Below are 57,671 nucleotides of genomic sequence, written 5' to 3'. Positions count from 1 at the left end.
CGTATTGAGCCATTCTCATAGTCTCATTCATGAGCAGTCCTGTGCGCAAGCATTGCTTTGCTAAATTCCCACCACAAGCGCGCCGCCGCTGAGACCCGCACCCGCTGCCGCCAAGAGGACTTTCTCGCCAGGCCGAAACGGCTGCGCCCGATGGGCCAGCGACAATGAGAGCGGGATCGTCGCGGCGGAAGAGTTGCCATATTCGGCGATCGTCTTGACGATCGAGTGATCAGCGATGCCGAGGTTCCTGCCGACCGCGTCGAAAATGCGCGCATTGGCCTGATGCGGCACGAAACGATCGAGGTCTTGCGGCCTCAGTCGGGCAGCAGTGAGCGCATCTCTCGAGCAGGCGGTCATCATCTCCACGGCCTTGCTGAATACTTCACGGCCGTCAGTGATCGTCATCCGTGTCTGCGCGAGGTCGAGGTCGGCATGGAACGGAGTGTTGCTTCCCCCGGCGGGAATCTGGATTAGCCCGTAGCGCGAGCCGTCGGAATCCACCGAAGCGCCGAGAATGCCTCGATCCGGGTCATCGCAAGGACTGATCACCATGGCGCCGGCGGCATCGGCAAACAGCACGGCGCTGGCGCGCTCGGCCAAATTGATGCGGTGGCTGAGGATGTTGGCGGCGATGACAAGGCTCGCTTTGCCGTGCAGGCGGGTGAACCCGTCGGCGAACATCAGCGCATAGATGAAGCCGGCGCAGGCGCCGGTCAGGTCGATCGCTCCGGCGCGGCCTAGCCCCAGCCGATGTGCGACCAGCGGCGCGCTTGGCGGCAGAAGGTGATCGGGCGTCGACGTGGCGAGCAAGAGTAGACCGACGTCGCCGCGGTCGATACCGGCATTGGTCAGCGCCATGTCGCCGGCAGAGGCGGCAAGGCCCGACAGCGTGTCTTCGTCTGTTGCCCAGAAGCGCGAGCGAATTCCGGTGCGCCGCTCGATCCAGCCGGGCTCAAGCCCGAGCCGGTCTTCGATTTCCGGGTTCTCGACCTTGCGCGTCGGCGCATGATGGCCGAAGCCGAGAACGCGCGACGATAGGTTCATGGCCGCGAGCCGAAGCGTTCGCCGGCCTCCTCTATCGCGTCATAGAGCCCGTCCAATTCGTCGCTGGTGATGCAATAGGGCGGCAGAAGATAGAGGACATTGCCGAGCGGGCGCACCAACAGGCCGCGCTCAAGGAAAAAAGCGCGCAGTTTTGGCCCGATCTCGGCCAGATAACCGGCTGAGCCGGTGCGTAGGTCGAGTGCCGCGATGGTGCCGGTTGTCCGGCAGTCGGTGAAATATGGATTGTCCCGGAAGCGTTGCAGCCCCGCGGCCTGCCTCGCGCTCAAGACCGCGATCCGCTCGGCCACCGGCTCGTCACGCCAGATCTCGACATTGGCAAGTGCTGCCGCGCAGGCGATCGGATTGGCGGTGTAGGAGCTCGAATGGAAAAACGTCTTCTTGCGATCCTCCGAAAAGTGAGCGTGGAAGATGGCATCGGTGGCGATCGTGGCGGCCAGCGGGATGGTACCACCGGTCAGACCTTTCGAGGTGCACAAGATGTCGGGCGAGACGGACGCCTGTTCGCAGGCAAACATGGTTCCGGTGCGCCCCCAGCCGGTCATCACTTCATCGGCGATCACGAGCGTGCCGGAGGCTTCGGCGATCCTCTTCAATTCGGCAAGAACCCAGGCCGGATACATCAGCATGCCGCCGGCGCCAAGCACCAGCGGCTCGACGATCAGCGCGGCTGCGCGCCGGTCGCGGCTAACGGCCTCGAACCGATCCAGCGTTTCCTGCTCGCGCCCGGCGGCCGGGAAGGGGATGGTGTCGACCTCGAACAGCAAAGGCTCATAGGCGGCGTTGAAGACGCCACGGGCGCCGACGCTCATCGTGCCGATGGTGTCGCCATGATAGCTGTGCTCCATGACGGCGATGCGCGAACGCGACGCGCCGATGTTACGGAAATAGCCGAGCGCCATCTTCAGCGCGACTTCGACTGAGGTCGAGCCACTGTCGGAATAGAACACCCGGTGGAGGCCGGCGGGTGCGATGCCTACAAGCGCCTCGGCCAGCCGTTCGGCCGGCTCGTGGGTGAAGCCCGCGAAGATGATCTGGTCGAGGCTCGAGGCGGTCGTCTCGATGGCCTTCATGATGCGGGGGTGGCGATGGCCATGGGTGACGACCCACCAGGAAGAAATCGCATCGAGGATGCGGAAGCCGTCGGCCTTGTGGAGATAGGCGCCTTCAGTCAGCACGATTTCAGGGAGCGAGGGCTCTAGCGCGTGCTGCGTGAACGGATGCCAGACTCGAGACTCCGCCATCAGTCGCCTCCGGCAATCATGGCCAGGTCGAAGCCGGAAATCATTGCATCTCTCAACGTTTCACCCGTCAGCGGACCGAGGTGCGGCAGCCTGCCCAGCTGCGGCACGCCGCCGAATTCCACGATTGTCCTTTGTGTATCGGCCACCTCTTCGCCAATGAAGGCAATGCCGATGAGCGGGATGGAGCGGGCTCTCAGGGCCTCGATCGACAACAGCGTATGATTGATGGTGCCAAGCGCGGTGCGGGCGCACAGTATGACCGGCAGCCGCCATTGTTCGAATATGTCAATGAACCTTGTCTGTCGATTGAGCGGCACCATCAGCCCGCCGGCGCCTTCGATGACGAGCGGTGTCGGCAGGACCGGAAATGAAAGATCGTCGGCCTCGATCGCGACGCCGTCGATTTCGGCTGATCGATGCGGCGACAGCGGCATCGTCAGTCGATAGACTTCGGGCAGCACGCGTCCGTCGGGCAAGCCGGAAAGCCGGGCGACGACCTCGCTGTCGGTCTCCTCGTTGAGGCCCGATTGCACCGGCTTCCAGTAGAAGCCGTCGAGCAGCCCGGCAAGTCCGGCCGAAAACACTGTCTTGCCAATTCCAGTGTCTGTTCCGGTGACGACGATGCGTTTGGTCATGCTGTGGCCAACACTCCGACGAGAGCCTCGACCATGGCGGAAATGTCGGCTTCGTCGACGTTGAGAGTCAGCGAAATGCGCAGGCGCGACGTACCCTCAGGCACTGTCGGCGGGCGAATGCCGCGTATGTCGAAGCCGCGTGCCTGCAGTCCTGCCGCCACCGCCATGGTGCGGCTGTTATCGCCGATCACAAGCGGCTGGATCTGCGAGCCGCTGGGCATCACGCCGCAGCGTTCGGCCAATTGCCGGCTCGCGAAAGCGACACGCTCGTGCAACTGAGCACGACGCATAGGCTCGTCAGACAGAATAGTCAGCGCCTCACGTGCCGCGACTGCCATCAGCGGCGATGGTGCGGTCGCATAGATGAATGGCCGGCACCGGTTGATAAGATAGTCGCACAGTGTTCGCGGTCCGGTAACGAGCGCGCCGGATGCGCCAAGCGCCTTGCCGCATGTGTGGAGCGTGACGATGTTGTCGCGGCCTTCATACGCGGCGGCCAGTCCCCGGCCGTCCGGTCCCCAGACGCCGGTGGCATGCGCTTCATCGACGACGATGAATGCCTGGTACCGATCAGCCAGCGCGACCAGGCTCTCCATCGGCGCACGGTCGCCATCCATGCTGTAAAGGCTTTCGAAGGCGATCCACACCCGCCCCATGCCGCCTTCGGCGCGCCAGCGGGTGATTGCGTCCTCGACAGCGTCGACGTCGTTGTGCGCGGCCAGCTTGAACTCAGCGCGCCCGGCCTGGGCACCCTCATGCATGCTGGCATGAGCGAGCTCGTCGAGGACCAGCAGGTCGCCTTTCTGCGGCAGGGCCGTCAGCAGAGCGAAGTTGGCGATATAGCCGCTGCCGAAGAACAGTGCACGCTCGGCTCCGAAAAATGCCGCTGCGTCCGCCTCCAGTTGCTCATGTTCCGGTGCATTGCCGCGCAACAGCCGCGATCCGGTGGCGCCCACTGGCGTGCCCCGCGCAATCGCCGTCGAAACCGCATCGCCCAGTCTTTTGGAGGCGGCAAGTCCGATATAGTCGTTCGACGAGAAGTCGAGCCCGGCGCGCGGTGCGAGCGTCCGCAACCGGTCCTTGCGCCCCAGTCCCCGCAAGGTTGCGTCATAGCGGGCAAGAATTGCCTCCTTCATTGCGTGGCGAGTTCCATAGGCTCAATGCCGAGGCGCCGGAACAGAAGGGTATCCTTGTCCTCGCCGGGATTTCCCGCCGTCAGCAGCGTGTCGCCGACAAAGATCGAATTGGCGCCGGCAAAGAAGCACAGCGCCTGCGTTTCGTCGCTCATCGCCGTCCTGCCGGCGGACAGCCTTACATAGGATTTCGGCATCATCACCCGCGCGAGCGCAACGATGCGGACGAAATCGATCGGATCGATGGCGTCGGCCGCGGCAAGCGGCGTGCCTTCGATGGGAATAAGCATGTTGATCGGCACGCTTTCCGGCGGCTCGGGCAGGTTCGCGAGCGTGACCAGCATGTCGATGCGATCGGTCTTTTCTTCTCCCATCCCGACAATGCCGCCGCAGCAGACTTTCATCCCAACCGCGCGCACGTGCCCAAGCGTTTTCAGCCGGTCGGCAAAAGTCCTGGTTGAAATAACCTCGCCATAGTAGCGCTCAGAGGTATCGATGTTGTGGTTATAGTAGTCGAGACCGGCCTGCTTCAGGCGAGCAGCTTGCTCAAGATCGAGCATGCCGAGCGTCATGCAGGTCTCCATGCCGAGGGCCTTGACGCCCTCAATCATGGCGACCACAACGTCCATGTCGCGCTCCTTGGGACTTCGCCACGCCGCGCCCATGCAATAGCGCGTTGCGCCGCCATCACGCGCCTTGGCCGCTTCGTCGATGACATGCTTGACGTCCACCAGCTTCGACGCCTTCACACCGGTTTCGTAATGCGCAGACTGGCTGCAATAGCCGCAATCTTCGGGGCACCCGCCGGTCTTGATGCTAAGGAGCCGCGACAGCTGCACTCGGTTTCGATCGAAGTTCTGGCGGTGGATCGTCTGAGCCAGGAACAGCAGATCGTTGAATGGCATGCCGTAGATGGCCTCGGCCTCTTTGCGGTTCCATCGCGGAGGCGTTCCGTCGACCGATTGCATGGTCTGGTTCACGTCGAACTCCGAGTTCATTCCAATCGTCATCGTCAAACCTTTGTTTGCTAGTCCGGTACGCCTTCTTGGCTTTGGGGCGCACTCGCTAAAGGCGAGCTGCGGCACGTCTTTCCAGCACCTCCTACGCCTGCCGAGCTGATGTTGCTCCTCACGCCGTAATCCTCAGTTCAAGTGCTTGCAGATGTTCTGGTGGTCCGGCATGTCCAGGCCGATGTCGAGGATCGGGGCGCTGTGCGTCAGCCAACCCATGGAGATGAGATCGACACCGGTCGCCGCAATCGCCGCCGCCGTTTTCGGCATCACCCGACCGGACGCCTCGGTGATCGTACGGCCATCCACTATAGAAACCGCGCGGGCAAGATCCTCGACCGACATATTGTCGAGCAGCACCGCGTCAACACCAATCGCGAGCGCTGCATCGAGCTGCTTCAGCGTGTCGACCTCGACCTCGACCTTCACCATATGCCCTGCTGCGGCGCGCGCCCGCTCTATTGCTGTGCGCATATCGCCGGCGATCGCGATGTGGTTGTCCTTTATGAGCACGCCGTCATCGAGGCCGAACCGGTGATTGGCACCGCCGCCGACGCGCACGGCGTATTTCTCCAATGCCCGCAGCCCGGGCGTCGTCTTTCGCGTCGATACAATCCTCGCCTTGTGACCGCGCACGGCCTCAACCATGGCCGCTGTGGCAGTGGCAATGCCGCTCAGCCGGCATAAGAAATTGAGGGCCGTGCGTTCGGCCGTGAGCAGGCCTCGTGCGGGTCCGGACAATCTTGCAATGGTTTCCCCGGCCCCAACCTCGCTGCCATCAGGGCGCCAGATCTGGATGTTGATCGCCGGTTCCACGAGAAGGAAGGCATACGAGACCAGATCGAGCCCGGCAACGACGCCCGCCTGCCTCGCTTTGAGCACCAACGTGGCAGTGCAATCATACGGGATAACCGCATCGGTGGTCAGGTCGCCGGATCTGCCCAGGTCTTCGAGGAGCGCAACGCGCACAATCGGTTCGATCAGGGTCGCGGGGAGGGGGGAGAATGAAGTCATATCAAGTGCTCCGTATGGTAGCCCGGCAATCGAGTGCGGCCGCGGCCCGCATTGCGCTGTGCAGTGTCAGCCGTGATGGGCGCACGTTGGCATCGTGGAGCGGGAAATCGGACCGACAGTGCGCGCCTCGACTCTCTTCCCGCCTCAGGGCCGCCGCGGCGATCATCAGTGAGACCAAAGCCGGACCAGAGGCAGCGACACTATTGGCTGCGATCGGCAGCAGGGTCGCCACCGCTTCGCGCATTGCCTCGCCGTCGCGGATGATACCCAGGGCGGCGGAGACAATCGGGCGGACCACGGAAGCGTCTGGTCGTGGAGGGACGAATGTGGAGCATCTGCGCGGTCGCCGGGTATACGACGTGCCGGCAACGCTTTCGGCAACCCAGCTCGCGGTGACCGCCGCTTCGGTGAGCGAGTTGCTGGCCAGGCGGTTGGCGCCGTGCAGGCCGGTACAGGCCACCTCACCGCAGGCCCACAATCCCTCGATGGAGCTGCGGCCGGCGCTGTCTACGGCGACGCCGCCCATGTGATAATGTGCCGCCGGGCGCACCGGGATCAGGTCGGTCGCTGGGTCGATTCCTGCGCTCCGGCACAATTCGGCGATGCCTGGAAAACGCTTGCCAAATCTCGGGCCGAGACTTTGCCGTGCGTCCAGGAATACGCGGCGTCCAACGGCAAGCTGGTGCCAAATGGCGCGCGCTACGACGTCGCGAGGCGCAAGTTCACCGCCAGGTGTGTCGGCGAGGAAGCGCTCTCCTCGCTCATCGATGAGCACCGCGCCTTCGCCACGCACGGCTTCGCTCACCAGCGGCATCGGCCGGCGCGGACCGTCGAGCGCAGTTGGATGGAACTGTATGAATTCCAAGTCGGCGAGTTCCGCCCCCGCCCATGCGGCGAGCGCCAGCCCGTGACCCCATGAGCCAGCGGGGTTTGTCGTGTCGCAAAACAGCCCGCCGACGCCGCCGGTCGCCAGCACCGCGCGACGCGTGGGCAGAGCGAGCGCGCCGGCTCGTCCTGCTGCGACCACGGCGATGACCGACCCGTCCTGCACGACCAGCCGGCGGACCTCCACATTTTCGATAATGGTGATCGAGGCTGTACGCCGAACCGCGGCGACGAGCGCGCGCACCAACTCGCGACCGGTGGCGTCGCCGGCTGCATGCACAATCCGCCGTCGCGAGTGTGCCGCCTCGAGCCCAAGTCGCAACGCGCGGTCAGGGTGCTGGTCGAAGTCGACGCCGAACCTTTGGATCGTCCTAATCGCTTCGGGTGCAGCTCGTACCACTCGCCGCACCGTGGCCTCATCGCAGAGTCCGTCGCCGGCAGCTATCGTGTCGCAAAGGTGAAAATCTGGGCCGTCGTCGCCCCCGAGACTTGCCGCAAGACCGCCCTGGGCAAGTTCACTGCAGGCTCCGGTTCCAAGCGGCGCGTTGGTCAAAAGCACGACCGGTTCCGGCGCCAGATGAAGCGCCGTCATCAGGCCGGCAATGCCGCCGCCGATGACGACCGGCGCCCCCGCGATTTCGCGAACCTCCAGACTCATAGGGAAAGCATGCGCTCGACCGCGCGGCGGGCGGGGCCGGCAATTTCGGGATCAATCCGGACCTCATGCCGGTTCTGCTCGAGTGCGGCGCGAATGTTGGCCAGGTTGATGCGCTTCATGTGCGGGCACAGATTGCATGGGCGAACGAACTCGACGTCGGGATGCGCGACCGCGACGTTGTCGCTCATCGAACATTCGGTCAGAAGGACGACACGCTTCGGTTTCTCACGCTCGACATAATCCGACATCGCCGCGGTCGAGCCGGAGAACTCCGCCTCCGCGACAACGTCTGGTGGGCATTCTGGATGGGCCAGCACGATGACGCCTGGATGGGCATCGCGCAGTTCCCGGATGTCTGCTGCGGTGAAGCGCTCATGCACCTCGCAATGGCCTTTCCAGGCGATGATCTCGACGTCTGTATCGGCTGCCACGTTCCTCGCCAGATATTCGTCCGGGAGCATCAGCACACGCGCCACGCCAAGCGATTCCACCACCGCCTTGGCGTTGCCGGACGTGCAGCAGATGTCGGACTCCGCTTTTACGGCGGCGGAAGTGTTGACGTAAGTAACAACGGGGACCCCCGGATACCGCAGCCGCATTAGCCGCACGTCGTTTGCCGTGATCGATTCGGCCAGCGAGCAGCCGGCGCGGAGATCCGGGATGAGCACGGTCTTGTTCGGATTGAGCAGTTTTGCCGTCTCGGCCATGAAATGAACGCCGGCAACCACGATGATGTCGGCGTCGACCGTCACCGCCTTGTGGGCCAACGCCAGGCTGTCGCCGACGATGTCTGCCACGCAATGAAAAATTTCGGGCGTCTGGTAATTGTGCGCCAGCACCACCGCATTGCGCTCACGCTTCAGCGCTAAGATGGCTTCAATATCGCCGGCGAACGCGGGCCATTCAACGGGTGGGATCACCCGCCGGACACGCTCATACAAGGACGCAGCCATAGGTAACGCCCCAGTCATTGGCGCCTCGATTATATTCGGTTTGACAATAAGGGAATATATCTACCTTGACTATAAGTATGTCAAGCCCGCGCCAGCGGTAATTTTGTCCCGGCGATAGCCCTGTCGTCGAGGACGGCATGCCGGAAGCGATAAAGCTTCGCCGGTCGGCCGCCCGTGTCGAGGGAGGTCTCCCCGGTCTCCTCAACAAGTTCCTGCTGCTCGACCAATCTCCGGAAGTTCGGCTTGTTGATCAGCCTGCCAGCCAAAGCTTCCACGGTTCGCTGCAGTTGCAGCAGCGTGAAGGAAGGCCGCATAAGCTCGAACACGACCGGCCGGTATTTGATCTTCGAACGCAGCCGCGCGATCCCGGTTGCCAGAATACGACGGTGGTCAGCGACCATTGGTTTGCCAGCCGCGGCCGCAATCGCGTCCCTGCCGCCACCGGCCTCCTCAATCAGAGCAGCTTCATAGAGCAACTCGTAGCGTTGGAGCGTGAGTTCCTCGTTCCAATGGCGGTCGTCGAAGCCGAAGGCTATCGCAGCGCGCTGCCGGCGCTCGCGTTGAGTGGTCGGCTCGCTGGCGCCGCCGGCCCACTCAATCAGGCGGGGCCGCAATCTATCGAGCAGCACAGGCGGCGTGCCGAAGCGGTGGTCCTCCCAGGGAAAATATTCGTACCAACTTTGCCAGCCGCACGCGGCCGAGTTCGTTGCCTGTTCCTTCCTGGTCAATGCGAGATAGCTGATTGAGATGACGCGCTGGTGGCGCTCAGTGCCGATGCGATCGCGATCGGCGAAGGTGTAGAGTTGCTCGATGTATCCAAGTGCATGGCCGGTCTGCTGCTCCACCCACCCCCTCAAACCCGACTGCAGTGATCGATGCTCAAGGGCAAAAGGTCCAGAAGGGAGGGTGTCCGCATGACCGACTGTGAGGACACAGGGCTCACTGTCGTTTACGGCGACCACGACGGCAGTCAGGTCCACTTTGGCTTCGTCAGCTTTGACGGCGGCTTTGCCTTTCTTGGTTCTTCTTGTCTGAGGATCCATGTTTGCGAAAGCGGGTTGGCCCAACGGAGCGCCTTAATCGATTGAATGTAACCTTGGAAGCCAGCACGTCAACACCGGAGTACTCAAGCGCTGTTTTTAGCTCTTCGCAGTCGCACAAAAATATGCCAAACGCGACACCCGCTGTTGGTAACGTAAGGGAAGGGGCCTCGGTTGAGCGCGGCTGGTGAGATAAAAGGGATGACTCCTCCAGATATTCGATCGCGAAAAGGCCAGACGCCACTTGTATGCTTGACGGCCTACACCACGCCGGTCGCGAGGCTGCTCGATCGCCACTGCGACATCGTTCTTGTCGGCGACAGCGTCGGCATGGTGCTGCACGGCCTGTCGTCGACGCTGGGGGTCACGCTCGACATGATGATCATGCACGGACAGGCCGTTCGCCGCGGCCTTGAACACGCGCTGATGGTCGTCGACCTGCCCTTCGGTTCCTACGAGGAAAGCCCAGAGCACGCTTTCGGCAACGCTGCGCGCGTGATGGGTGAGACCGGTTGTTCAGCGGTAAAGATCGAGGGCGGCGAGACCATCGCGGAAACCATCCGCTTCCTTACCGCGCGCGGCGTACCTGTCATGGCCCATGTGGGCCTGACGCCGCAGGCGGTAAACACGTTTGGAGGCTATCGTGTGCAGGGCCGGGGAGCCGATGCAGAGCGGATCAGGCGCGACGCCAGGGCGGTAACTGAAGCTGGCGCCTTCTCCTTGGTGCTGGAAAAGATACCGGAGCAGCTTGCACGGCAGATAACCGCCGATATCGACATACCCACCATCGGCATCGGTGCCTCGCCAGCTTGCGACGGCCAGATTCTGGTGAGCCACGATATGCTCGGGCTCTTCACCTCATTTCGGCCGAAGTTCGTCAAACGCTATGCCGAGCTCGGTGAGCAGGCTGAGGCGGCAATCGCCGCTTACGCCACCGATATGCGGAACCGGCACTTTCCGGCGGTCGAACATCTCTATGTCAACGCCTTGAAGGCCGGTGACTTCACATGAGCGTGCCGATCGCTCGAACCGTGAGCGAGCTGCGCGGCGTCGTTGCGCAATGGCGTCGCTCGGGTGCCACGATCGGTATTGTGCCGACCATGGGAGCCTTGCACGACGGGCATCTGAGCCTCGTGCGGAAGGCGCTCGAAAGGGCCGAGCGGGTGATCGTGACGCTGTTCGTAAACCCCAAGCAGTTCAACAGCCCCGCCGACCTGATTGCCTACCCTCGGACGGAAAGCGACGATGCTGCCAAGCTCGCTCTGCTGGGCACGCATCTGCTCTATGTGCCGGACACAGAGGAAATGTACCAGGTGGGCTTCGCCACGGCCGTTTCAGTGTCCGGCATCAGCGAATGCCTTTGCGGCGCATTCCGGCTCGGCCATTTCAATGGCGTGGCGACGGTCGTGGCCAAGCTCTTCCTGCAGGCCGGCGCTGACTTCGCCTTTTTTGGCGAAAAGGATTTTCAGCAACTTCAGCTTGTCAGGCGCTTGGTCCGGGATCTCGACATTCCGATCACTATTGTGCCCTGTCCGACAGTCCGCGAAGCCGATGGTCTTGCGCTATCGTCGCGTAACGTGCGGCTCTCCCCAGCCCAACGCGCCATTGCCCCAAAACTAGCATCGGTCCTGCTCGATACGGCCGAGCGGCTTGCACGCGGCTCCCCCATCCTGCCTACGCTTGATGAAGCGCGTGCAGCAATTCTGGCTGCCGGCTATCGCGAGCTCGAATACCTGGAGCTTCGCGGAGAAACAGACCTGCAATCGTTAGCAAGCCTTGACCGACCGGCACGCTTGCTTGCTGCGGCTTGGCTTGGCGACACGCGGCTCATCGATAACGTCGCAATATCACCCATCGGTAGTTGGTCAGGTGGGCGGAGCTCTCTCCAATCGGAAGCAGCACAGCAATTGCGGTGATGACGGCGGCGCGTCGTATGCCCTGCAGGGACAGGCCATCATTTAGAACCACGTCTCCGTCGGCTTCCAGCAACCTCCGCGAGGTACGCTAAGCGCAGATGCATCGCGTATTTGAAACCTTGGTCGAGCAACTCTCTGCAAGCGTCGATGCCGTCGATCTCCATGAGGCAATGGCGTCCGCCGCAGCCGGGTTCGACTTTCCGCTCTTCGCTTATTTCACCTACCCATCCGCTTCCGGCGACAGGCCGCGATTGATCTCGAATTATCCATCATCATGGACATCACATTACCTGCAACAGCGCTACCACAGCGTGGATCCCGTGATCCTGCGGGGACTGCGGGGCTGGGATACCTTCGACTGGGGTGTGGACCGCGATCACCGTTATTTGCCGACCTCTCAGCAGGAAGTCCTGGAAAAAGCAGCTGAGTTCGGCATTCGCGGCGGACTGACCATGTCGATGCATGATCATCGCGGCCGGTTCGCCGCACTGACCTTCGCCTCCAACGAGGCGCATCCGCCATTTCTGAGGTCGCTGACGCGCTACGAAAAAGCAATGCAACTGGTTGCGATCAACGTTCATATCCATGCCCGGCGCAGGCTCGCCGAAGATTGCGTGGTAGATGGCATAATGCTCACCCGGCGGGAGTTCGAGTGCCTGAAATGGGCGGCGTGCGGCAAGTCGGCCTGGGATATCAGCCAGATTCTCGGTGTCTCGAAACGCACCGTGACCTTCCATCAGGAAAACGCCAAGGCGAAGCTTGGCGTGCGAACCATCAACCAGGCCGTAGTGCGGATGGCTGCTCGGGCGAGATCCTGATCCTCTCCAAGTCTAGCTGTAAAGGTCTACAGGCTGCATTCATGACGGCTTTGCCCTTCGATTGCGTGGACACATCCCGCACGGAGACGACAATGATGCAGCTGATAACACCCGACTGCTACGCCGAGTTTGCGAGCGAACTCAAGGAAATGCACGGACTTAGGTATCGGGTTTTCAAGAAGCGGCTCGATTGGGAAGTGCAGACCGAAGGCGAAATGGAAACGGACTCGTTTGACAGCCTGAACCCCGTCTACCTGCTTCTCAAGGGGTCCGATTGGCGAACTTGCGGCTGCGTCCGCCTTTTGCCGACCACCGGACCGACAATGTTGCGCGATACGTTTCCGACGCTGCTGGATGAGATGGTGGTCCCTGCGAGTGCCGATATCTGGGAGAGTAGTCGTTTCGCGCTCGATCTCCCTGCGACAGCGCCGAAGGCAGCTGGCGGCCTGGCCCAAGCAACCTACGAGCTCTTCGCGGGGATCATCGAATTCGGCTTGGCCAACAATCTCTCCGGGATCGTAACGGTGACAGATACGCGCATCGAAAGGATCCTTCGTCTCGCGACCTGGCCGTTGTCACGTATCGGACAGCCCAAGCAGGTCGGCAACACCGAGGCAGTCGCCGGCTTCCTCGATATTTCCTACGCCAGTCTCTTGCGCATCCGCTGGAGGGGACGCCTCAACGGGCCGGTGTTGTGGCAACCAGTTCTCATCCAATCGGCATAGCGCCTGCGGATGCTCAGCCGTGACTTGAGTTAAGTCTGCTCACGGCCGCCACCGCCGCCGTGAGGGTGAGCGGACCCGCCCCACGAGCTTTCGACTGTTCCGGTCGATTGGCTCGCGCGGCCGGACTTTGGATTTCCGTAGGCGCAACCCGCAGTCCAGCGTGAGCACGCCAAAATGGCGCCCCTCCGCTTCGTCCAAAGAAGCCAACGTGGCTTCTGAGGTCGTCTTAGAATATTGGACCGGCCGCCGTGAGCGATCGCAACCTCAAAGCTTTGCCGGTATGCCGGTTTGGCCGGACCGTCGGCCAGTCGGAGCAGTCCCCCGATAAGGACCCGAGCTGACGCGCGGTCCAACAGCGCCCGAGCCTATGCTTTGTGCATTACCGTTCGGTTGGCCATGTCGTCCAAGACCGCATGAAGAAGGCTTCCAACCTCCTGCGCAGCGAGCTCTGGCGCAATTCCTACATCGGACAATTGAATGAGCATTTTCTTGGCGGCACAGCGCCAGAACGCGCTCGCCGCCTCGCCGTTCTTGGTCTCGAGGGCCTGGGCGATACTTTCGACCAATATACGTCGCCGATGCAGCGGAAATACGCAAATGTTTGATTCATGCATCAATCACCTCACAGATTCAGTTCCACAAAGAAAAACACCGGCGTCTTCAAAAGAGCCCCGCTAGCGCGGTGACGGTTCGCGGCGACATGACGAGTTCCACTTCCCCATCGACAAGCCATTGGGAGATGAGCCGCCGGACCGCATATCCGGGACCGCACATAAGGTGAACCACCATTGCTCATCCGGCTGCATTTTCCTGGGCCGTTCGACGAGGCGTTCCAGCCGAATTGACGTCCAATGACTTGATCTCTGAAAGGGCAGGGCGGTACGAATCACCCGACTGTTCCGCTGCTTACATTCCTGCGAGCTTGTGTATGAACGATTAAAGCGTGCCCGAGCCGTTCTTGGTGGCCGCCGCAGAAGGGAATCATGTCATCCGCTGCCTATCGTAGGCGGCGCGACTTCTAGCATGACTGCACTGCCCCGACAGGGCTTTGCAATCGCGCGTTTCGAAGCCTATGCTTTGGCATCGGCCGGCATTTACTTCGGTGCAGCCGACAGTAAGACGTACGCGCTCTTGCCCCGTTGGAAGAGAGCCTTGCCCGATCCCTCTTTCGCGACCAGGTGCTGAAGCCCTCACCCCGCAGGACTTCGCGCTTTTGCGACCATCGCTGCATCACGTCGAACCGGGCATCAAGGACAAGTTGGAGGTCGCGCATCAGCCGATCAAGAACGTATATTTTCCCGAGAGGGGCATCGCGTCGGTGGTCGCCACCATGACCGGCGGGCGGCAAGGTGAAGTCGGCATTGTCGGCTATGACGGGATGAAAGGAATTGCCGTCATTCTCGGAAAGGAAAGCACTACCTGGCGCCTGCCGGTTGAAAACCTTCGCCCTGCGATTAGCCCGTCGCTTCGCACCTCAGTGCTGGACTATGCCCACGCGTTCCTCGTCCAATCATGCCGGACGGCACTGGTCAATGGCCACTCCAAGGTCGAAGAACGGCTGGCCCGCTGGCAGCTGATGGTCCACGACCGTGCGGAAGGAGATAAGATCCTCCCGACGCATGAATTTCTGGCGACCATGCTCGCGCCCACCGCCCGGGGTCACCACGGCCCTGCAAATGCTTGAGTATCGAGGACTGGTGCACGCCAAGCGCGGCGAGATCACGATCATCGACCGTGCCGGATTGATAAAGCTCACACATGGCGCTTATGACAAGGAGGAGCAGCGTTATTTCGGCCTGGCCGCTGCCTGAAGCATGTCGGTTGAAACGGGTTCAGCCGACGTCTCCTTGCCCCTCACCAGGTCGCCCAAAAGCATCAGCGGTTTTGAACGAATCGCAGCGATTGTCCGCAATCGGACATAGGCTTGAAGGCGGTCGAATTCGTGCCATAAGTCGGGTTGGTCAGGGTTCAGGGAGGAATTCGTCATGACCAATTCGTTTCACACCGTCACCGTCGAAAAAGCCGCAGAAGCCTATGTCCTTTCCAGGGGAAGGGTCCGCTTTCTCTCCATGGCGCAGGCGATCCGCGCCATCCGAACACTAATGCCGGCATGCAAGGCCACCGACCGCGAGTTGGAGGAACTGTTGGCGGCCGCTTCCTTCGTTCATGGCGTGCCCGTCGCCTTCGACACAAAAACAGCCGATGGTGTAGAACCACGGCTGCATTCCTAAGAGGGCATGCCGCGCCATGCAGACTGTCAGAGGGCATTCGTCAGATGGTAGTCCGCTAACTTAACTGCAGAGTCTAAAGGACGTGTTCCAGCATTGCGAACTCACCGATCGCTTTGTTGCCAAAGCTGCCAGCAAGCGATCGCCTCATCCAGCCGTTTGCACCATCTCATCACAGACATCATCGCGATGCTACCTGTCCAGCATATGTCCAGCATTTCGCAAGGCGGCCAGAAGGAGCCTCGCATAGCCTGTGACATCGATCTGGGCCTGCATCGAAAGGGGCATGCTGGTCCAGTTCTCCAACGGTGCAATGAAAGGTGAGAAGGTGCCATTGACAAGGCAACAACAGCTAACAAGGCCCTCTCGGTCCAATGCCACCACACCGATCTTGTCGCCTGGATATCCAATGGCTGCGACTCGCTGGACCTCCAGGTCACCGTCCACCCGCACGTCAAAAAGAAGGCTACCACGGCTCCTCGTGGCTATCTCAGCCGCCTTCTCATCAAAGCTTGAAGAGAGCAAGCGGACGCTTTCCACCGCCATCTGGAAAATCACCAAATCCAGTTCATTCACGGCCATATGGGCATTTCCGCGCAACGGGTGGTGATTGCAATGACACATACTGCTTGTTCACAGATGTCGGTCACGAACGATCATTCGTCGGGTTCCGGTTCCGACCAACGGTGTCGCCACCTGATCGTGCTGCGGTTCGAACCTTCCGAACGCGAGCCGAGCGCGCTATGAGGTTGGAGTCTAGGTCTCGGACCCTGCCTCGCGGCCTGCTCATCTTTGGCAGACCCGTTGCAACGCCGCCGCGATGGCGCAAACGCCAGATGACGCTGATCCATCGCTTGATCGTGAACTGAGCTTCTGAACACCATTGGGACAGCAGGGTGGAAGGGCTTGACCAACGCTGCCCCCGTTTTCCAAGAGGACCCGTCCTCGATTGAATCTTTCGAGCCCCGTGCAGCGCGCAGCCAAATGATGACCATCTGGACCCAGCTCGCAGACCGCAAGGCAAAGAGGGAACCTTCCAGGCAGCCAAGCTGCGTCGACGCAAAGAGCGGCCTTTGGAGTTCCCAGAATCGACCCTTCCATAGTTGCGACAGGCAACCACTGCACGAGTGTGGGAGAGCGAATCGCAAGCATTGCGTGAGGTCCTGCGCGTTTTCCCCTCTTGCTATTTGGCACATCGTTTGCGCCGAAGTGGGCGCAGCGTTCGACCGGAGCACTGCATGGGAGAGGGAGGAGCCCCACCCCGATCCGGTCAAGGAGAGAGACGGTGTTGGTTCCAAGAGTTCCCCGCGCGATCTTAGCGCCCCGCAAGCGCCATTTTGCCCGGACCTACGTGCAGGTACTTGCCGCCATAATCCTGGGTGCCGCAATCGGCTATTTCCATTTGGAGACCGGCCACAGCCTGAAGCCGCTCTGCGATGCCTTCGTCGATGTCGTCAAGATAATCACCGTACCTGTCATCTTCCTGACAATGGCGACCGGCATTGCCGGCATGAGCGATCTGCAGAAGGTCGGCCGAGTTGCCGCCAAGGCGATGGTTTATTTCCTTACCTTCTCGACGCTAGCACTCCTTGTCGGGCTGATTGTCGCGAATATCGTTCAGCCTGGCGCCGGCCTCAACATCGATCCGGCCTCGCTCGATGTCGAAGCCGTTAAGGGCTATGTGGCCACGGCTCACGAGCAGTCCGTGACCAGCTTCCTGATGAACATCATCCCGTCAACGATTGCCAGTGCCTTCGCGGAAGGCGACATCCTGCAAGTCTTGTTCCTCTCGGTCCTGTTCCTCTCGATCCTGTTCGGCGCGGTCTGCCGCTACAACGGCCGCTCGCTCTTCTCTCTCGTCCGATACATCAAGGACGAGCTGCTGCTCGCAATGTCCTCCTCAGAGGCCGCGCTGGCCTCGCTCATGGAGAAGATGGAAAAGGCCGGCGCCACGCATTCGGTCGTGGGTCTCATTCCATTCAATCTGGACGGCACGAATATGATGCTCGCCGCCCTTTTCATCGCCCAAGCGACGAAAACTGATCTCCCGATCGGCTGCCGGATCCTCATGCTGTTTGTCGCATTGTTCCCTTCGAACGGAACAACCCGCATTACCGGTGCAGGCCTCGTCACAATGGCTGCAACGCTCTTTCTTGTTCCGGCCGCACCGGTCACCTCCGTGGGGCTTATTCTTGGCGTCGATCAGCTTATGTCCGAATGCCACGCGCTGACGGTTTTTCTCCGCAGCGTAGCGGCAACGCTGGCTGTCACCCGGTCCGGGGCGAGCGGGATAAACGACGATTCGGGGAGCGCCTCACTAGCGGACCGTTCAGCGCTCTGGCGGTGGACGGTCAAGTCGCCCGGCGTGGTGAACACAATTCCCCGTGCGAACGACGCTCAGCTATTGGGGTGGACCCGATGGCGCAAAGCCGTATTTGAGAAACCGCCAGATCGCACCGGCACCTGTGCGCCTGTAGCAACTGCGGGGCACGATCAAAACTGACCCATTTTACACCAAAAAGGCGGCCGTTGCTGCCACGCCGTCCATGGATTGGAGACTCATGTCTAAGCCGACTGCCATCACTGTCGCAGCTCTTCTTTTACTCCTCGCCTTGCTGGCGAGCCAATATAGCGCGAACCTGCACCGGCAGGCGTGGTCGACCGACAGGCAAAAGTGGAGCGGCGCATTCGACAACGATCTCCTTCGCCAATCGCCGGCAACCCGCAAGGCGATGCCGTTCTGGTCATATTCAATGACTACCACAACTGTCCGCATTGCAGACTGGCTGATATCAACTACCAAAAAGCCTTCAAGCATGAGCCCAATCTGAAGCTTGTGATCAAACAGTTCCCGGTCCTGGGACCGGATTCCCAATTCCCAGCCTTCGCCGCACTCGCCTCGAGAAAACAGGGAAAGTTCGACGAATTCCACCGCGCCCTTATGATTTCCCCCAGTTGAAGGGTCACTCTCAAGATCGCAGCGCGTGTAGGCCTTGACGTTGAGCAGCTCAAGCGGGAATGCAAGATCCGGCCATCGCAGATGAAATGCGCGCGTCCGCGCACTCGCGAAAGGTCTGCACTTAGACGGTACGCCCGCGTTGGTGGTCGGCGATATAGTGGTCGCCGACCTTGTGGACATGGCCAGCTTGCAACGCTTGCATCGCCGATGCGCGCTCAAAGCGTGCTGGCTCTCGTGCGGGGCAGCATCTGTAGACCGGCCACGCTGTTGTTGCCGGAGCGTGCCGTTTGTGGCAGCTGGCTTTGCTGTCGCTCCTCGTAATCTTGTTGCGGTCATCCAGCTGCCGTGGGCGCCAACAACAATCCTGAGCGCCCGCGCCTGAAGTCGCTGGCCGGGTGCTCGTGAACCGAGCCCGCTTTTCTTCGGCAAGCTCAGGCGGTCTTGGCCCTGCGGCATCGCCCCCTGGCGCGGGGCAGCCTTCGGCTGCTGACGGTCGCCGGCCTGTCGGCCGGCGTCTTTCTATTGTGGCCTTCCCCCTGGCGCAGGGTGGGCAGCACTCCCTTCTAGGCCCGCCGCGGCGTCCCGCAACCCTTCGCTTGTCGCTTTCGGGTCCTCCACTCCGTTCCGGTCCTGCTGATGCAGTCCGCCTCCGACGGCGGGCCTTTCCGGTCGCTTTTGCCGCCCACCCCGCTTCCGGGGAGGGCGCGCGATTGTAGAGCGGAGGACATCACGATGCGTGCAAACAACAAACGTTGCGGCAGCCGACAGGCTGGCGCAGACAGCGGCGGGCGCACCGGCGCCAGCCTTTATCAGGAAATCACCGACCGCATCATTGCCGAACTGGAGCGCGGCACCGTGCCATGGGTCAAGCCGTGGGGCAGGGCAAGGACAGGCCTCGGCCTGCCGCGGAATGCGGCCACCCAGCGCCGATATTCCGGCATCAATATCCTGATCCTGTGGGGCGCGGTCATCGAGCGCGGTTTCCCCAGCCAGAACTGGCTCACCTTCCGGCAGGCGCTTTCGCTTGGCGGCAATGTCAGGAAGGGCGAGCACGGCACCACCATCGTTCACGCTGACCGCTTTGTTCCCAAGAACGAAAAGCAACGCGCCGACACCGATGGCGACGAACCGCAGGCGGTGCCCTTCCTGAAGCGCTTCACCGTCTTCAATGTCGCGCAGTGCGATAATCTGCCCGAACATCTTTACGCCGCCGGCGAGCCTCTGCCTGAGCGCGAGATGGTCCCGCAGGCCGAGGCGCTCATTCATGCAACCGGCGCTGATTTTCGCGTCGGCGGCGAGCGCGCCTTCTACATGCCCGGCAGCGACACCATACAGGTGCCGCCGCAGCCGGCTTTCTTCCACCAGATCGACTATTACCGGACCTGCTTTCACGAGCTTGGCCACTGGACCGGCCACCCGAGGCGACTCGCGCGCGACCTGTCCGGCTCCTTCGGGTCCAACACCTATGCGCGCGAGGAACTGGTCGCCGAAATCGCATCAGCCTTCATCTGCAGCAGTCTCGGCATCGAGCCGACCGTGCGCCATGCCGACTACATCGGCTCATGGCTGACGGTTTTGCGCGAGGACAACCGCGCCATCTTCCGCGCCGCAAGCCATGCCTCGAAAGCCGCCGATTTCCTGCTTGGCCGCAATGTCGATGTCGAAGGCGAGGCACATGCCGAAACCGCCTATGGGAGCGCGCAATCCTCACACGCGACCGCCTTGCGCCTCTGATGACGCAAAGCCGCGCGCAACCAACTCGACAGTTCTTTTGAGGTTGCCCTAACGCCGATGGCCGGCGTTGGCGTCGATCGTTCATCGGACCGAGGTTCGCAAAAAAAGAGGGCGGCATTGATGCCGCCCTCTCGTTGCGAAAGCTGCCAGAGCTGGATTAGAAATCCATGCCGCCCATGCCGCCCATGCCGCCGCCGCCCATGCCGCCAGGCATGCCGCCGCCAGCCGACTCCTTCTTCGGAGCCTCCGCGATCATGGCTTCGGTGGTGACCAGCAGGCCGGCGACCGAGGCCGCGTCCTGAAGAGCCGTACGGACAACCTTGACCGGATCGACGATACCCATGGCGATCATGTCGCCATACTCGCCGGTCTGGGCGTTGTAGCCGAAGGTCGCGCCCTTGTTCTCAAGGATCTTGCCGGCAACGATCGATGCTTCCGCACCGGCGTTGGCCGCGATCTGGCGGGCCGGAGCCTGCAGCGCACGACGCACGATGTTGATGCCGGCGGCCTGGTCGGCATTGACGCCGGTGGCCTTGATGTTGGCCGAAGCGCGCAGCAGCGCGACGCCACCACCAGCAACGATGCCTTCTTCGACGGCCGCGCGGGTCGCGTTGAGGGCGTCATCGACGCGGTCCTTCTTTTCCTTGACTTCGACTTCCGTCGCACCGCCGACGCGGATCACCGCAACGCCGCCGGCGAGCTTCGCCAGACGTTCCTGCAGCTTCTCCTTGTCGTAGTCCGAAGTGGTCTTTTCGATCTGCTGCTTGATCTGGGCAACGCGGCCCTGGATCTCGGCCTTCTTGCCGGCGCCGTCGACGATGGTGGTGTTCTCCTTGGAGATCGACACCTTCTTGGCGCGGCCGAGCATGTTGAGGCCGACGTTCTCGAGCTTGATGCCGAGGTCTTCCGAGATGACCTGGCCACCGGTGAGGATGGCGATGTCTTCCAGCATGGCCTTGCGGCGATCACCGAAGCCCGGCGCCTTGACGGCGGCGATCTTCAGGCCGCCACGCAGCTTGTTGACGACCAGCGTGGCCAGAGCCTCGCCTTCGACGTCTTCCGAGATGATGAGCAGCGGCTTCGAGGTCTGCACGACGGCTTCGAGAACCGGCAGCATGGCCTGGAGGTTGGACAGCTTCTTCTCGTGCAGGAGGATGTAGACGTCCTCGAGTTCGGCAACCATCTTGTCGGCGTTGGTGACGAAGTAGGGCGAGAGGTAGCCGCGGTCGAACTGCATGCCTTCGACGACTTCGAGTTCGGTCTCGGCGGTCTTGGCTTCCTCAACCGTGATGACGCCTTCGTTGCCGACCTTCTGCATCGCTTCGGCGATCATCTTGCCGACCGAAGCATCGCCGTTGCCGGCGATGGTGCCGACCTGGGCAACCTCTTCGGAGGTCTTGATCTTCTTGGCGTTCTTGATCAGGGTCGCAACGACGTCGGTTACCGCGAGGTCGATGCCGCGCTTCAGGTCCATCGGGTTCATGCCGGCGGCAACGGCCTTGTGGCCTTCCTGGACGATCGACTGCGCCAGAACGGTCGCGGTCGTGGTGCCGTCGCCAGCGATGTCGTTGGTCTTCGAAGCAACTTCGCGGACCATCTGCGCGCCCATGTTTTCGAACTTGTCCTCAAGCTCGATTTCCTTGGCGACGGTGACGCCGTCCTTGGTGATGCGCGGGGCGCCGAACGACTTGTCGATGACCACGTTGCGGCCCTTGGGGCCGAGCGTGACCTTCACCGCGTCAGCGAGGATGTTGACACCGCGCAGCATGCGCTCGCGGGCATCGCGGGAGAATTTTACGTCTTTGGCAGCCATTTTTAGCTCCTGGCAGGGGCTTCAATCGAGCCCGGGAATTCAGTTGACGAAAGGGCCTGATATGAGCCGATGATGCCCATGATGTCGGATTCCTTCATGATCAGAAGGTCTTCGCCATTGAGCTTGACTTCCGTGCCCGACCACTTGCTGAACAGGATGCGGTCGCCGGCCTTGACGTCCAGCGGGACCAGCTTGCCAGCTTCGTCACGAGCGCCGAAGCCGACAGCGATGATCTCGCCTTCCTGCGGCTTTTCCTTTGCCGTGTCGGGGATGATGATCCCGCCAGCGGTCTTGGATTCGGATTCGACCCGGCGAACGACCACGCGGTCATGCAGCGGGCGGAACTTCGACTTTGCCATTTTCGGATTTTTCCCTGGTGCGCTGTTGAGGGGTTTTTGTTAGCACTCGCGATGGACGAGTGCTAACGCGATAGTGAGGTAGGCTGTAAGCGGGCACTCGTCAAGACGGACGAGGGCAGGCGAGGAGCTCTGGCCCCCTCCCCGGTGGAACCCAACGCATACGCGGCATCCGCGTTGATGGCTGCGAGCCCCACATTTCCATTGAATTCGGCGTCATGACGCCAACTTGCTCGCGCCGCTTCCAAGTCGTCAGTCGTGCTGCCGTCAGCACGAACATAGGGCTGCGCTTCACTTCCCGTCGAAGCCGCGGCAAGCAGCGTCGCCGTCAGCACGCTCCTTTGCAGATGCTTGCCAAAGGTGGACAGTGAGCGCACCTGCGCCGGGCTGTTGGTGCGAACGTAAGACGTCATTGACAACTCCTTTTTGCAAGTCGAGCCCCTTCTCCACCTTCGGCCGCCGTCGACGCGAAGAAGTCCGCATCGCGTTGAAGACGAGCTGCGAAAAAGAGAAAGATGTGTTTGATGGCTGCGGCCCCAACGGTGCCTTCAGATTTGAGATCACTTCCGCCGCGAGCGGCTGAAGCTCCTCGCAACGTCAAATCGAATCTGCTGCCAAGCCTCCAGGAAAGGAGAGCATTGCTCATCTCGCGCTTGTGCATGCAGTCAACCTTCGATCCGTGTTGCCACATCAAGAGCAAATGCCGTGCCAAAGCTCACTGGGAAGTGAACGCATGGCTCTCCCTGAAAACCTCACAAATCCAGCATGGTCAATTGTGCGGAACCCGACATGCGTCTTCTGCCACTGTCAGCTTTCGGACAGGCATGACGCGTTTCGCGCCGACCACCGGTCGATCGGTTTTGGGGCCGGTCTGTTCGCCTCATAAGAGCGCGTTACATTGCGTAGCGGTTTCCCGAGCGCCGCCACATGACACTGGACCTGCAGGTAGCACCGGCTTCTCATCCAGCCTTACTTTGGCCCCCTCGCGTATCAAATTCCCGCTGGCGAGCCCTGCTTTCATAGATCGCACCATGCCGGATGTCTGCTCTGGCGCCCGACCCGCTGGCACGATCTCGATCCGGCATAAGGGCGCAGCATCTTTGCAGGCCGTTTCATCCCGGCGTCCTGCTTGGCTGACAGACCGCACTTGGCGAGCGGTCTCCATGCTCTCTCCAAGGACCATCCCTGCGGCTGGCTTGTCGACCTATGGGCGGGTCCGGCCGCCCGAAACCCTCGCGCCATCAGCTTTTTTCCCCGCCGCCTGCGGCGGCTTCCTCGCGCCGCTTCGCTCACAAAAAAGCTGCCCGCTCGGGTCCTTCACTGTCGCTGCGGCCCTGTCGGATTCAGGCGGTCCTGACGCGCCCATTACGGTGCGCCATCGCAGGGGATGGTCCCCGGCGAAACCACAAAAGGAGACTTCGAAATGACCGCGATCGGTTACGTCAACAAGCAGGAAAACGGCGCCTACAAGGGCCAGTTCAAGACGCTCAGCGTCCGCGCCGACATCGATATCGTCCCCAACCAGGCCAAGAGCGCCGATAACCATCCCGACTTCCGGGTGCTTACGCAAGGGGTCGAAGTCGGCGCTGGCTGGATCCGCACCGGCGAGACTTCCGGCAAGGATTATGTGAGCCTGTCGATTGCAGCGCCGGAGTTCGGACCGCGCAAGCTCTACGCCAATCTCGGCCGAGCCGCCGGCCAGGACGATCACGACACCTACGCCATCATCTGGAACCCGGCCGACTGACCGGCCGAGATAAGAGCCTCGCGCCGCAGCCCCGGCGCGGGGCTCATTCCCAGGAGTTCCACCCAAACCCCGTCCGCCCTAAAGGGCGGCGAAAACTCTCCCCCGACTCTTCGCCCGTCCCCGAGACGATCTCCCTCGCCCATCCTCGCCCTCGCTTGTCCGAAGCGAAACGAGGATCATCATGGACGACGAAAACGAACGCGCGGCCCGCGCGAAAAAGGGCAGCCCGTTTCTCAGCACAGCCCAAGCCGCCTTCTATATCGGGCTCTCCCAGCGCACGCTCGAAAAGATGCGGCTCAAGGGCGGCGGCCCGAAATTCCGCAAGCACGGCCGCTATGTCCGCTATCACATCGACGAACTCGACCATTGGTCGAAAGGACACCCGCAGCACTCCATCGCCGGCGATGGCAAGGCCGGTTCCGGCCAGGGCGGCACGGGAGGCCGTTCATGAGGCGGCGCCCTTCCATCCATCTGATCGGCAGCCGCCTGAGGCGTGTTCGAGCCCGTAAGACGGTCGCCTTGGCCGCGGCCGGTCTCGGTCTTTTGGGCTTCACGGCGCTGGGAAAGCCCGCCCCTTGGCTGGTCTGGAACGCCTCGGCCAGCGCGCCGATCGGCCTTTACCGCATCGCTGCGGGAGCGCTGGCGCGTGGCGATCTCGTGCTCGTGCGCCCGCCTGAATACGCGGCGTATCTCGCCGCCGAGCGCAGCTATCTGCCTCGCAATGTGCCGCTGGCAAAACGTCTTGCAGCGCTGCCGGACGATAATGTCTGCGCCTTCAATGACGCCATCATCATCGGCGGCGACATCGTCGCGCGCCGGCTCAAAATCGACGCCGAAGGCCGACCTTTGCCATGGTGGAACGGCTGCCGAGCGCTCGGGGATAACGAGGTTTTCCTGCTCGGCAGCGACAAAAACCGCTCCTTCGACAGCCGCTATTTCGGGCCTGTTCCCACTCAAAATGTCATCGGGAGGCTCGTACCACTATGGACCGAGTGACCCTCCTCTTGTTGGGCATGATCGCCATTGCGCCATGCGCCTGTTCCGCCTCGACCGGCGCTGAGCCGGTCGCCATCTCCCAAAGTCCGCAGCTGCGAAAGTGGCAGACGTTGGTATCGGAAGCAAGCCGGCGCTTCCATATTCCCCAAGCCTGGATCTATGCCGTCATGGCTGCCGAAAGCGGCGGCAAGACAATGCGCGGCGGCCGCCCCATCACCTCCCCCGCTGGCGCCATGGGCCTCATGCAGGTGATGCCCGGCACCTATGAAGAGATGCGGGTCGAACACGGCCTTGGGCCTAACCCCCACGATCCGCGCGACAATATCCTGGCCGGCACGGCCTATCTCAGTGCCATGTATGACCGCTTCGGATTTCCTGGCCTGTTTGGCGCCTACAATGCCGGTCCCGAGCGCTACGACGAGCATTTGAAGCGTGGCAAACCGCTGCCAGAAGAGACCGTCGAGTACCTCGACCAACTCAAGGCGGCCGGAGTTTCGGCGGCCGACATCGAGGCGTTCGAAAGCCAATCTGTCGCTCCAAAGGCGCAAATCGCTCCTCTCGGACGGTCGCTGTTCTTCATTCATGACGGTGTTCACTCAGGCGTGCGAAACGGCGATCTCTTCGTGCCGCTCGGCAAGGACGGCGCGCAGCCGAAGGAGCCGGTGCGTTAGCCATGGCGGACGGGGGCGCGTCTGGCGGGGCTGGGCGCGGAAGGCAAGATAAAGGTACCGCCTCCAGGAGGCGGTTAAATCTTTGTCTGCACATCGTTTTTCCGGGAGGCTGCCGCCGGTGCCAAGAGGGTTTGACGTGTAAGTGTCTGATTTTGCTTGATATGTCTGGGAGGCTCGCATTAAGGATGACGAGTTCAGGCCGAAGCTCGGCAAAATCGGGTCGCGCGGCTCGAAGGCCGGCAAACGCTATGCCGGCCAGGTTCGTGCGGCGATCAACCGGGCTGGCGGCCGGCCGCAACGCGGTGGTCGCTTCACAGGAAGCCGGACAGGGCGCGGCGGGGCGGCCGCCGCACTGCTGAAATCGCGCGACCGGTATGCCGCCTTCCGCCAGCGCCGGGTGATCGTCAAGGCGCGGGTCGTCAAGCTCGCCGGCAAGGGCGCGGACGGGGCGCGTGCCCATCTACGCTATCTTCAGCGCGACGGGGTCACCCGCGAAGGTGAACCTGGCGAGCTCTACGGCGCCGACAGCGGCCGCGTCGACGGCAAGGCGTTCATCGATCGCGCGGACGGCGACCGCCATCAGTTCCGCTTCATCGTCGCTGCCGAAGACGGCATCGAGTACGACGACCTCAAGGCGCTGACGCGGCGGCTCATGGCGCAGATGCAGGAAGACCTCGGCACGAAGCTCGACTGGGTCGCGGTCGATCATTTCAACACCGGCCACCCGCACAGCCACATCATCGTCCGTGGCAGGGACGACCGTGGCGAGAACCTGGTCATCGCGCGCGAATATATCTCATCTGGCATCCGCGAGCGGGCGGCCGAGCTGGTCAGCCTCGATCTCGGTCCGCGAACCGACCGCGAGATTGAGCTTCGCCTGCGCCGGGAAATGGAGCAGGAACGCTTCACCAGCATCGACCGTCGGCTGCTCAGCATGCGTGATGATGACGGCCTGGTCTCGCCGGGCGGTCCCGACGCCATTCGCCAGACGCTGCACCAGGGACGGCTGCGCAAGCTCGAGCGGATGGGTCTGGCCGCGGAGGTCGGCGCTGGCTCCTGGCGCCTCGACGATGAGCTCGAAGCCACGCTGCGCCGCACCGGCGAACGCGGCGACATCATCAAGACCATGCACCGCGAACTGACCGGCAAGGGGCTTGCCCGCAGGGCCGCCGACTGGGTGATCCACGATCGATCCGGCGAGCCCGTCCAGTCTCTCGTCGGTCGCGTTGTCGCGCGTGGACTGGCCGACGAGATCAATGACCGCCATTACATGATCGTCGACGCCGTCGACGGTAAGAGCCATTGGATCAACATCGGTAGAGGCGAGGCGATGGAAACGATGCCTAATGGCTGCATCGTGCGTGTCGCGCCAAGGAACACCGAGCCGAGGCAGGTCGATCGTACCATCGCCGAAATCGCCGCCGCGCATGGCGGCCGTTACGACGTCGATATGCACCTGAAGCATGACCCATCCGCCACCGAGAGCTTTGCGCGAACGCATGTGCGGCGGCTGGAGGCGATCCGCCGCGCGACCGGCGGCGTTGAGCGAGAGCCGAACGGCACCTGGCTCATCGCGCCGGACCATCTCGATCGCGTCGCGAATTATGAGGGCCAGCGGGCCAGGGCCGAGCCTGTCGTTGCCGACAAGCTCTCCTCAATGGCGCTGGAGCGACAGGTCAGCTTCAACGGCGCCACCTGGCTCGACCGGGAGCTGGTTGCCGATAGACCCGAGCCTTTGCACGGATCCGGCTTCGGCCGCGACGTGAGAGAGGCGCAAGCTCGCCGGCGGCAGTGGCTGATCGCGCAAGGCCTCGCGCATAAAGAACAGGATGGGATCGTCTATCGAGCCAACATGCTTTCGATCCTGCGCCAGCGAGAACTGAACCGTGTTGCTGGCCAACTGTCGGAGGAACTTGGCCTGCCCTATGCCGAAGCGCGATTCGGAGGACGAGTAGAGGGTACGCTCCGCCGCTCCGTCGAGCTTGCCAGCGGAAAATATGCCGTCGTTGAAAAGTCGCGCGAGTTCACGCTGGTGCCATGGCGGCCGGTGCTTGAGCGCCATGTGGGCAAGGAGGTCTCCGGTGTCGTGAGTGGGGAGGGGATTTCATGGACCGTCGGCCGGCAAAGGAGCGGACCTGGTGTTTCGTGAGATGGTGTACAGCTTTTTAGCCAGCGGCGCGGGCAGCCATGCGAGCCCGCGTAGACCTTATGGCCGCACGCCCGCAATCGGTCGCATGGACCTGCCAGGCGGGGCGGCTTTGGAGCGTTCGGACCCGACACGCTGCGTGAGTGGCCAGACTTCGAGCGCTCGAAGATGCGGACTGTTGTCTGCTGGCCGGCGTTATTCCGGCTGGCCTATGACCGCGGCGCAACAGTTCACCGCTGAAGTTGCCACGGGCGAACATCGACAAGAGAAAAAACACCATTGCGCGTTACAAATCGCCGTTGAAAGCGTTTAGGTTGCATGCGCTTCGCCAAGTAAACGGATACCCCAGAAGAGAGCCATGACCACGGCCCGCCATATCGTGACGCTGCTTAAAAGCCACATTGCCGGCGACGAGGATCGTTTCCTCTCTATCGCGATGCAGCTTGCTGCGCATGAGGCACGTCAAGGCCATGGCAAGCTTGCTCAGGAGCTCAAGGATCTGGTCGACGCAGCCAAGAGCAGGGACGCCCGGATTGCCAAGAGCAGTCGGCCGGTTCCCCTTTTTCAGCCAAAGGGCGAACTCGCAGGCCTCCTGCATGTGCGCTATCCGGACCTGCGACTGACGGACATGATTTTGCCGGACAGTCTGCGCTCGCGCCTGCACCGCGTGCTGGGAGAGCAGCGCCAACAAGCAAGCTTGCGCGAGCACGGGCTTGTTCCCCGTCGCAAACTGCTTCTGGTCGGCCCGCCAGGATCAGGCAAGACGATGACCGCATCGGCATTGGCCGGGGAGCTTCATCTGCCCCTTTTCATGATCGTCCTCGATGGTTTGATCACCAAGTTCATGGGAGAGACTGCCGGAAAGCTGCGGCTTGTTTTTGATGCAATGCAGGCGACGCGGGGCGTCTACTTCTTTGACGAATTCGATGCCATCGGCGCGCGTCGAGGCGAACGCCAGGATGTTGGCGAGATTCGGCGCGTGCTGAATTCGTTTCTGCAGTTTCTCGAGCAAGACGACAGCCACAGCCTGATTATTGCGGCAACAAATCATCCCGAGCTGCTCGACAGAGCTTTGTTCCGCCGTTTCGACGATGTCATCGAATACGCCGTGCCCGATCGGCCGATTATCGAGGCGCTGCTTCGGGCTCGACTCGACCGCTTCGACACCAGAGGGCTTGCCTGGAACGAGGCGATCTCTCAGGCAGAGAGACTGTCGCAGGCCGAGATCACCCGCGCGGCCGACGACGCTGCAAAAACCATCATATTGCGGGGGGGGAAGCGGATCACCTCGGAAGCGCTCATCGACGCTCTGAAGGAACGCCGGCAGGCTTCGCTGTCTGAGTAGCGACAGCACAGATCATAATGGCAGACGATTTTCCGCGCGACCGCGCCCATATCCACCTTCGCAACAACGGCATTCGGGAAGCCTATCGGCGGCCCAACCAACTTATACATGCACCGCCGCTGCCGGCGCGTGATCGGGCGTCGCATGCTGCGGCCTTGACGCAATCCATCGAACAAGCGGTCGAAAGTGCACGCCAGCAGATTGCGGCGCGTGACCCCCAGCTGTCGGTCGGCACGCCTGGCTTTTACCTCGAGATCGATCTGCCCATGTCCGGACGGGCGGCCCTCGACCAGTTGGCCGATCGTCGCCAGCACATGGAGCTGGTCGCCGTCCATGAGCCAACTCAACCCGGTGCTCCCATCACAGCGTCGGTGTTCCTGCCGCAAAGCGCGCAAGCCTATTATTTGCGGAAAGTCGAGGCGTATCGAGACGTTGACACTGACCGCGGCAGACCGCGCAACGAGCCGCTCGTCTCCCGCATGGAGACAGTCAGGCTGGCGACTGCACGATCGTTGTTTACCGACCACGACGACCTCTTCCCCCAGGCCGCTGACGAGCAGGTGTGGTGGGAAGTCTGGCTGCGCGACGGTCGCCGCGAGAACTTCGAGCACATTGCCGAAGCCCTGAACATCACTTTGCGCACGCATGCGGTCAGGTTTCCGGAGCGGGTGGTCATGCTGGCACTCGCCAGCACGGCAATGCTCGACCGCATGATTGCGCACAGCGATGTCGTCGCCGAGCTGCGGCGCGCGAAGGATACGCCGTCCTTCTTCATGGGCCTTGGCGGCGCGGAGCAAAGGGACTGGAGCGACGAGCTTCTCGGGCGCGTCAGACCGCCTCAATCCGATATTGCGGTCTGCATTCTCGACAGCGGCGTACGTCGCACCCACCCGTTGATCGAACCCGCACTTGCCGTTGAAGACTGGCACACCGTCAAACCGGCATGGGGCAGCGACGACACACCTGCGTGGAGCGGCCACGGGACGCGAATGGCAGGTGTCGGCCTGTACGGTGATCTGGTCCCGCTCCTGGTCGGAGGCGATCCAGTTCCATTGCCCTTTCGGCTGGAGAGTGTCCGTATCCTTCCGCCAGAAGACGAGGCAAACGATCCAGAACTCTATGGCTCGATCACCGCGGAAGCGATCGCCCGCGCCGAGGTGCAGGCGCCGGAGCGCCGCCGCGCGATCGCAATGGCTGTGACAAGCGCCAGTCCGGCGCGTGGAAGGCCCACATCGTGGTCTGCCGCTATCGACCAACTCTGTTTCGAAGAGGAGCAGCGACGCTTGATCGTTCTCTCTGCCGGCAACATCGGCGATGACCTCATGCCGGCCGAGCATTTGACGCGCAACGATCTGGAAGCAGTCGATGATCCTTCTCAGGCCTGGAATGCGCTGACGGTCGGCGCTTTCACAGAAAAGGTCGATATCATTGACACCGACTTTGCGGGCTACGCTCCGATCGCGCCGGTCGGCGAGCTCTCGCCGCGCAGTCGCACTTCGGTCGTTTGGGACAGGCAGTGGCCGGTGAAGCCCGAGGTCGTCTTCGAAGGCGGCAATCTCGCCCATGACGGTGTGTTGCCTGGCGAGCCGATCGACGATCTGCAGATATTGACCACTTTCTATCGACCCGAACTGCGCCACTTCACCACCCTCGGAGATACGAGCGCGGCAACGGCCCATGCCGCACGGATGGCGGGACTAATTCTATCAGCGCGCCCCGAGCTGTGGCCTGAAACGGTTCGCGCCCTGATCGTCCACTCGGCCGAATGGACTCCGGCGATGCGCGCACGCATCGATGCGTGCAACGGAGCGAAGGGCGAGATCCAGGCGCTCGTGCGGCGCTATGGTTACGGCGTGCCAGATCTTGGGCGCGCGCTTCTGTCAACGGTGAACGACCTCACGCTTATCGTTGAAGATGAGCTTCAGCCTTTCCAGCGCGAGGGCGGCGCGGCTGCCAAAACGCGTGACATGAAGCTGCATCGCCTGCCTTGGCCGAAGGAGCAGCTCGCGGCGCTCGGCGCTGCCCAGGTCGAGCTCCGCGTCACGCTGTCCTATTTCATCGAACCCAACCCCGGTGAACGCGGATGGACCCGCCGGCATCGTTACGCGTCCCATGGTCTTCGGTTCAGAGTAAAGTCAGCGACCGAGACAGTCGACGAATTCCGAGCCCGCATCAATCAGGCCGCTCGGGACGAGGAGGAAGGGGCGCCTGCTGGAGGCGGAGAAGAGTGGCTGCTCGGCACCTTCCGCGATCGCGGCTCGTTGCACGCCGATTTCTGGTCGGGCAGCGCCGCCGATCTCGCCGAGCGTGATGCGATCGGCGTGTTCCCGGTCGGGGGCTGGTGGAAGGAGAAGCCTTACCTGGAACGCGTCGACGCTCTGGCTCGGTACGCCCTGATTGTGACGATGCGGGCGCCTGGGGTCGATGTTGACATCTTCACACCCGTCGAAGCAGCCCTGACTGTCGAGACGTCGGTCGAGACCTGATGCAGCACTGTCCAAATCGGCCAACAACGGAGGTTTGACCAGCCTCTGGTGCCATGGCGGCTGGTGCTGGATCATCACGTCGGCAACAGGGATCATGCGCGGAGGACGATAGGCCGGCAAAGGAGCGGGCCAAGCGTGTGATAATGGCGCCCATGGTCACGCCCACAAGCCGCGCCCCCTGCGTCTACGGAGAGGTGCGCGTCTGTTTAGGCGGCCGAGACATCGCTTACCTGATCAACGCGCTCGCCGTATTTGCGCCTGTAAGCGGCAATGAAATCGTCGTCGCTACAGATGCAGCGGCCGCTGGAGTCCTTGGCCTTCGGATCGTGCAAGTGAGAGCCAAGGGGGCGCAGAAGATTCACCCGAGTGCTCGTCGTCGGGCTCATGGGAAACCCCGCACTATGTTTGACCAAATCCGCGGCAAGCATAATCCCGGCAAGCACCGACTGAAAGGCCATCGGAACCACAGTTCGAACGCGGCGACTTCCTTCGCTAAGCTGGAACACCAGACCGCCGCAGATAGCCTGCTGATAAAAGGAGCGCAGGGGCTGGCCGACAAACGGGGCTAGCGGTTCAAACGGCACAGCCATCGCTGTAGCCACGCGAACTACAAAGTCGTTGGGAACTCCGGCATTGGTCTGCAGGAGCGTTTTCACCTGCTCGTGTGCTTCCGGTATTCCGAGTTCCTCGGCAATCAGCTGGTGCTCGTCCTTGGATTTTCCGGATGGCAGGTACATGCAACAAAGGCAAGCCTGGCCGTCATCGAAACCATGCCGGGAGATACCGAGATCGTGCTCCTGCGTCCAAGCGTTTGCGATCCATCGCGGCAGTGCACCTTGGACAGCCAGACGGTCGGCGGCGGTGTCAAGCGCCACACCCACTTGGTCGAAGACCCAATTGCCCCGGCGCGCAACATATTCTGCCCACGTCAGAGGGTGCGCCTCGACCTCAAGGGCAGTCGATCTAAGGGCGGTGGCTGCAAGAACCGCTTTGGACATACCAATCTCCGCCTGGCCAGCCAATGCGTAGCGCTGCAGGTTTGAGAGTTCGATCGCTTCGTGATCGATTACATGCAGACGACCTTTGAGATCGGGTTGTCTCGCTAGCGCCCAAAGCGAGCCATGGCCTATCGCACCGAGCCCAACGAGGTGGGTTTCGCCAAGGTCGACTGGGAAGTCGATCGGGCCAGGCTCTCCGGCTTTGGTCTTGTCGTAGCTGCATAGCGAGAGGTCGATGGTTTCGTCCAACTCGGCGCCGGTCAACTGGGCAGCGAAGATAGTTCGAAAGACGTTGGCGGCGCCGAAGCAACTGGCGGCGCCAGCTCCATAAGGCAGCAGACTTGGGCCAGAGCCCACCGGGTCCGTACGCGACAGCTTTGCCGCCCAACCGTCCGATCCCACGAAAAAGATCGGGCACCGGAGTGATGGGCGCGTTACCCCTGCAACGACGCAGACGGTGGCAGACTTGCCGGAACGCCGGATGCCGACTTTTGGATTGATCGACTTTGCCAAGCGCTCCAGCGCTTGGGCTTGAGAGCTCGCCGCGCTGTCCAGCGGGAGTATCGCCAGAACCGGGTAGAGCCTAGCGAGCAATCTCACCGCAAGATCTAGTGTCGCCTGGCCTTCGGCGCAGGAAGCGGCCTGATGGTCGAAGGCGACTGCCACGACCTGCTTTTCAAGAGCTGCTTTGAAGTCTCCCAGATGAAAATCGGCCAGGACCTGAGATGCCGCCGTGGCGGCGCGATCGATGAAGTTAGCGAATGCCATTGTTCAACTCGATATCATGATCATTCGCGACAGTGCCGCGGGAGGGAGCGCATTCCATTTGGCCTTTTCGTCAAGCCGATAGGCGGCGACCCGAGCAAAATCGAAAGGCTCGCGGGCGAAATTCGGCACTACCAGCGACAGACACCCAACCGTGGTAGCAACCGCATAAGCGTCGTCCGTCGTCGAATGGTAGGCGCGGCCCGGATGGCTGTGAATCTGGGCCAAGAGTTTCAGGCCGCTTTTGTAGAGCCAGACATTGAGCCGGTGCAGTTCTTCGGCCGCAACGATCACGCAAACGCCATCGTTTGTCCGAATGTGACGCTGCGCCGGGATAACCGTCTCTGTTACGGCAAAGTGCCGCTCTTGCTGAACGCCGACCCAGAGCGCCATCCCCTCATTGCCCTCGCGACCAACTGAGCGCAGATGCCCATGCGTGGTCGAGATGCAGCCGCGCGGGAGAGTCACGATCGTTACATCTCTCAAACCAGTCATTCTTGTATCGCCTGAGGGGATACCACCATTCCTACGATTGTCGGTTGGAGTTGAATCTGCAACTGCTCTATAGGAACGATTCCGTACTTGATGATCTTGTCCAGGATGAAGGCCAAACAGCCTTCGCCAGAACCCCGATGAAGCAGCCATGGATCACCTGAATGGGCTGGATTGTCGTGGTATTCCCGGACGCCCGCCATGCACAGGAATGGTTCGTCCTCGGGACTGTTGGCCTGGATGAAGTCCGTCAGCGGCACGGCGTTCTGCTGGATGAGAGCTCCTATCATCTCCGGCGGCGTTCCGGGCAGCGGCGGACGTCTAAGCATTTTCAGGTATAGATCTTTCCGGGCAATCGGATGACGCGTAAACGGATCGACGAAGACCACGGACGGTGGTCTTAAGTCGTAGTCGGTGAAGTCGACCTCGCTCGCTGCGCTGACCACCCGTGGCTTTAACTTGGGGCTGGCGAAAATGAAGAAAGCGCGCGGAAAGGTCGCCTCGATCAAGAAGCAGCCCTGAGCCCGATAGACATCAGCATATGGCCGGAACCGGCCGATCTCCCGATCAAACTTCGCTCGGGAGACCTCCGGATCCACACTTTGGTGTTTAGGCACCTGCGACGCCCGCCTTCAGGCTGAGGAACAGGGTCACAGTATTCGGGAAACCGAAGTCGCCAAGCTTCTTGTCGACATCGAGCAAGTTGCCGGCCTCATCCTTGAATTCCCAATTCTCGGCTGGTTGGGCGACATTCTGCGTGTTCTCAAGGGCTTTGGTACGAATGACGTGAAGCGGCTGGTTGGGATTGGCTTCGACCTGCGTGGGCTGGCCGTTCACCACCACCGTGATCTCGATCTTGCCCGGTCCGCCGCCGTGATTATCGCCCTTACCCGAATCCTTCGACATTGTCCTACTCCTGTGGCTTGCCAACCGCCCCACGCCCTGGCGCCCACCTGCGAGTGAGACCGGCGGTCTTCAATCGTTCACCCGGCGCCACGGCCGCGAGTACGCGAAAGACAGGGGATAAGCTACCGAATCGGTGCTTGCCTTCTTTTATGGGTGACTTGAGCCGCAAGTAAATGGTCTCAAATTGCTCCTCACAACTATAATCGATTAGAGCAATGCAAAAATATTGGCGACACGCCTATTCATCTGCTCTCTCACTCGCCTGCTCCGTGCTTGGCAAGGGGAGCTTTGACTGCGTCACGCGTCCCCCAAGCAGCCGATTGCGCCGGCAGCGCCGTAGGAACCGTCGTTCAGAGTCTTCACCACTCAAGCAGCCGCATGGATGCAGCCGACGCTCGTCTCCACAAACAGCGCAAGTGGTGCCTTGTTGGATAAGGTCGCCTCGTCCCTGGTGCAGCATCTGTCGGAACGGGTCCGCTGCGAGACCATGCCTCATCATCGCGCATGCGCAGCAGCCGGCGGTCGATGCTCGTAAGGCGTTCTGCTCATTTCGTGGCGAAGGCGCTGCTCGACTCGCGGACATATGCGGGCACCGAGGCGGAGGCTGACCAGTCGGCGCCGCGTTCGCGGATGTCGCTTGCAATGTGCTCGCGTGCGTTTGCCGCCGGCGACCTTGCCGTCCTCGCCTGCTATGGCGAGCCGGCGCAAGCGGATTGCTCGATACTGCCGGCGAGGCTGCGGGCCGGTCCTAACGGCCGTTCACAAGAGCTTGCATCAGCAACTGGCAATCGGATCGATAACTTCGCGATCGCCGTTATGGCGCGGAGATGCGGTCTCGCCGGGTTGTGGCTGGCGCTTCGTTGTGGGCGGCGCGTCGTAGCCGAGGGAGCAGGGGCGGCGCCATGATCCAGACCGAACGCGCGCTGCAGCAGGTGCTTGAGTGGGGGCGTGCCCTGACCGGTTTCGCGGATGAGCATGCTGAGGAAGCGGTAAGGGGCGGCCAGTATATCCTGCAACGCATTCACCCGAGCCTGCGCGACACCAGCGCCCGCACCGGCCGCGATCCGCAGGACGAAACGCTGATCGTGGCGTTCTATCGCGAACTGGCGCTGCTGTTCTGGCTAGACGATTGCAACGACGTTGGCCTGATCGCGCCGGAGCAGCTCGCCGCCCTGGAGCAGGCGCTGGGGCACGGCGTACCGTGCGTGCTCTCCGGATTCGAGGGCTGCGCTCAGCTGCGCGCTTCGCTGGCTGCGCTCGCTTACGATCGTCACGACTATGCTCGGCTTCTCGACTATACCCGGTGCTACTGCGCGGCGCTGCGCGCCGGACACGCGCAGGCGGCAGGGGCGCGACGCTGGTCTTACGCCGAGTACCTGCACAACGGCATCGATTCGATCGCTTACGGGACCGTGTTCTGTTGCCTGTCGCTGCTGTGGGGGCTGGACATGGCGACCTTGCGCGCGCGTCCAGCGTTTCGCCAGGTCCTGCGGCTCATCTCAGTGATAGGGCGCCTGCAGAACGATCTGCATGGACGCGACAAGGACAGGTCGGCCGGCGATAACGCGGCGATCCTGCTTCTGCAGCGCTATCCGGCTATGCCTGTGGTTGAGTTCCTCAACGACGAGTTGGCCGGCCATACGCGCATGCTGCACCGGGTGATGGCGGAAGAATGCTTTCCCGCGCCGTGGGGACCGTTGATCGAGGCGATGGCGGCGATCCGCGCGCAGTACTACCAGACTTCGACCAGCCGCTATCGCAGCGACGCTGCAGGGGGAGGCCAGCGTGCGTCGGCCTGGACGCGCCGGAGGCGGCGGCTTGGGCGCGCTGCCGTCGGTTCGATCCGACGCAACGCCGTCGCCCGCTGCTACGGATGGAGCGAGCATGAGCGACACCGCCCTGAGCCGGGGAAGGACGAACATCTGGACATCGTGCTGGATCGGCGAACGGCGCCGGCCACGGTGGCCGCTGGCTGGGAGTACATCCATCTCGAACACTGCGCACTGCCCGAGTTGGACCTGACGCAGATCGACCTGCGCGCCTCGCTGCTGGGCAAGGCTATGCGCGCGCCGCTGCTGATCAGCTCTATGGCCGGCGGCATGCCACGGGCCGAGGCCATCAACCGGCATTTGAGCGAGGCAGCGCAAGCCTTGGGGATCGCCATGTGCGGTTCGCAGCGTGTGAGCCTGCAATCCCGCAACTCCCAGGGGCTAACGCGCGCGCTGCGCCGCCTGGCGCCAGACATTCCCTTGCTGGCCAATATCGGCGCCGCGCAACTGCGGGAGGCCGACGGCCTGGACCTGGCGCGTCGCGCGGTGGACGCGCTGGAGGCCGATGGGCTCATCGTCCATCTCAATCCGCTGCAGGAAGCGGTACAGCCGGAGGGCGACCGCGAACTGGCGCGGCGTCCTGGCGCTGATCGCTGGCGCCGCGCGCATCGTGGGCGTGCCGATGGTGGCCAAGGAAGTGGGGGCGGGCCTGTCCGCCTCGGTGCCTGTGCGCTCGTCGAGGCGGGCGTGGCGGTAATCGATGTCGCCGGCGCCGGCGGCACCAGTTGGGCCGCAGTGGAGGGCGAGCGCGCCCGCAATGCCGCCGACCGTGCAGTGGCGATGTCATTCGCCGATTGGGGGATTCCACCCTGACCAGCGTGCAGGCGGTGCGTCGGGCGCTGCCAACGGTGAAGCTGATCGCGTCGGGCGGGATCCGCGATGGCGTCGACGTGGCCAAGGCCATCCGCCTGGGCGCGGACATCGCCGGGCAGGCGGCCAGCGTGCTGGGCGCGGCGACAGTGTCCACCGGGGCCGTTGTCGCGCATTTCGAGATCGTCATCCGCCAGTTGGCCGTCGCCTGCTTCTGCACGGGCTCGGCTGATCTGGCGGCGTTGCGTCAGGCGCGCTTGTTGCCCTCGTCGCATTTGTCCGCCGGTTGATGTCGGCGTCGTCCGCACGCTAACAGCAGGCTGCTGAAATACCTACGCCAAAGACAGACTATTGATCCCCCTGGCGAGACGGCTCGATTGACGGGAGCGATGTGTTCATGGAGCAGCTGTTCACGATGAAGCGGTTGGAAGATTTCGTTCCAGCCGGTCATCCTGGTGCCCGCACCGGCTGATGATCAATGGAGCGCTGGTGCGGCTAGACGGCATCCTTTCCGGCATGTACGCCTGCAGTGCCAAAGGCGGTCGCCCCAGCGTTGCGCCGGAGAAATTGCTGCGGGCCGTGTGTTGCAGGTGTTCTACAGCGTCCGTCGGAATTGATGCAGCAGGTGCTGCTGTGGCAAGGCCAAGACCCGGGAATGCCGTCAGCTTTGATCAGGCGCTTCGGGCCGTCGGAAACGCGCGAAGAGTCCGGCTTTCGAAAAAGGCCGAACGCCTCAGATAAAGCCAGAACTCCTTGGGTCACCATCAAACCAATTTGACGCCCCGGGACAATTTCGTCCGGCATTGTCCGGTGTGCGACGATGTTGGGGATGCGACATAGGCGGATTGCCGTGTATTTAAACCGCTTTTCCTTTGGCACGCATATTGCGCCCTATCGGTAAACCTCGTCATGGGCCGGCGGCAATCGCTCGGAGATTGTCGAAATAGCACAATGATTTCTGCCGGGGTGACATCCGGCCCGACTAGAGCAGGACCTTTCAGATGATGCAGAAAAGCAAGCGGCCATACTCGCGGGGAAATAGTCGCGTCAGGGCTGCATGGACGCTCTTTCCTGGTTGTTTCGGCGGCGGACGCCAACTCTTCAATCGGCACCCGAACCAGTGCCTGGATGTCCAAGGAGCGCCCCTGTTGCGCGTGCCTGGCTGCACCCGCGTGCTGGCTCTCCTCCAAGGCGACGCTTCGGCGCTGCTGCAGACCGGCGACGAGAACCCAACTTCAAAATTAGCATTCCGAAAACCGAAAGAAGTGAACAGGTATGTCCAGGATCGGCGCTTTGACGCGCGCCGCATGGCGATCGGCAACTCAGACGCTGGCCAAGGGTTCGAAAAGTTTACACCCGACGCTAGCGCCGGCCGATTTCAAGCGCGCACTTACGATCAACGATCGATATGGCGGGCTCACTGTCAATGTCCCCAAAATGCCTTTCTGGCTGACCGGGGGTGAAGCCTTCGTCTACCGCCGGACTAGCCACGGCGAGCAGCAGTTCATGCAGGTCGATGCTGCCACGGGTTTCAAGCGGCCCGCTTTCGATCAGGCGCGTCTGGCGGCAGCGCTAAACAAGGTGAGCCATGAGAGCTATCAAGCCGGCAATCTTCCGTTCGACCGTTTCGAACTGAGTGAGGATGGTCGCAGGCTCGACTTCCAGATTGAAGACACCCGGTGGAGCTGCGACCTTGCAAGCTATGACTGTACCAGCACCACATTCGATGCAAGGAAAGGGGACCGTAGGGAGCTCAGCCACCGCTACACGCCGCCAGCGGAGAACAACCCCGACAAGAGCAACGCGTCGCCCGACGGCAAATGGATCGCCTATATCAAGAACTGCAACGTTTTCCTGCGCAGCGAGGACGGATTGCAGGATGTTCCTCTGAGCCGGGACGGAGCCGAAGGCAATTGCTACGTCTTTTCGACGCTGAGCTGGTCGCCGGACTCGCGCCACCTCGCCGCTTACCTTGTTCGCCCCGGCTATAGGCGAGAGGTCCGCTACCTCAATTCTTCGACGGACCAGTTGGAGCGGGAATATTCAACAAAATTCTATCCCAGGCCGGGCGATGTCCTTCCGCTGCCCCAGCCAGTCCTGTTCGACATTGCCGGCCGGCGCCAGATCGTGATTGACGGTGCCCTCTTCTCGAACGTCTTCGAACTTTCCCCTCTCCGGTGGTGGGCGGACAGCCGCGGCTTCACTTTCGAATATAACCAGCGCGGGCATCAGCTTTATCGCCTGGTCGAGGTAGACGCCGCCTCGGGCCGCGGGCGCTCCCTGATCGATGAGACCAGCGAGACATTCGTTGATTATTTGCCGCTGGGGCATGGCCAGGAGGATGCCGGAAAAATCTTCCGTTACGATGTCGATGACGGGAAGGAGATCATCTGGGCATCAGAGCGCGACGGGTATGAGCATTTGTATCTTTTCAACGGCCGGACAGGCGCGCTCGAAAACCAGATCACGCGAGGTGAGTGGGTCGTCCGGAGGGTCAACCATGTCGATCCGGTCAAGCGTCAGATCTGGTTCGAGGCGAGCGGGATGAACTCGCAGGAGGACCCCTATTGGGTCCATGCTTACCGCATCGGCTTTGACGGCAAGGGACTGACTGCACTGACGCCCGAACCGGCCAACCACCATATCGAGTTCTCGCCTGACAGGCGCTATTATGTCGATCTCTGGTCACGCATCGATCTGCCCCCGCGCATGGCACTCTACCGCGCCAGCGACAATGCCAAGCTCCAGCAGATCGAGACGGCCGACATTTCTGAGCTCGTCGCCGCAGGCTGGCAGCCGCCGCTCAGTTTCCATTCCAAGGGGCGCGACGGCAAAACTGACATCTGGGGCGTGCTCCACCTGCCAGCCAACTTCGACCCGACGAAGAAATACCCGGTTGTGGAGAATATCTATGCTGGACCCCACGGCTCCTTCGTCCCAAAATCCTTCTCGCGGTGGACAGAGCCGCTCACGCAGCTGGGCTTCGTCGTTGCTCAGATCGACGGCATGGGCACCAACAACCGCTCCCGCGCCTTCCATGATGTTGCTTGGAAGAATCTGAAGGACGCAGGATTTCCCGATCGCATTCTGTGGCACAAGGCGGCGGCCGCGCAATATCCATGGTACGACATATCCAACGTCGGCATTTTTGGCGCATCCGCCGGCGGCCAGAGTGCAGTCAGCGCGCTGCTCTTTCACCCCGATTTCTACAAGGTCGCCGTCGCCAAAAACGGCTGCTTCGACAACAGGATAGACAAGACCTGGTGGAACGAACTTTGGATGGGGTGGCCGGTCGGCATTGAATATTCGCAATCCTCCGCCGTTGACAATGCTCACAGGCTGCAGGGCAAGCTGATGATCGCGGTCGGCGAAATGGATGATAATGTCGATCCGTTTTGCTCGTTCCAGCTTGCCGATCGACTCATCAAGGCAGGAAAAGATTTTGACATGGTCTACGTTCCTGGTGCCAATCACCATACTCTAGGCACCTACACCGAGCGCAAACTCCTAGACTTCTTCGTTCGCAACATTCTCGGTCAGACCCCGCCCGACTGGAACACCAAACCGATCGAGCTGGAATAGCTTGTGGCTCTTGCAATTGTTAGCTCGCCTTATCAGCTGTAATCAGGGCGAGGCGCGAGCAAATCTGCACCGAAGGACGATCGTGGAGTCTAGGACTTGCGCTGCGTATTGAGGATCGGCTCGCCGCGACGTTGGTCTGAGCAAACTGCTTGATAGGCACGCCTGCAGACCGCGTGTGTGCGATTGCAAGATCCCCTATCAGCCTGGTGTGAAGCGTTCAGGGGAAAAGCCGCACCCAACGCCGCTTCCGCTCGCCGTAACGCTACGGCGGTGCGGCCCACCGATCCGCTCGACGAGCATTGGAACACATAGGTCCCCGAACGGACGATTGCCTTGGCAATAGAAGACCCTCGTCGGTCATCGCCGCTGTGGGTGGCAGCCCGTCGGTCTGGAGCTGCCACGATTCTCATCCTCGCGTCACATATGAGCTGAAGCTTTCCGGATCGGGTATCCAATCGGCATCCAGTTGCTCGGCGATATGGTTGAATTCTGCCCTCAGGACAAGAGTGAGTAGAGCAGCCCCGCTACGAAAATCCCATCCTGGTTCGTTTGACGCATCGACTATTCAGATTGATTGGCGTGATACCCGGCGCGGCCGCAACACGCGAGGCCGTCAACCGCTGAGCAGAAAACCAGCCTTCGCCTTCCGCGGCGGCGGACCTCGTCAGCCTCTCGAAAGCTTGCCTGAGTAGGTTGCTCATGTGATCTGTGGAAGTGAGGATAGCGTGCACCCGTACAAACTAGACATTCATCGTGGCAGCTTGGCTGCAGGTGCAGCACGCCGTACCGCACGAGCAAGCGGACAGGCCGGCCAAGCCGGTTTTGAGCAGCACTTGGGCGAACTGCAGGCGGCGGACGAGTTGATGGGTGCGCTAGGCGAGGAGGTCCTCGTCAATGGCTCGCATGGTAAAGGTGAGTTGAGACCAACGAAGAGGCAGAGGATCCAAAGCAATCTGCAGCATGCTGTCACTGAGCGGCAACCAGGTGAGGTTGGCAACTCAGGCGCTCGCGTGATGATGCAACTCCCCACCGATCAGGTGGGTACATCGGAACGGGAGGCGCAACTTGTGATGCAGGGGGACGAGCACGAATACACCCCAGCACCGCATCTCGACGGGTCGATGCCCTCGACAGTGCAGCCGGATCGTCCAATTGTGGTCCCCGACGGTGCCGACAAGCGTCCTGTTTATTCCAACGATGCCACCGCCATCGAAGGGCTGAAGTCAGCACTCCTTGCGGGTAAAGCCAGGCCGGACACGGTCACTCGCAGCACAAATTCTCTTTTCGGCTTTAGTCGTTGGCTCTTTCAAAACAACAAGCCAGGGCTTGCTGCTCGGCTTTACCATCCGTCGCTGAGCCAGGATCTCGAGGAGTACGAGAGTAGGGGTGGTTCCTCCACCGTGGCTGGCGCACTGCGTCAATTGATGAAGTCGATGGGCGGAGCCGGCCCGATTGTGGGTCGCGCTGTCCTGAACCCCCATCCTGACGACGCCGCGCTCACCAGACATTTCAGATCCGCGAGCGGCTACGCAACTGCTCTTAACCATTTCAGTCATTACCTACGTCAAAATGACAAGCTCGGAATTGCGGGTCGCATTTACGATAAATCGCTGGATAAAGATGTTGAGAGCTACAAGGCCGCCTCCTCTAATGGTGGAGCTCCGATCGAATCTGCGCTGGTTTATCTCCGCAAGAACCCGCCGCGCGTTATACTCGGGAATCATCTGGAAAACGCGGTCAGCATGGAGGCTCGTCCCCGTGGCGACGCTGCTCAGCATACCGCACCACAGCAGGGATTCGATTGGCCAGAGGAGCTCCTGCCGGTAGGTTATAAGGAGGGCACCGATCTACCATTGTCTCTCGCCCCAACCGCGCACCAACACCAAGCGCCCGACTTTGGAGAGGCCGTCCCTCACTTGAACTGGCGCCACGGCGACCAGGGCGCCCCGGAGGAGCTGGTAGCTGCACGGGACAGGAGCAGCCCGCTGCCAAGCGAGGCGGTGCCACATAAATCTGGACGGGGACTCGCTACGCAGCCCAGATTGTGGGCGGAGAAATCCGCCTCGCCAGAGCTCTTTCGACGGCGGGCGGAGCAGGCTCTGCCGGCGTCCGCCAGAGGTGTGGAGACATCCTCCGCGGTTGATGAAGCCGCGCAGGCCGCTCGCCAAGCTTTGGCTTGGTTGCAGCAGGAGATGGAGGGGATCGAACCGATGCAGGATCCTCATGAGGTGGCTACACCGGAATGTGAGGCGCAGCTCGTCAGGCAGAGGGATGAGCACGAATCCACCCCAGCACCGCATCCCGGAGGTGGTGGGTCGATGCCCTCGACAGTGCAGCCGGATCGTCCAATTGTAGTCCCCGACGGTGCCGACAAGCGTCCTGTCTATTCCAACGATGCGACCGCTATCGAAGGGCTGAGGGCAGCATTCCACGCGGGTAAGGCCAAAGCGAACACGGTCACTTACAATGTAAATTCTCTTTTCGGCTTTAGTCGGTGGCTCCTTCAAAACAACAAGCCAGGGTTTGCTGCTCGGCTTTACCATTCGTCGCTGGATCAGGATCTCAAGGAGTACGAGAGTACGGGTGGTTCCTCCACCGTGGCTGGCGCACTGCGTTACCTCAAGAAGTCGACAGGCGGAGCCCCGATTATGGCTCGCCCTGTCGTGATCCCCTATCCTGACGATGCCGAGCTCATTAGAAATTACAGAGCCGCTTCGACCAAGGAGTACCTGGCAGCGCCTGCGACCGGACGGAATCCAGATACCGTGGGCGGCTATACAAATTTTCTTAGACATTTTAGTCAGTACCTGCGTCAAAATAACAAGCTTGGGATTGCGGCTCGGATTCACGACAAATCGCTGGATAAAGATGTTGAGAGCTTCAAGGCTGTCTCCTATGGTAATAGGCTAAGTATCAGTTCTGCATTGGCTCACCTCCGGGATATCCTGCCGCGCATTGTGCTCGGGCGCGAAACTGTCCTTTCTGCTCATCCGGCAGACGCAGTCACCAGGCGCGTTGGGGCCGCTGCTGAAGCTGGGCCAGCGGCACCGGCAAGAGCTCCCCAACCCGCCTCGCCAGCAACCGCTAGGCTGCCAGGCACCTACCGCGGCCTTCCACTGGTTGATGTGACCACACTGACTACCAGTTCCTCTGGGGCTCAGATCGGGGCGCTCGATCCGACAGCCCCGTCCAACGTTGCAACGGGGCGGGTGCTCGGCGCCGCCGAATGGCTGAGCGACGCCCATATCCAGAGAGATTACAATTTGCTGGAGGGGCAACTGCAGGGGATCAATCCGGCGCTCGCTGCCCGGACTCGGCTGGTGGATCCTTCCGTATCCCATCTACTGCGACACACGTCGCCGCAAGACGCTCGAGGCATATTGCAGTCCATCTATAATCAAAACAACGCCACAGCCGACTTCCTGTTCTTGCCAGTGAATAATGGCACGGCTACTAGCCCCGGCACCCATTGGTCGCTGCTGCTCGTTGATCGCCGCGACCCGGAAAGGCGGTTCGCCTATCACTACGACTCCCTCCAGCGAGAGGGATATAACGACGTGCCTGCAAAACAGCTCGCAGGACTGCTGAATGCCACCTTGGCGCCAGCCCCCATGGCCAGACAGACGAACCATTATGATTGCGGCGTATTTGTCCTGGAGGGCACGTGGGCGCTGGTTGAACGATTGGTGAAAGGGCAGCGGCCAGACCACGAGCCGCTGCCCCTCGACAACCTCGTTGCCGATCGGCAGGCGCTGCAAGACCGGCTAAGGAGGCGCTTGCCGCACGAGGAAGAGCCGCGGCAGCTGCTGGAGGATGAACCCGCCTCCCCACCGATGATGGCATTCGAGCCAGGGGAACTGCGGCAACTGTTGGAAGACGAGCCTGCCTCCCCACCAATGATGGCGTTCGAGCCAGGGGAACTGCGGCAACTGTTGGAGGATGAACCCGCTTCCCCACCGATGATGGCGTTCGAGCCAGGGGAACTGCGGCAACTGTTGGAAGACGAGCCTGCCTCCACTTGGGCACAAATCAATTCGACCCCACATGCGCGAGCGGACGGTGTTCATCAGCCAGCCCAGGCGCCGTGGCTCCCTGAACGCAGAAGATAACTTTGCGGAGGAGCGGTCACGCAACTGTCGGCGGCGCCGGGCCTCAGGGTGAATGGAAAGGATGGAGTGGCGGATGGTGTCGCGTGAAGGCGCAACACGCGTGCTGACCGACCTGCATACGTAGGAAGTCGTTCATTGCTCCCAAATCGTATGTGAGGAACATTCCTGTCCCGGCTGCGCCGCGCGATGCTAGGTCGCGTTGTTCAGCGGGCCAAGCCGATGACACCTACGAAGCTACTGATCGGGCAGATCGCCGTTGTGTGCGCAATTGTCATTATCGGCGTATGGACGGCAACCCAATGGTGCGCTCAAATGCTGACCTACCAGACGCCTCTCGGCGCACCATGGTTTCTCTTCGCCGGCTGGCCAATCTACAAGCCGTGGAAGCTGTTTGAATGGTGGTTCCACTTCGATGCTTATGCGCCGGAGGTCTTCGACAAAGCCGGTACGCTTGCAGGCGCCAGCGGATTCCTGGGTTGTGCCGCCGCAATCGCTGGCTCGCTTTTGCGCGCGCGACAGCGCGGGTCGGTTACGACCTATGGGTCTTCACGGTGGGCCACGACTCATGAGGTCGAGACGGCAGGGTTGTTACGGCCGGCGGGCGTTTTCCTCGGTAGGCTGAACGATCGCTATCTGCGCCATGACGGCCCGGAGCACGTCATGGCATTTGCGCCGACGCGTTCGGGCAAGGGCGTGGGGCTGGTTGTTCCAACGCTACTTTCCTGGACCGGGTCTGCCATCATTCATGATATAAAAGGCGAAAATTGGCAGTTGACCTCCGGCTGGCGGTCGAAATTCTCGTACTGCCTTCTGTTCAATCCGACCGACCCGAGATCGGCACGCTACAACCCGCTGCTGGAGGTGCGCAAAGGCCCAGATGAGATCCGGGACGTTCAAAACATCGCCGACATCCTCGTCGATCCCGAGGGCGCGCTGGAGCGACGGAACCACTGGGAGAAGACCAGCCATTCACTCCTAGTTGGCGCCATTTTGCACGTGCTCTACGCTGAAGAGGACAAGACGCTGGCCCGCGTCGCCACCTTCCTGTCGGACCCGCAACGCTCGTTTGCCGCAACGCTACGGCGGATGATGACGACAAACCATCTCGGGACGGGGCATAACCCTCAGGTCCATCCCGTAGTGGCCTCGGCGGCTCGCGAACTCCTGAACAAGTCGGAAAACGAGCGCTCAGGCGTCCTCTCGACCGCCATGTCCTTTCTCGGGCTTTATCGTGATCCAACGGTCGCGGCGGCCACTTCGTCCTGCGACTGGCGCATCGCTGACCTAGTGGATGGAGAGCGACCGCTGTCGCTCTATCTGGTCGTGCCGCCTTCGGATATCTCGCGCACCAAGCCTTTTGTGCGACTGATCTTGAACCAGATCGGCAGGCGGTTGACGGAGCGTCTGGAGGGGGACCCGAAGAAGAGCCGTAAGCATCAGCTGCTCATGATGCTGGACGAGTTTCCGGCGCTCGGTCGCCTCGACTTCTTCGAAACGGCGCTCGCCTTCATGGCAGGTTATGGCATTCGCTCCTATCTGATCGCACAATCTTTGAACCAGGTTTCAAAGGCCTATGGCGAGAACAATGCTATTCTCGACAATTGCCACGTGCGAATTGCCTTTTCCTCCAATGACGAACGCACGGCCAAGCGCATCTCGGATGCCCTCGGCACCGCAACCGAACTTAGGTCGATGCGCAACTATGCGGGCCATCGGCTTGCGCCCTGGCTTTCACATGTCATGGTGAGCCGCCAGGAAACCGCGCGCCCGCTCCTGACGCCAGGCGAGGTGATGCAATTGCCGCCGTCAGACGAATTGGTCCTGGTTTCTGGGTTGCCGCCGATCCGCGCCAAGAAGCTGCGCTATTATCAGGATCAGAATTTCACAGATCGGGTGCTGCCTGCGCCGGTGCTGCACGACGGACCCTATGCGGACTGCCCTGCATCACGCCCGGACGGCTGGACTGGACAAGTGTGCAGCGTCGATAGCCGACTTGCTGCGGACGAGGAAAGCGCCGACGCGCCAGTTGAAGACGAGGGAGGCGTTCAGCAGCAACGCCATCCAAGCCTGCCCGAAGAAGACGTTGTTGTCTCTCAAGAGCCCGATCAGGCCGATCTGTACAAGCCCGCAGACGATGACAGCGAAGCGCTCGCGGACAAGCGTGTCATGGATCGGATTTCCACTGCGGCCCGCGTCTACGGTATCAACGAGGGCAGGGGCGACGATGTCATTCCCGGCTTCTGAAGTCCGCTGAGTTGCAGAGCGCACCTCAGCGTAGATAACGGCCATAAGCAATTTTGAGCGTCTGGCCGATGCTTCTCCCGTCGCCGGCGCAACGCCGGGCCGTCGGAACGATCCGCATGAAGCCGCACCGCATTCGCCATCAGTTTCTGCTTGAGCCGGAGCTCAGCGAGAAACTGGACAACCTCAGTCGCGATCCGTCAACGACCAAATCAGCGATCGTGGGGAAGGCGATCGAGGCGTTCATCGAGCGGCGTGGCGAGAGCGAGTTCGATCGGCGCTACGGCGTAAGGCTTGACCGGCTCTCCCGCGATCTTGCCCACGTCAGGCGCGATTCCGAGGTGATCCTGGAGAGCCTGGCGCTCTTCATCCGCTTTTCGATCACCCTTCACGCCCACACGCCGGTCCCGGATCGGGCAACGCAGGCTATTGCCCAAGAGCGTTTCGAGAAATTCGTTGAGAAGGTCGGCCGCCAGATCGCTTCCGGCAAAAAGTCGCTTAGCAAAGACAATGGTGGGGGAGGGGAAGGATGAGCTCTCATCCCGAGGCCGACCACCGGCGGCGTGTCATGCTGCGCACCGCCATGGGTCCGGCAATCACCGAAGCCCTGGCCGATCCGTCCGTCATCGAGGTGATGGTCAATCCCGACGGCGCGCTGCGACTCGACCGGTTAGGCGAAGGTCGGGTCGATACCGACGTTCACATGCACCCGTCCGAGGCAGAACGTATCATCCGCCTGGTTGCTTCGCACGTGCGCGCCGAGGCGCACGCCGACAACCCGATCGTCAGTGCCGAATTGCCGTCTGGCGAACGCTTCGAAGGCCTGCTGCCACCTGTGGTGTTGGCGCCATGTTTTGCCATCCGCAAGCCCGCCGCGAAAGTCTACACCCTGGCCGACTATGTTGCCGAACGCATCATGCTGCCGCTGCAGGCCGATGCGCTGAAAAAGGCCGTCCGCGAGCGGCGCAACATGCTGATCGCCGGCGGCACTTCCTCGGGGAAGACAACACTCGCCAACGCTCTGCTGGCTGAAGTCGCCGAATGCGACGATCGGGTGATCCTGATCGAGGACACACGCGAACTGCAGTGCGCGGCCAGGGACTGCGTTGCCCTGAGAACAAGGCGGGGCTCGGTCACCCTTGCCGATCTCGTGCGCTCGACGCTGAGGCTCAGGCCGGACCGCATCATCGTGGGCGAGGTGAGGGGCGCGGAAGCGCTCGACATGCTGAAGGCATGGAACACCGGGCACCCAGGCGGCATCGCTACCGTACACGCCAATTCCGCGCGCTCGGCTCTCTATCGCATTGAGCAACTCGCCCAGGAAGCGGTGGTCACCGTTCCCCGCCGGCTCATCGCTGAGGCGATAGATCTGATCGTCTTCATAGCGGGACGCGGCTCGTCGCGCCACATCGACGCAATCGCCGAGGTCACCGGTCTCGACGGCAGCGGCGATTACGCCGTTGCCCCGCTCACGCTTTCGCAACTCCAGCAGCTTTGAAAGGCCTTCCTCATGCGCAAGAAGCTTCGCTTTCTTTCGTCCACAGCGCTCGCGTTTCTTATCACGGCCCCGGTTTATGCCGCCGGCTCCGGCATGCCGTGGGAGCAGCCGCTGCAGCAGATCCTGGAGTCCGTGCAGGGACCGGTCGCCAAGATCGTTGCGGTGATCATCATTATCACCACCGGCCTGACGCTTGCCTTCGGCGACACCGCCGGTGGTTTTCGGCGCCTGATTCAGATCGTCTTCGGTCTGTCGATCGCCTTCGCGGCATCGAGCTTCTTCCTCTCCTTCTTCTCCTTCGGTGGTGGGGCGCTCGTCTGATGGCCGCCGGGGAGCAGCATATCGAGGGCTTCGCAGTACCGGTCCACCGGGCGCTGACCGAGCCGATCCTGCTCGGCGGGGCTCCGCGCGCGGTGGCGATCCTCAACGGTACAGTGGCCGCGGCCATTGGCTTCGGCTTGCAGCAATGGATTGCTGGTCTGGTGCTTTGGATCGCAGGCCACTCGTTAGCGGTGTTTGCCGCAAGACGCGATCCGGACTTCGCCAGCGTGCTTGTGCGCCACCTACGTCTGAAGGGGTGGCTTGCATGCTGAACCTTTCGGAATATCGAAGCAAAGCCGACCGGCTTGCCGACCATCTACCCTGGGCTGCCTTGGTGGCGCCCGGCATCGTGCTCAACAAGGACGGCAGCTTTCAGCGGACGTTGCGGTTCCGCGGCCCGGATCTCGAAAGTGCGACGGAGGCTGAACTCGTCGGCATTTGCGCCCGGGCGAACAATGCTCTCAGACGCCTTGGCTCTGGCTGGGCATTGTTCTTTGAGGCCGAGCGCACAGAAGCGCTGGGCTATCCGAACTCGCATTTTCCTGACGCCGCGTCGTGGCTGGTCGACGAAGAACGCCGCGCTGCTTTCGAGGGGAAGGTAGCGCACTACGAGAGCCGCTATCATCTGACCTTGGTGTTTATGCCACCGCCGGACGCCCAGGCGCGCGCAGAAAGCACGCTCGTCGACTCTCATTATTCCCGAGGAGAAAGAGACTGGCGCCAGGATCTGGCGAGGTTCCGTGACGAGACCAACCGCGTGCTCGATCTCTTCTCGGGTTTCATGTCCGAAGTACGCGTCCTCGATGATGCTCAGACGTTGACCTACCTCCACGGCACGATTTCGCCTCGTCGCCATCCTATCATGGCCCCGGAAACGCCGATATATCTGGATGCAATCCTGGTCGATGCGCCGCTTACCGGTGGCCTGGAGCCGATGCTGGGTGAGCAGCATCTTCGCACACTGACCATCCTCGGCTTTCCGAACCTCACCCGGCCCGGAATCCTCGATACCCTCAATCATCAGGATTTCGCCTATCGCTGGATGACGCGCTTCATTCCGCTCGAGAAAACGGAAGCCACGAAGACGCTGACGCGATTGCGCCGGCAGTGGTTTGCCAAGCGCAAATCGATCGTGGCAATCCTACGCGAGGTCATTACCAACGAGCCGGTCCCGCTTGTCGATAGCGATGCCGACAACAAGGCGCTCGATGCCGACGAAGCCCTTCAGGCATTGGGCGGTGATCATGTGAGTTTCGGCTATCTCACCACCACCGTGACGGTGTGGGGCGAGGATCGCCAAGCCGCTGCAGAGAAGCTTCGCGCGGTCGAGCGCATCATCAATGGGCTCGGCTTCACCACGATCCGAGAAGGCGTCAATGCGGTCGAGGCTTGGCTCGGCTCATTGCCTGGCCATGTCTACGCTAACGTTCGCCAACCGCTCGTTCATACATTGAACCTTGCCCATCTCATGCCGCTGTCGTCGGTTTGGGCCGGTCCTGCGACAAACGAGCATCTCGCGAAAGTCACCCAAACCGAAGCGCCACCGCTTTTCGTTGCCGAGACCAGTGGGTCGACACCGTTTCGGCTTTCCACCCACGTCGAAGATGTCGGCCACATGCTGGTTGTTGGTCCGACCGGCGCCGGCAAGTCGGTTCTGCTTGCTCTGATTGCTCTGCAGTTCAGGCGCTACGCCGGCGCCCAGGTTTATGTCTTCGACAAAGGCAATTCGGCCCGTGCTGCAACACTTGCCATGGGTGGAGAACACCACGCGCTAGGAGCGGACGGTTCCCTTGCCTTTCAGCCACTGCGCAGCATCAACGACCAGGCTAGCCGAAGCTGGGCGGCCGAATGGATCGCCAGCCTTGTTGCCCACGAGAACGTCACCGTCACGCCGGAGGTGAAGGAGGCTATTTGGTCAGCGCTGGCCAGCCTTGCCACCGCGCCGGCGCAGGAACGCACACTGACCGGTCTTTCGGTCCTGCTTCAATCCAATGCGCTGAAGACCGCATTGATGCCCTACACGCTCGACGGTCCCTTCGGCCGCCTGCTCGATGCCGATCATGATGGGCTGGCCTTGTCGGATGTGCAGTGTTTCGAGACCGAGGAGTTAATGCACAGCCAAAGCGCTTTGCTGCCGGTGCTTACCTATCTGTTCCAGCGACTTGAGGAACGGTTCGACGGACGGCCCACGCTGATCATGCTCGACGAGGCGTGGGTCTATCTCGACAATCCGCTGTTCGCCGCCCGCATCCGCGAATGGCTGAAGGTGCTGCGAAAGAAGAACGTGTCGGTTGTCTTCGCTACGCAGTCGCTGGCTGATATCGCGGGCTCTGGCATAGCGCCGGCAATCATCGAAAGCTGCCCGCAGCGCATTTTCCTTCCCAATGATCGTGCCGTGGAACCCCAGGCGCGCACAGCCTACGAGCGCTTCGGTTTAAGCGAGCGGCAGATCGAATTGATCGCCCGCGCCACGCCGAAGCGTCAGTATTATCTGCAATCGCGCCGCGGCAACCGTCTGTTCGAGCTCGAGCTTGGCCCCATCGCTCTTGCGCTTTGCGGTGCTTCCGATCCGGCCACGCAGACTCTGATCGACAGGATCATGTCCGAAGACGGGCAAGGCAGCTTTGCCTCGCAGTTCCTGATCGCGCGCGGCCTCGATTGGGCCGGCGAACTTCTCAAGCAATTCCCTCAACCAGACAAGGAGCAATTCTCATGATGCGGCGACGCCTTCTCTCCGGCCTGATCACCGTTTCCCTGATCGCCAAGCCTATGGCCGACTATGTGCAGCCCGCCTACGCCCTTATCGTGTTCGATCCGTCCAATTATGCGCAGAACGTGCTGACGGCCGCGCGCGCATTGGAGCAGATCAACAACCAGATCCAGTCGCTGCAGAATCAGGCGACCATGCTGCAGAACATGGCGCGCAATCTTCAGCGTCTGGATTTCTCTTCCGTTGGCCAACTCACCGGTTCGCTCCATCGCATCGACGGCTTGATGGACCAGGCGAGTGGCCTCAGCTTTGATCTGGGCAAGCTTCAAGACCAGTGGCGCAGCCAATATCCGGAAAGCTACGACGCCACGATCAAAGTCAGCGATGTGGCGAGTGCTGCGCGGGAGCGTTGGCAAACCGCCATGCAGGCGTTCCGCCAGACCATGGGTGTCCAGTCGCAAATCGTCGAGAACGTCCGCGCCGACGGCGATCTGCTCGCCGATCTCGTCAACCGCAGCCAAGGGGCGGCCGGTGCGCTTCAGGCAAGCCAGGCCACCAACCAGCTGATGGCGCTTTCGACAAAACAGCAGATGCAGATCCAGACGCTGCTCGCAACGCAGTTTCGAGCTGAGGCCGAGGATGCCGCCCGCAAGGCCCAGTCAGACGAAGCCGCCCGCGAGATGACGAAGCGATTCTTGGGTACCGGCTCGGCTTATCCCGGCAATTAATCACGAGTTCATCACGACGAGAAAGGCAGCGGCATGAACGACCTTGGCGTCATCGATCGCTTCATGGAGACCTTCATCCGCTACATCGACAGCGGGTTCGGTCTGCTATCGGGCGACCTCGCCTTCCTCACTACCATTCTGATCGGCATTGACATCACACTTGCCGGCCTGGCGTGGGCGCTCGGCGACGAAACCAGCGTTCTCGGCCGGCTTGTCCGCAAGGTGCTCTATGTTGGCGTCTTCGCCTTCATTCTGAACAATTTCAAGAACCTCGCCGATATCGTTTATCGTTCTTTTGCCGGTCTCGGGATTAAGGCGTCGGCCGGCAATCTGTCGGCAGACAATCTCTTGCGCCCGGGCCGCATTGCCGCGACCGGTTTCGAAGGTGCTTGGCCAATGCTTGACCAAGCCAGTCAGCTCCTGGGCTTCCCGGAAATCTTCGGCAACGCACTGACCATCTTCGTGCTGCTGATGGCCTGGTTCCTGGTCATCATCGCCTTCTTCATCCTTTCCATCCAGCTTTTCATCACCATCCTTGAGTTCAAGCTCACCACGCTGGCAGGTTTTGTTTTGGTTCCATTCGCACTTTGGAACCGTTCAGCGTTCCTGGCCGAACGCGTGCTCGGCCATGTTATCTCGTCAGGCATCAAGGTGATGGTGCTCGCCGTCATTGTCGGTATCGGCTCCACGCTCTTCGGGGAGTTCGCTTCCGCATTGCAAGGCAAGGAGCCGGATCTTGCCGGTGCCATGTCCCAGGTACTGGGCGCACTGGCATTGCTTGGCCTTGGCATTTTTGGGCCGGGGATCGCGTCGGGTCTTGTCTCAGGCGCACCGCAGCTTGGGGCGGGCGCCGCCCTCGGCACGACCGCGGCGGCAGCGGGTGTATCACTCGTTGCTGGAGGCACAGCATTTGCTGGCGCGCGTATGGCAACCAGCGGCGGTGTCGCCGCCATCCGAGCCGGCACAACAATGGGATCGGCTGCTTCCACGTCATGGCAGATCGGGCGCGCAACCTCGCCCGACGCTGGCCTCTCCGGTGTGGCTGCTGGAATGCATGGTGTAACCAGTGCAGCTGGCGGCGCCGCTATACGCATAGCGCGATCCGCCACTGCAAGTGTTGGGCGCAACGCCGATGCCGGGCGCGATGCCGCGTGGACCGCGACCGGCGGCACGCCGACAGCGCCAATGACCGAACGCTCTGCCGGTTCGGCCACTGTTTCGGCGCCGACGTGGGCAAGGCGCCTACGTTCTGAACAGACCGCCCGTGCAAATCGCCACGCTGCCATGCAAGCTGTCCGAGACGGAGACCGGCCGGGAGGCAGCGCCACCCCCTCTCTCAACGACAAGGATGACTAGATGCTCTTCAAGCGACCCGTGCACCGTTACGGCAAAACACCCGAACCGGTCACGCCGTATCAAAAAGCCGCCCAGCTGTGGGACGAGCGCATCGGCTCATCTCGACTGCAGGCCAGGAACTGGCGGATCATGGCCCTTGGCTGCCTGGCCTTGGCGACCGGGCTTTCCGGCGGACTCGTATGGCAGTCGATGCAAAGCCGTGTCGTGCCTTATGTCGTCGAGGTCGATGGCTTCGGCGAGACGCGCGCCGTCGCGCCGGCGATCCGGAATTATGAGCCCTCGGATGCTCAGATCGCCTGGCATCTCGGCCGCTTCATCCAGAATGTCCGTTCCGTTTCCACCGATCCGGTTTTGGTACGGCAGAACTGGTTGGCAGCGTACGACTTTGCTAGCGATCGCGCAGCGCTCTTCCTCAACGAATACGCCAAGGCGAACGACCCCTTCGGTCAGATCGGAACGCGCAGTGTTTCGGTACAGGTCACCAGCGTGGTCAGAGCCTCCGAAAGTTCATTCCAGGTCAAATGGACCGAGCAGGTGTTTGAGCGCGGAAGCCTTGCCAGCACGATGCGCTGGACTGCGATCCTCACGATCGTGATTCGCTCGCCAAGCAATACGGATCAGCTGCGCAAGAATCCGCTCGGCGTCTTCATCAATGCCATTGACTGGTCACGCGAGCTCGACAGCGCCGTCCCAACCCCCCTTTCTCCGACGGAGTCCACCAATGAAAGGTAAAATGTCACCGATTCGTGCCGTGCTGATCCTATCGGTGTCGGCAGCGGTCGTTTCCGCTTGTGCATCGAAGAAGGTGCCGCCGCCTGAGATTTCCTATGACGCTGCCGACTTCAAACCGGCCGCGATCGAAAAGGCGCCGGAGAGGCCGATTAGAATTGTCGAGGTGCCAAAACCACTGCCGCTGCCTGGCCAAATGCAGCCCGAGCCCGGCAAGGCCGAGGACAAGCGCCCCCCTGAAGAACGCGTCGCTGATGCCAACAAAGCCGCGACCCAGCAACCCACCAAGTACGGGTATGTTAATGCCGTGCAAGTCTACCCCTTCACCGATGGCGCGCTTTATCAACTCTATGCCGCGCCGGAGCGCGTGACCGACATCGCTCTGCAGCCGGGCGAGAAACTAACCGCCGTGTCGGCTGGCGACACCGTGCGCTGGGTCATTGGCGATACCGCAAGCGGCACCGGTGACAATCAGCGCACCCATGTTCTGGTAAAACCCTTCGCGCCGGGTCTTGCCACCAATGTCGTCATTACGACGGACCGGCGGACCTATCATTTGCAGCTTCAAAGCACCGAGAAGACCGCAATGGCGGCAATCTCCTGGACCTACAGCCAAGACCAGATCATCGCGCTTCGCCAGCGCAATGCTCAAGCCGAGGCAGTTACACCGGTCGCGTCGAATATCGCGCTCGAAAACCTTCGCTTTCGCTACTCAATCAGTGGCGACACACCGCCCTGGAGACCGACGCGAGCCTTCGACGACGGCAGCAAGGTCTATATTGAGTTCCCTCGTCGCATAGATCAGGGCGAGGCGCCACCACTCTTCATCGTCGGCGCAGATGGGAGCAGCGAGCTCGTCAACTATCGCGTGCGCGGCAACTATTACATCGTCGATCGGCTCTTCGCCGCGGCCGAACTTCGCCTCGGCACCAAGCGGCAGCAGGTGATCCGCATCAGCAGGATTGACGGCAGGCAACCGCAACGGCGGATCTCGCTCTTTCGCGGCAGCCGGCGAGGTGAGGACTCATGATCGAAAATTCCCGCTCTGGCATCCCGCCGAAACTGGATCCCGAGGAACTGCAGCTTCGGGCCTCTCCCCGCCGCGTGGTGCGGTTCAGGCGCGGTGTGATCATCGCGATCGCAGCGCTCGGATCCGGCGCTGTCTTCGGCGTTACCATGATCGCCCTCCAGGGGCCGGCCCTTCGCATCAGGGATCAGGCGGAAGATCTCTACAACACTGAGCGCAAACCAACCGCCGAGGGGCTCGATACGCTTCCCCATGACTATTCCGGCATGAAGCCGAAGCCTCCCGTCCTTGGGCTACCTTTGCCGGGCGACCTCGGCCGCCCCATCCTCGAGCGGCAGCGCCAGCTCGGCATCGTGCCGGGCCAAGACATCTCGGCCGAGGAGCAGCGTCTAGCGCAGCAGGCGATCGAAGCGCGTGAATCGCGGGTGCTTTTCCGCGTCGAAAATCGAGCTCAAAAGACAGATGTCGGAGAGAGCGTGCAAACTGCTCAGCATCCATTTGAGGCGCTTCCCCAATCCGAAGCAGGACGCGCGTCAGCCTCGGTGGCGGCGGCGGAAGGCGACCAGAACAATCAGCAGCGAAAGCTTGATTTTCTCAGCCAGCGGAGCACTGGCGGGATCTACAATCCGCATGCGCTGCAGACGCCGATCTCGCCATATCAACTGATGGCTGGCAGCGTGATTGCCGCCAGCCTGATCACCGGCATCAATTCCGATTTGCCGGGCCTTGTCGTCGCGCAAGTCACCGAAAATGTGCACGACACGGTCACGGGCAACATATTGCTGATTCCGCAGGGCTCACGTCTTATCGGCGTCTACGACAGCGTCGTCGCGTTCGGGCAAAAGCGAGCGCTGCTGGTCTGGCAGCGCATTCTGCTGCCCGACGGCTCGTCGGCCGAAATCGACAATCTGCCCGCGAGCGACACCGCCGGCTACGCAGGGCTGGAAGACGAAGTCGATTTCCACACTTGGCAGATGATCAAGGGAGTGGCGCTTGCCACATTGCTCGGTGTCGGCACAGAATTCAGCCTCGGCGAAAACGAGAGCGATCTGGTCAAGGCGATCCGGGAATCAGCCCAGCAGAACGCCAGTCGAGCCGGCCAGCGCATCACCGAAAAAAACCTCAATATCCAGCCCACCATCGTCGTCCGCCCAGGTTGGCCACTGCGCGTCATCGTGCACAAGGACATCGTGCTGCGGCCATACGCCAGTTGAGCAGGAGTTATCATGGCTGACCTGAAACTTGGAAAACTTCCGGACCGAACAGCTTCGAAGATCACCATTACCGTCAGCGCGGAGCTGAGCCAAACACTCAAGGAGTATGCTGCACTTTACCGTCAGACCTATGGTCAGTCTGAAACCGTGGCAGAACTCATCCCTTTCATGCTGGCGGCGTTTCTGGAAGGCGACCGAGCCTTTGCCAAGGCCAGAAAGGAACGTCTGCCGACGGAGCTTGCCGGAAAATCGTGACTCCTCCGCTAGGGCAGCTGGAACATTGCCTAGCTGTCGCGACCTACCTGCTCCTCGCGAAGCATAGGATCAAACACCTTGGAATGCAGGTATGCGCAAGAGATGATGTGGAAGGAGATACCGCGCAACAGCCTAAGTTTGCATTTTCGATTTGGTCGGCCGTGAACTATCCGCAAGCCATTGATCTGGCCTGTTGATTGAGGCGGATAGCGGCTTTGGAATTGCAGGATTAGCGGTATTTGGACGCTGTTTTCCTGCAATTCGGTTTTGCGATTCCCTTGTGGCGCGGAGCGTGATTCACTCGGTTCGGCGGCGGCGAATCGAGGGGACAGCGAATGTCCAGGCCACGCGAGAAGCGCGAGACGGGAGAGCAGGACCTGTTCCGCTCCCGGCTCGACCAAATCATCAACATGAAGCACGAGCTGGTGCGGCTGGCGCAGGCGATCGACTGGCCGGTGCTGGAGGAGCGTTTCGGCGCCGTCTATTCGGACGGCCCCGGCATGCCGCCGCTGCCGACCCGGCTGATG

At 61.6% G+C, this 57,671-nt stretch carries 48 protein-coding genes and 5 pseudogenes; 35 read left to right on the top strand and 18 right to left on the bottom strand.

The genetic code is table 11. The features are described from left to right. Window positions 1–60 precede the first annotated feature (60 nt). The 9 genes from FJV77_RS27920 to FJV77_RS27880 all read right to left on the bottom strand — a co-directional run bounded on the left by FJV77_RS27920 (window position 61) and on the right by FJV77_RS27880 (window position 9,637). Entirely contained in the window at window positions 61–1,044 is a 984-nt protein-coding gene (locus FJV77_RS27920; RefSeq protein WP_063169256.1) for a beta-ketoacyl-ACP synthase III, read from the bottom strand. After that, window positions 1,041–2,306 carry an adenosylmethionine--8-amino-7-oxononanoate transaminase gene (locus tag FJV77_RS27915; protein WP_063169255.1) on the bottom strand — a complete coding sequence of 422 codons (1,266 nt, stop codon included), beginning with the start codon at window positions 2,304–2,306 and terminating at the stop codon, window positions 1,041–1,043. Before FJV77_RS27915 ends, FJV77_RS27920 begins: the two co-directional genes overlap by 4 nt. After that, on the bottom strand, window positions 2,306–2,941 hold the full coding sequence (gene bioD / locus FJV77_RS27910) for a dethiobiotin synthase (RefSeq protein ID WP_063169254.1): 636 nt from the start codon (window positions 2,939–2,941) through the stop codon (window positions 2,306–2,308). Before bioD ends, FJV77_RS27915 begins: the two co-directional genes overlap by 1 nt. Further along, window positions 2,938–4,077 carry an 8-amino-7-oxononanoate synthase gene (locus FJV77_RS27905; RefSeq protein WP_024505572.1) on the bottom strand — a complete coding sequence of 380 codons (1,140 nt, stop codon included), beginning with the start codon at window positions 4,075–4,077 and terminating at the stop codon, window positions 2,938–2,940. The genes bioD and FJV77_RS27905 overlap by 4 nt, the downstream gene beginning before the upstream one ends. Further along, the gene (gene bioB, locus FJV77_RS27900; RefSeq protein ID WP_224570943.1) at window positions 4,074–5,042 is read right to left on the bottom strand and encodes a biotin synthase BioB; all 969 of its coding nucleotides are present in this window, start codon (window positions 5,040–5,042) and stop codon (window positions 4,074–4,076) included. The genes FJV77_RS27905 and bioB overlap by 4 nt, the downstream gene beginning before the upstream one ends. A 174-nt stretch (window positions 5,043–5,216) precedes the next feature. Next, window positions 5,217–6,098 carry a carboxylating nicotinate-nucleotide diphosphorylase gene (nadC, locus tag FJV77_RS27895; RefSeq protein ID WP_063169252.1) on the bottom strand — a complete coding sequence of 294 codons (882 nt, stop codon included), beginning with the start codon at window positions 6,096–6,098 and terminating at the stop codon, window positions 5,217–5,219. 1 nt (window position 6,099) lies between these two features. After that, entirely contained in the window at window positions 6,100–7,641 is a 1,542-nt protein-coding gene (locus tag FJV77_RS27890) for an L-aspartate oxidase (RefSeq protein WP_063169251.1), read from the bottom strand. Beyond that, on the bottom strand, window positions 7,638–8,612 hold the full coding sequence (gene nadA, locus FJV77_RS27885) for a quinolinate synthase NadA (protein ID WP_063169250.1): 975 nt from the start codon (window positions 8,610–8,612) through the stop codon (window positions 7,638–7,640). The genes FJV77_RS27890 and nadA overlap by 4 nt, the downstream gene beginning before the upstream one ends. A 62-nt stretch (window positions 8,613–8,674) precedes the next feature. Then, entirely contained in the window at window positions 8,675–9,637 is a 963-nt protein-coding gene (locus FJV77_RS27880; RefSeq protein ID WP_024505567.1) for a membrane protein, read from the bottom strand. A gap of 171 nt (window positions 9,638–9,808) precedes the next feature. Here FJV77_RS27880 and panB point away from each other — a divergent pair, with 171 nt between their 5' ends. The 4 genes from panB to FJV77_RS27860 all read left to right on the top strand — a co-directional run bounded on the left by panB (window position 9,809) and on the right by FJV77_RS27860 (window position 13,093). Beyond that, a complete protein-coding gene (gene panB / locus FJV77_RS27875) occupies window positions 9,809–10,645 on the top strand; it encodes a 3-methyl-2-oxobutanoate hydroxymethyltransferase (protein ID WP_063169249.1) in 837 nt (278 codons plus the stop codon). Then, the gene (gene panC / locus FJV77_RS27870; RefSeq protein WP_063169248.1) at window positions 10,642–11,550 is read left to right on the top strand and encodes a pantoate--beta-alanine ligase; all 909 of its coding nucleotides are present in this window, start codon (window positions 10,642–10,644) and stop codon (window positions 11,548–11,550) included. The genes panB and panC overlap by 4 nt, the downstream gene beginning before the upstream one ends. 98 nt (window positions 11,551–11,648) lie before the next feature. Beyond that, on the top strand, window positions 11,649–12,368 hold the full coding sequence (locus tag FJV77_RS27865; RefSeq protein WP_063169247.1) for a LuxR family transcriptional regulator: 720 nt from the start codon (window positions 11,649–11,651) through the stop codon (window positions 12,366–12,368). A 92-nt stretch (window positions 12,369–12,460) separates the two neighbouring features. Further along, entirely contained in the window at window positions 12,461–13,093 is a 633-nt protein-coding gene (locus FJV77_RS27860; RefSeq protein WP_063169246.1) for an acyl-homoserine-lactone synthase, read from the top strand. Window positions 13,094–13,458: 365 nt separating this feature from the next. Here the strand turns inward: FJV77_RS27860 and FJV77_RS33125 are convergent, their stop codons facing one another. Continuing rightward, complete coding sequence (locus FJV77_RS33125) at window positions 13,459–13,707, bottom strand: DUF6074 family protein (RefSeq protein ID WP_063169245.1); 249 nt, start codon at window positions 13,705–13,707, stop codon at window positions 13,459–13,461. 599 nt (window positions 13,708–14,306) lie between these two features. Between FJV77_RS33125 and FJV77_RS27850 the strand changes: the two genes are divergently transcribed. The 3 genes from FJV77_RS27850 to FJV77_RS27845 all read left to right on the top strand — a co-directional run bounded on the left by FJV77_RS27850 (window position 14,307) and on the right by FJV77_RS27845 (window position 15,324). After that, entirely contained in the window at window positions 14,307–14,777 is a 471-nt protein-coding gene (locus FJV77_RS27850; protein ID WP_224570941.1) for a hypothetical protein, read from the top strand. Continuing rightward, window positions 14,770–14,904 (top strand): hypothetical protein, encoded by a 135-nt coding sequence (locus FJV77_RS33335; protein WP_256754986.1) that lies wholly within the window; start codon window positions 14,770–14,772, stop codon window positions 14,902–14,904. Before FJV77_RS27850 ends, FJV77_RS33335 begins: the two co-directional genes overlap by 8 nt. A 174-nt stretch (window positions 14,905–15,078) precedes the next feature. Next, on the top strand, window positions 15,079–15,324 hold the full coding sequence (locus FJV77_RS27845) for a hypothetical protein (RefSeq protein WP_063169243.1): 246 nt from the start codon (window positions 15,079–15,081) through the stop codon (window positions 15,322–15,324). Between the two features lie 189 nt (window positions 15,325–15,513). Here FJV77_RS27845 and FJV77_RS27840 read toward each other — a convergent pair whose 3' ends face one another. Continuing rightward, complete coding sequence (locus FJV77_RS27840) at window positions 15,514–15,903, bottom strand: hypothetical protein (RefSeq protein ID WP_024505560.1); 390 nt, start codon at window positions 15,901–15,903, stop codon at window positions 15,514–15,516. 706 nt (window positions 15,904–16,609) lie between these two features. On the opposite strand from FJV77_RS27840, the gene FJV77_RS27835 reads away from it, so the two are divergent. The 3 genes from FJV77_RS27835 (at window position 16,610) to FJV77_RS27825 (ending at window position 20,014) form a co-directional block, all read left to right on the top strand. After that, the gene (locus FJV77_RS27835) at window positions 16,610–17,824 is read left to right on the top strand and encodes a cation:dicarboxylase symporter family transporter (protein ID WP_210326676.1); all 1,215 of its coding nucleotides are present in this window, start codon (window positions 16,610–16,612) and stop codon (window positions 17,822–17,824) included. 150 nt (window positions 17,825–17,974) lie between these two features. Beyond that, complete coding sequence (locus tag FJV77_RS33120) at window positions 17,975–18,280, top strand: thioredoxin domain-containing protein (RefSeq protein ID WP_126057771.1); 306 nt, start codon at window positions 17,975–17,977, stop codon at window positions 18,278–18,280. 732 nt (window positions 18,281–19,012) lie between these two features. Beyond that, the gene (locus FJV77_RS27825; RefSeq protein ID WP_063169241.1) at window positions 19,013–20,014 is read left to right on the top strand and encodes a zincin-like metallopeptidase domain-containing protein; all 1,002 of its coding nucleotides are present in this window, start codon (window positions 19,013–19,015) and stop codon (window positions 20,012–20,014) included. Between the two features lie 157 nt (window positions 20,015–20,171). Here FJV77_RS27825 and groL read toward each other — a convergent pair whose 3' ends face one another. The 3 genes and pseudogenes from groL to FJV77_RS27810 form a co-directional block, all read right to left on the bottom strand. Beyond that, on the bottom strand, window positions 20,172–21,827 hold the full coding sequence (gene groL, locus FJV77_RS27820; RefSeq protein WP_063169240.1) for a chaperonin GroEL: 1,656 nt from the start codon (window positions 21,825–21,827) through the stop codon (window positions 20,172–20,174). A gap of 65 nt (window positions 21,828–21,892) precedes the next feature. After that, window positions 21,893–22,186: pseudogene (gene groES / locus FJV77_RS27815) on the bottom strand (co-chaperone GroES); the annotation flags it as partial. Window positions 22,187–22,248: 62 nt separating this feature from the next. Next, on the bottom strand, window positions 22,249–22,596 hold the full coding sequence (locus FJV77_RS27810; RefSeq protein WP_063169239.1) for a hypothetical protein: 348 nt from the start codon (window positions 22,594–22,596) through the stop codon (window positions 22,249–22,251). A 1,010-nt stretch (window positions 22,597–23,606) separates the two neighbouring features. Between FJV77_RS27810 and FJV77_RS27805 the strand changes: the two genes are divergently transcribed. The 7 genes from FJV77_RS27805 (at window position 23,607) to FJV77_RS27775 (ending at window position 31,574) form a co-directional block, all read left to right on the top strand. After that, window positions 23,607–23,930 (top strand): DUF736 domain-containing protein, encoded by a 324-nt coding sequence (locus FJV77_RS27805; protein ID WP_024505644.1) that lies wholly within the window; start codon window positions 23,607–23,609, stop codon window positions 23,928–23,930. A gap of 181 nt (window positions 23,931–24,111) precedes the next feature. Beyond that, on the top strand, window positions 24,112–24,381 hold the full coding sequence (locus FJV77_RS27800) for a helix-turn-helix domain-containing protein (RefSeq protein WP_024505645.1): 270 nt from the start codon (window positions 24,112–24,114) through the stop codon (window positions 24,379–24,381). Then, complete coding sequence (locus FJV77_RS27795; RefSeq protein ID WP_024505646.1) at window positions 24,378–24,926, top strand: S26 family signal peptidase; 549 nt, start codon at window positions 24,378–24,380, stop codon at window positions 24,924–24,926. Before FJV77_RS27800 ends, FJV77_RS27795 begins: the two co-directional genes overlap by 4 nt. After that, window positions 24,914–25,597 (top strand): lytic transglycosylase domain-containing protein, encoded by a 684-nt coding sequence (locus FJV77_RS27790; RefSeq protein ID WP_024505647.1) that lies wholly within the window; start codon window positions 24,914–24,916, stop codon window positions 25,595–25,597. The genes FJV77_RS27795 and FJV77_RS27790 overlap by 13 nt, the downstream gene beginning before the upstream one ends. Before the next feature lie 178 nt (window positions 25,598–25,775). Then, the gene (rlxS, locus tag FJV77_RS27785) at window positions 25,776–27,746 is read left to right on the top strand and encodes a relaxase/mobilization nuclease RlxS (RefSeq protein WP_063169238.1); all 1,971 of its coding nucleotides are present in this window, start codon (window positions 25,776–25,778) and stop codon (window positions 27,744–27,746) included. Between the two features lie 355 nt (window positions 27,747–28,101). After that, window positions 28,102–29,088, top strand: coding sequence for an ATP-binding protein (locus FJV77_RS27780; RefSeq protein WP_024505649.1), 987 nt, complete (start codon window positions 28,102–28,104; stop codon window positions 29,086–29,088). Window positions 29,089–29,105: 17 nt separating this feature from the next. Continuing rightward, a complete protein-coding gene (locus FJV77_RS27775) occupies window positions 29,106–31,574 on the top strand; it encodes a S8 family peptidase (protein WP_063169237.1) in 2,469 nt (822 codons plus the stop codon). A 206-nt stretch (window positions 31,575–31,780) separates the two neighbouring features. On the opposite strand, the gene FJV77_RS27770 is transcribed toward FJV77_RS27775, so the two are convergent. From FJV77_RS27770 to FJV77_RS27755, 4 genes are all read right to left on the bottom strand, one after another. Further along, on the bottom strand, window positions 31,781–33,340 hold the full coding sequence (locus tag FJV77_RS27770) for an E2 ligase fold family C protein (RefSeq protein ID WP_024505651.1): 1,560 nt from the start codon (window positions 33,338–33,340) through the stop codon (window positions 31,781–31,783). A 3-nt stretch (window positions 33,341–33,343) separates the two neighbouring features. Then, entirely contained in the window at window positions 33,344–33,730 is a 387-nt protein-coding gene (locus tag FJV77_RS27765) for a Mov34/MPN/PAD-1 family protein (RefSeq protein ID WP_236383243.1), read from the bottom strand. A 98-nt stretch (window positions 33,731–33,828) separates the two neighbouring features. Next, the gene (locus FJV77_RS27760; RefSeq protein ID WP_024505653.1) at window positions 33,829–34,446 is read right to left on the bottom strand and encodes a putative metal-binding protein; all 618 of its coding nucleotides are present in this window, start codon (window positions 34,444–34,446) and stop codon (window positions 33,829–33,831) included. Then, complete coding sequence (locus tag FJV77_RS27755; RefSeq protein WP_024505654.1) at window positions 34,439–34,735, bottom strand: DUF2604 domain-containing protein; 297 nt, start codon at window positions 34,733–34,735, stop codon at window positions 34,439–34,441. Before FJV77_RS27755 ends, FJV77_RS27760 begins: the two co-directional genes overlap by 8 nt. Window positions 34,736–35,637: 902 nt before the next feature. Between FJV77_RS27755 and FJV77_RS27745 the strand changes: the two are divergent. From FJV77_RS27745 to FJV77_RS27665, 18 genes and pseudogenes are all read left to right on the top strand, one after another. Further along, window positions 35,638–36,531, top strand: a pseudogene (locus FJV77_RS27745) (hypothetical protein); the annotation flags it as partial. A gap of 88 nt (window positions 36,532–36,619) precedes the next feature. After that, window positions 36,620–37,664: pseudogene (gene fni / locus FJV77_RS27740) on the top strand (type 2 isopentenyl-diphosphate Delta-isomerase). 86 nt (window positions 37,665–37,750) lie between these two features. Continuing rightward, a pseudogene (locus tag FJV77_RS33115) lies at window positions 37,751–37,982 on the top strand (IS5/IS1182 family transposase); the annotation flags it as partial. Window positions 37,983–38,649: 667 nt separating this feature from the next. Beyond that, window positions 38,650–40,956, top strand: coding sequence for a S9 family peptidase (locus FJV77_RS27735; protein WP_063169235.1), 2,307 nt, complete (start codon window positions 38,650–38,652; stop codon window positions 40,954–40,956). Between the two features lie 833 nt (window positions 40,957–41,789). After that, window positions 41,790–45,065 carry a Ulp1 family isopeptidase gene (locus FJV77_RS27730; RefSeq protein WP_245472171.1) on the top strand — a complete coding sequence of 1,092 codons (3,276 nt, stop codon included), beginning with the start codon at window positions 41,790–41,792 and terminating at the stop codon, window positions 45,063–45,065. Window positions 45,066–45,284: 219 nt separating this feature from the next. Then, window positions 45,285–47,309, top strand: coding sequence for a conjugal transfer protein TraG (locus FJV77_RS27725; protein ID WP_063169233.1), 2,025 nt, complete (start codon window positions 45,285–45,287; stop codon window positions 47,307–47,309). A 116-nt stretch (window positions 47,310–47,425) separates the two neighbouring features. After that, the gene (locus FJV77_RS27720) at window positions 47,426–47,839 is read left to right on the top strand and encodes a CopG family transcriptional regulator (RefSeq protein WP_063170364.1); all 414 of its coding nucleotides are present in this window, start codon (window positions 47,426–47,428) and stop codon (window positions 47,837–47,839) included. Beyond that, window positions 47,836–48,804, top strand: coding sequence for a P-type conjugative transfer ATPase TrbB (gene trbB, locus FJV77_RS27715; protein ID WP_024502850.1), 969 nt, complete (start codon window positions 47,836–47,838; stop codon window positions 48,802–48,804). The genes FJV77_RS27720 and trbB overlap by 4 nt, the downstream gene beginning before the upstream one ends. A 12-nt stretch (window positions 48,805–48,816) precedes the next feature. Then, complete coding sequence (locus tag FJV77_RS27710; protein ID WP_024502851.1) at window positions 48,817–49,125, top strand: TrbC/VirB2 family protein; 309 nt, start codon at window positions 48,817–48,819, stop codon at window positions 49,123–49,125. After that, window positions 49,125–49,397 carry a VirB3 family type IV secretion system protein gene (locus tag FJV77_RS27705; protein WP_024502852.1) on the top strand — a complete coding sequence of 91 codons (273 nt, stop codon included), beginning with the start codon at window positions 49,125–49,127 and terminating at the stop codon, window positions 49,395–49,397. Before FJV77_RS27710 ends, FJV77_RS27705 begins: the two co-directional genes overlap by 1 nt. Next, window positions 49,391–51,841 carry a conjugal transfer protein TrbE gene (gene trbE / locus FJV77_RS27700; protein ID WP_063169232.1) on the top strand — a complete coding sequence of 817 codons (2,451 nt, stop codon included), beginning with the start codon at window positions 49,391–49,393 and terminating at the stop codon, window positions 51,839–51,841. Before FJV77_RS27705 ends, trbE begins: the two co-directional genes overlap by 7 nt. Further along, complete coding sequence (trbJ, locus tag FJV77_RS27695; protein ID WP_024502854.1) at window positions 51,838–52,563, top strand: P-type conjugative transfer protein TrbJ; 726 nt, start codon at window positions 51,838–51,840, stop codon at window positions 52,561–52,563. The genes trbE and trbJ overlap by 4 nt, the downstream gene beginning before the upstream one ends. Before the next feature lie 33 nt (window positions 52,564–52,596). Continuing rightward, window positions 52,597–53,919 (top strand): P-type conjugative transfer protein TrbL, encoded by a 1,323-nt coding sequence (trbL, locus tag FJV77_RS27690; RefSeq protein WP_063169231.1) that lies wholly within the window; start codon window positions 52,597–52,599, stop codon window positions 53,917–53,919. Beyond that, window positions 53,920–54,651 carry a conjugal transfer protein TrbF gene (gene trbF, locus FJV77_RS27685; RefSeq protein ID WP_063169230.1) on the top strand — a complete coding sequence of 244 codons (732 nt, stop codon included), beginning with the start codon at window positions 53,920–53,922 and terminating at the stop codon, window positions 54,649–54,651. It begins immediately after the preceding gene. A gap of 1 nt (window position 54,652) precedes the next feature. Continuing rightward, window positions 54,653–55,678, top strand: a complete 1,026-nt coding sequence (gene trbG / locus FJV77_RS27680) for a P-type conjugative transfer protein TrbG (protein WP_164548809.1) — start codon at window positions 54,653–54,655, stop codon at window positions 55,676–55,678. Beyond that, entirely contained in the window at window positions 55,675–56,889 is a 1,215-nt protein-coding gene (locus FJV77_RS27675) for a TrbI/VirB10 family protein (protein ID WP_063169228.1), read from the top strand. The genes trbG and FJV77_RS27675 overlap by 4 nt, the downstream gene beginning before the upstream one ends. A gap of 12 nt (window positions 56,890–56,901) precedes the next feature. Continuing rightward, entirely contained in the window at window positions 56,902–57,144 is a 243-nt protein-coding gene (locus tag FJV77_RS27670) for a DUF2274 domain-containing protein (protein WP_024502859.1), read from the top strand. Window positions 57,145–57,479: 335 nt separating this feature from the next. Next, window positions 57,480–57,671: pseudogene (locus tag FJV77_RS27665) on the top strand (IS5/IS1182 family transposase); the annotation flags it as partial.

This window comes from Mesorhizobium sp. WSM4306 (assembly GCF_007003975.1).
GTDB lineage: Bacteria > Pseudomonadota > Alphaproteobacteria > Rhizobiales > Rhizobiaceae > Mesorhizobium.
This window is presented reverse-complemented; position numbering and strand designations above follow the sequence as displayed.

Coding starts and splice junctions, on each gene's coding strand:
- FJV77_RS27915 (WP_063169255.1), bottom strand. CDS start 2,306: ATGGCGGAGTCTCGAGTCTGGCATCCGTTCACGCAGCACGCGCTAGAG.
- FJV77_RS27805 (WP_024505644.1), top strand. CDS start 23,607: ATGACCGCGATCGGTTACGTCAACAAGCAGGAAAACGGCGCCTACAAG.
- FJV77_RS27720 (WP_063170364.1), top strand. CDS start 47,426: ATGAAGCCGCACCGCATTCGCCATCAGTTTCTGCTTGAGCCGGAGCTC.
- FJV77_RS27765 (WP_236383243.1), bottom strand. CDS start 33,730: ATGGCGCTCTGGGTCGGCGTTCAGCAAGAGCGGCACTTTGCCGTAACA.
- nadA (WP_063169250.1), bottom strand. CDS start 8,612: ATGACTGGGGCGTTACCTATGGCTGCGTCCTTGTATGAGCGTGTCCGG.
- trbF (WP_063169230.1), top strand. CDS start 53,920: ATGCTCTTCAAGCGACCCGTGCACCGTTACGGCAAAACACCCGAACCG.
- FJV77_RS27755 (WP_024505654.1), bottom strand. CDS start 34,735: ATGTCGAAGGATTCGGGTAAGGGCGATAATCACGGCGGCGGACCGGGC.
- trbB (WP_024502850.1), top strand. CDS start 47,836: ATGAGCTCTCATCCCGAGGCCGACCACCGGCGGCGTGTCATGCTGCGC.
- FJV77_RS27905 (WP_024505572.1), bottom strand. CDS start 4,077: ATGAAGGAGGCAATTCTTGCCCGCTATGACGCAACCTTGCGGGGACTG.
- FJV77_RS33335 (WP_256754986.1), top strand. CDS start 14,770: ATGCTTGAGTATCGAGGACTGGTGCACGCCAAGCGCGGCGAGATCACG.
- FJV77_RS27845 (WP_063169243.1), top strand. CDS start 15,079: ATGACCAATTCGTTTCACACCGTCACCGTCGAAAAAGCCGCAGAAGCC.
- trbL (WP_063169231.1), top strand. CDS start 52,597: ATGAACGACCTTGGCGTCATCGATCGCTTCATGGAGACCTTCATCCGC.
- trbG (WP_164548809.1), top strand. CDS start 54,653: ATGTCACCGATTCGTGCCGTGCTGATCCTATCGGTGTCGGCAGCGGTC.
- FJV77_RS27825 (WP_063169241.1), top strand. CDS start 19,013: ATGCGTGCAAACAACAAACGTTGCGGCAGCCGACAGGCTGGCGCAGAC.
- trbE (WP_063169232.1), top strand. CDS start 49,391: ATGCTGAACCTTTCGGAATATCGAAGCAAAGCCGACCGGCTTGCCGAC.
- FJV77_RS33125 (WP_063169245.1), bottom strand. CDS start 13,707: ATGCATGAATCAAACATTTGCGTATTTCCGCTGCATCGGCGACGTATA.
- bioD (WP_063169254.1), bottom strand. CDS start 2,941: ATGACCAAACGCATCGTCGTCACCGGAACAGACACTGGAATTGGCAAG.
- FJV77_RS27800 (WP_024505645.1), top strand. CDS start 24,112: ATGGACGACGAAAACGAACGCGCGGCCCGCGCGAAAAAGGGCAGCCCG.
- FJV77_RS27710 (WP_024502851.1), top strand. CDS start 48,817: ATGCGCAAGAAGCTTCGCTTTCTTTCGTCCACAGCGCTCGCGTTTCTT.
- FJV77_RS27795 (WP_024505646.1), top strand. CDS start 24,378: ATGAGGCGGCGCCCTTCCATCCATCTGATCGGCAGCCGCCTGAGGCGT.
- FJV77_RS27890 (WP_063169251.1), bottom strand. CDS start 7,641: ATGAGTCTGGAGGTTCGCGAAATCGCGGGGGCGCCGGTCGTCATCGGC.
- FJV77_RS27780 (WP_024505649.1), top strand. CDS start 28,102: ATGACCACGGCCCGCCATATCGTGACGCTGCTTAAAAGCCACATTGCC.
- bioB (WP_224570943.1), bottom strand. CDS start 5,042: ATGCAATCGGTCGACGGAACGCCTCCGCGATGGAACCGCAAAGAGGCC.
- FJV77_RS27705 (WP_024502852.1), top strand. CDS start 49,125: ATGGCCGCCGGGGAGCAGCATATCGAGGGCTTCGCAGTACCGGTCCAC.
- FJV77_RS27840 (WP_024505560.1), bottom strand. CDS start 15,903: ATGGCCGTGAATGAACTGGATTTGGTGATTTTCCAGATGGCGGTGGAA.
- FJV77_RS27920 (WP_063169256.1), bottom strand. CDS start 1,044: ATGAACCTATCGTCGCGCGTTCTCGGCTTCGGCCATCATGCGCCGACG.
- FJV77_RS27770 (WP_024505651.1), bottom strand. CDS start 33,340: ATGGCATTCGCTAACTTCATCGATCGCGCCGCCACGGCGGCATCTCAG.
- FJV77_RS27775 (WP_063169237.1), top strand. CDS start 29,106: ATGGCAGACGATTTTCCGCGCGACCGCGCCCATATCCACCTTCGCAAC.
- nadC (WP_063169252.1), bottom strand. CDS start 6,098: ATGACTTCATTCTCCCCCCTCCCCGCGACCCTGATCGAACCGATTGTG.
- groL (WP_063169240.1), bottom strand. CDS start 21,827: ATGGCTGCCAAAGACGTAAAATTCTCCCGCGATGCCCGCGAGCGCATG.
- panC (WP_063169248.1), top strand. CDS start 10,642: ATGAGCGTGCCGATCGCTCGAACCGTGAGCGAGCTGCGCGGCGTCGTT.
- FJV77_RS27725 (WP_063169233.1), top strand. CDS start 45,285: ATGACACCTACGAAGCTACTGATCGGGCAGATCGCCGTTGTGTGCGCA.
- FJV77_RS27675 (WP_063169228.1), top strand. CDS start 55,675: ATGATCGAAAATTCCCGCTCTGGCATCCCGCCGAAACTGGATCCCGAG.
- FJV77_RS27670 (WP_024502859.1), top strand. CDS start 56,902: ATGGCTGACCTGAAACTTGGAAAACTTCCGGACCGAACAGCTTCGAAG.
- FJV77_RS27810 (WP_063169239.1), bottom strand. CDS start 22,596: ATGACGTCTTACGTTCGCACCAACAGCCCGGCGCAGGTGCGCTCACTG.
- FJV77_RS27860 (WP_063169246.1), top strand. CDS start 12,461: ATGATGCAGCTGATAACACCCGACTGCTACGCCGAGTTTGCGAGCGAA.
- trbJ (WP_024502854.1), top strand. CDS start 51,838: ATGATGCGGCGACGCCTTCTCTCCGGCCTGATCACCGTTTCCCTGATC.
- FJV77_RS27735 (WP_063169235.1), top strand. CDS start 38,650: ATGTCCAGGATCGGCGCTTTGACGCGCGCCGCATGGCGATCGGCAACT.
- FJV77_RS27790 (WP_024505647.1), top strand. CDS start 24,914: ATGGACCGAGTGACCCTCCTCTTGTTGGGCATGATCGCCATTGCGCCA.
- FJV77_RS27880 (WP_024505567.1), bottom strand. CDS start 9,637: ATGGATCCTCAGACAAGAAGAACCAAGAAAGGCAAAGCCGCCGTCAAA.
- FJV77_RS27865 (WP_063169247.1), top strand. CDS start 11,649: ATGCATCGCGTATTTGAAACCTTGGTCGAGCAACTCTCTGCAAGCGTC.